Source organism: Clostridium sp. DFI.1.208 (assembly GCF_024463855.1).
In the GTDB taxonomy this organism is placed as follows: domain Bacteria; phylum Bacillota_I; class Bacilli_A; order Erysipelotrichales; family Erysipelotrichaceae; genus Clostridium_AQ.
Map to the genome: position 1 here is coordinate 1 of NZ_JANGCA010000033.1, position 53570 is coordinate 53570.

Annotated in this window: 51 protein-coding genes; 42 read left to right on the top strand and 9 right to left on the bottom strand. The window is 45.7% G+C overall.

What is annotated here, in order from left to right:
* Positions 1-302 precede the first annotated feature (302 nt).
* The 4 genes from NE665_RS15695 to NE665_RS15710 all read left to right on the top strand — a co-directional run bounded on the left by NE665_RS15695 (position 303) and on the right by NE665_RS15710 (position 4337).
* A complete protein-coding gene (locus NE665_RS15695) occupies positions 303-2342 on the top strand; it encodes a DUF1430 domain-containing protein (protein WP_117444244.1) in 2040 nt (679 codons plus the stop codon).
* A complete protein-coding gene (locus NE665_RS15700) occupies positions 2339-2983 on the top strand; it encodes an ATP-binding cassette domain-containing protein (protein WP_117444245.1) in 645 nt (214 codons plus the stop codon). Before NE665_RS15695 ends, NE665_RS15700 begins: the two co-directional genes overlap by 4 nt.
* Positions 2984-3204: 221 nt before the next feature.
* The gene (locus NE665_RS15705) at positions 3205-3459 is read left to right on the top strand and encodes a hypothetical protein (protein ID WP_233104760.1); all 255 of its coding nucleotides are present in this window, start codon (positions 3205-3207) and stop codon (positions 3457-3459) included.
* Positions 3459-4337, top strand: a complete 879-nt coding sequence (locus tag NE665_RS15710) for a DUF4261 domain-containing protein (protein WP_117444246.1) — start codon at positions 3459-3461, stop codon at positions 4335-4337. Before NE665_RS15705 ends, NE665_RS15710 begins: the two co-directional genes overlap by 1 nt.
* A gap of 449 nt (positions 4338-4786) precedes the next feature.
* Here NE665_RS15710 and NE665_RS15715 read toward each other — a convergent pair whose 3' ends face one another.
* Genes NE665_RS15715 through NE665_RS15730 form a run of 4 tightly spaced genes read right to left on the bottom strand, consistent with a single transcriptional unit; the run spans position 4787 to position 7809 of the window.
* Entirely contained in the window at positions 4787-5542 is a 756-nt protein-coding gene (locus NE665_RS15715) for an ABC transporter permease (protein WP_118654772.1), read from the bottom strand.
* The gene (locus NE665_RS15720; protein ID WP_117444248.1) at positions 5533-6486 is read right to left on the bottom strand and encodes an ABC transporter ATP-binding protein; all 954 of its coding nucleotides are present in this window, start codon (positions 6484-6486) and stop codon (positions 5533-5535) included. The genes NE665_RS15715 and NE665_RS15720 overlap by 10 nt, the downstream gene beginning before the upstream one ends.
* Positions 6483-6941, bottom strand: a complete 459-nt coding sequence (locus NE665_RS15725) for a GyrI-like domain-containing protein (protein WP_117444249.1) — start codon at positions 6939-6941, stop codon at positions 6483-6485. The genes NE665_RS15720 and NE665_RS15725 overlap by 4 nt, the downstream gene beginning before the upstream one ends.
* Positions 6931-7809: an AraC family transcriptional regulator gene (locus NE665_RS15730; RefSeq protein WP_117444250.1), complete on the bottom strand. Its 879-nt coding sequence runs from the start codon at positions 7807-7809 to the stop codon at positions 6931-6933. Before NE665_RS15730 ends, NE665_RS15725 begins: the two co-directional genes overlap by 11 nt.
* Before the next feature lie 224 nt (positions 7810-8033).
* Between NE665_RS15730 and NE665_RS15735 the strand changes: the two genes are divergently transcribed.
* From NE665_RS15735 to NE665_RS15780, 10 genes are all read left to right on the top strand, one after another.
* The gene (locus NE665_RS15735; protein ID WP_117444251.1) at positions 8034-9431 is read left to right on the top strand and encodes a TldD/PmbA family protein; all 1398 of its coding nucleotides are present in this window, start codon (positions 8034-8036) and stop codon (positions 9429-9431) included.
* Complete coding sequence (locus NE665_RS15740) at positions 9424-10755, top strand: TldD/PmbA family protein (protein WP_117444252.1); 1332 nt, start codon at positions 9424-9426, stop codon at positions 10753-10755. Before NE665_RS15735 ends, NE665_RS15740 begins: the two co-directional genes overlap by 8 nt.
* Positions 10756-11549: 794 nt before the next feature.
* On the top strand, positions 11550-12605 hold the full coding sequence (rlmN, locus tag NE665_RS15745) for a 23S rRNA (adenine(2503)-C(2))-methyltransferase RlmN (RefSeq protein WP_117444253.1): 1056 nt from the start codon (positions 11550-11552) through the stop codon (positions 12603-12605).
* On the top strand, positions 12602-13351 hold the full coding sequence (locus NE665_RS15750) for a Stp1/IreP family PP2C-type Ser/Thr phosphatase (protein ID WP_117444254.1): 750 nt from the start codon (positions 12602-12604) through the stop codon (positions 13349-13351). Before rlmN ends, NE665_RS15750 begins: the two co-directional genes overlap by 4 nt.
* Positions 13344-15077 carry a Stk1 family PASTA domain-containing Ser/Thr kinase gene (pknB, locus tag NE665_RS15755; RefSeq protein WP_117444255.1) on the top strand — a complete coding sequence of 578 codons (1734 nt, stop codon included), beginning with the start codon at positions 13344-13346 and terminating at the stop codon, positions 15075-15077. The genes NE665_RS15750 and pknB overlap by 8 nt, the downstream gene beginning before the upstream one ends.
* Positions 15074-15943, top strand: a complete 870-nt coding sequence (rsgA, locus tag NE665_RS15760) for a ribosome small subunit-dependent GTPase A (RefSeq protein ID WP_117444256.1) — start codon at positions 15074-15076, stop codon at positions 15941-15943. Before pknB ends, rsgA begins: the two co-directional genes overlap by 4 nt.
* Positions 15944-15989: 46 nt before the next feature.
* Positions 15990-16655 (top strand): ribulose-phosphate 3-epimerase, encoded by a 666-nt coding sequence (gene rpe, locus NE665_RS15765; protein WP_117444257.1) that lies wholly within the window; start codon positions 15990-15992, stop codon positions 16653-16655.
* Positions 16643-17251, top strand: coding sequence for a thiamine diphosphokinase (locus NE665_RS15770; protein WP_117444258.1), 609 nt, complete (start codon positions 16643-16645; stop codon positions 17249-17251). Before rpe ends, NE665_RS15770 begins: the two co-directional genes overlap by 13 nt.
* Before the next feature lie 722 nt (positions 17252-17973).
* Complete coding sequence (gene ltrA / locus NE665_RS15775) at positions 17974-19161, top strand: group II intron reverse transcriptase/maturase (protein ID WP_117444259.1); 1188 nt, start codon at positions 17974-17976, stop codon at positions 19159-19161.
* Positions 19162-19378: 217 nt separating this feature from the next.
* Positions 19379-21001: a nucleoside kinase gene (locus tag NE665_RS15780; RefSeq protein ID WP_117444271.1), complete on the top strand. Its 1623-nt coding sequence runs from the start codon at positions 19379-19381 to the stop codon at positions 20999-21001.
* 288 nt (positions 21002-21289) lie between these two features.
* Here NE665_RS15780 and rpmB read toward each other — a convergent pair whose 3' ends face one another.
* Positions 21290-21481: a 50S ribosomal protein L28 gene (gene rpmB / locus NE665_RS15785; RefSeq protein ID WP_002608456.1), complete on the bottom strand. Its 192-nt coding sequence runs from the start codon at positions 21479-21481 to the stop codon at positions 21290-21292.
* 400 nt (positions 21482-21881) lie between these two features.
* Between rpmB and NE665_RS15790 the strand changes: the two genes are divergently transcribed.
* The 18 genes from NE665_RS15790 to NE665_RS15875 all read left to right on the top strand — a co-directional run bounded on the left by NE665_RS15790 (position 21882) and on the right by NE665_RS15875 (position 41328).
* On the top strand, positions 21882-23660 hold the full coding sequence (locus NE665_RS15790; protein WP_117444272.1) for a dockerin type I domain-containing protein: 1779 nt from the start codon (positions 21882-21884) through the stop codon (positions 23658-23660).
* Positions 23661-23671: 11 nt separating this feature from the next.
* Entirely contained in the window at positions 23672-25096 is a 1425-nt protein-coding gene (locus tag NE665_RS15795; RefSeq protein WP_117444260.1) for a cadherin-like beta sandwich domain-containing protein, read from the top strand.
* 173 nt (positions 25097-25269) lie between these two features.
* Positions 25270-26526 carry a cell division protein FtsA gene (locus NE665_RS15800; RefSeq protein WP_117444261.1) on the top strand — a complete coding sequence of 419 codons (1257 nt, stop codon included), beginning with the start codon at positions 25270-25272 and terminating at the stop codon, positions 26524-26526.
* Positions 26527-26548: 22 nt separating this feature from the next.
* Positions 26549-27646, top strand: coding sequence for a cell division protein FtsZ (gene ftsZ, locus NE665_RS15805; RefSeq protein ID WP_117444262.1), 1098 nt, complete (start codon positions 26549-26551; stop codon positions 27644-27646).
* 5 nt (positions 27647-27651) lie between these two features.
* Positions 27652-28098, top strand: coding sequence for a hypothetical protein (locus NE665_RS15810; RefSeq protein WP_117444263.1), 447 nt, complete (start codon positions 27652-27654; stop codon positions 28096-28098).
* Positions 28099-28416: 318 nt separating this feature from the next.
* A complete protein-coding gene (locus tag NE665_RS15815; RefSeq protein ID WP_117444264.1) occupies positions 28417-30990 on the top strand; it encodes a cation-translocating P-type ATPase in 2574 nt (857 codons plus the stop codon).
* A gap of 112 nt (positions 30991-31102) precedes the next feature.
* On the top strand, positions 31103-32437 hold the full coding sequence (locus NE665_RS15820; RefSeq protein WP_117444265.1) for a solute carrier family 23 protein: 1335 nt from the start codon (positions 31103-31105) through the stop codon (positions 32435-32437).
* Between the two features lie 143 nt (positions 32438-32580).
* Positions 32581-33000 (top strand): hypothetical protein, encoded by a 420-nt coding sequence (locus NE665_RS15825; RefSeq protein WP_117444266.1) that lies wholly within the window; start codon positions 32581-32583, stop codon positions 32998-33000.
* An 11-nt stretch (positions 33001-33011) separates the two neighbouring features.
* Positions 33012-33875, top strand: coding sequence for a radical SAM/SPASM domain-containing protein (locus NE665_RS15830; protein WP_117444267.1), 864 nt, complete (start codon positions 33012-33014; stop codon positions 33873-33875).
* Positions 33872-34012 carry a hypothetical protein gene (locus NE665_RS15835; protein WP_227163944.1) on the top strand — a complete coding sequence of 47 codons (141 nt, stop codon included), beginning with the start codon at positions 33872-33874 and terminating at the stop codon, positions 34010-34012. The genes NE665_RS15830 and NE665_RS15835 overlap by 4 nt, the downstream gene beginning before the upstream one ends.
* 96 nt (positions 34013-34108) lie before the next feature.
* Positions 34109-34411, top strand: coding sequence for a hypothetical protein (locus NE665_RS15840; protein ID WP_233104761.1), 303 nt, complete (start codon positions 34109-34111; stop codon positions 34409-34411).
* A gap of 3 nt (positions 34412-34414) precedes the next feature.
* Positions 34415-34843 carry an SEC-C metal-binding domain-containing protein gene (locus NE665_RS15845; RefSeq protein WP_233104762.1) on the top strand — a complete coding sequence of 143 codons (429 nt, stop codon included), beginning with the start codon at positions 34415-34417 and terminating at the stop codon, positions 34841-34843.
* A 5-nt stretch (positions 34844-34848) separates the two neighbouring features.
* On the top strand, positions 34849-35499 hold the full coding sequence (locus NE665_RS15850; protein ID WP_117444268.1) for a non-canonical purine NTP pyrophosphatase: 651 nt from the start codon (positions 34849-34851) through the stop codon (positions 35497-35499).
* A gap of 127 nt (positions 35500-35626) precedes the next feature.
* The gene (gene recG / locus NE665_RS15855) at positions 35627-37636 is read left to right on the top strand and encodes an ATP-dependent DNA helicase RecG (RefSeq protein ID WP_117444269.1); all 2010 of its coding nucleotides are present in this window, start codon (positions 35627-35629) and stop codon (positions 37634-37636) included.
* 39 nt (positions 37637-37675) lie between these two features.
* Positions 37676-38359: a ribonuclease III gene (gene rnc, locus NE665_RS15860; protein WP_117444270.1), complete on the top strand. Its 684-nt coding sequence runs from the start codon at positions 37676-37678 to the stop codon at positions 38357-38359.
* A gap of 186 nt (positions 38360-38545) precedes the next feature.
* Positions 38546-39415 (top strand): Rpn family recombination-promoting nuclease/putative transposase, encoded by an 870-nt coding sequence (locus NE665_RS15865; RefSeq protein ID WP_256302570.1) that lies wholly within the window; start codon positions 38546-38548, stop codon positions 39413-39415.
* A 249-nt stretch (positions 39416-39664) separates the two neighbouring features.
* Positions 39665-40993: a 6-phospho-beta-glucosidase gene (locus tag NE665_RS15870; protein WP_117444915.1), complete on the top strand. Its 1329-nt coding sequence runs from the start codon at positions 39665-39667 to the stop codon at positions 40991-40993.
* A gap of 2 nt (positions 40994-40995) precedes the next feature.
* Positions 40996-41328, top strand: a complete 333-nt coding sequence (locus NE665_RS15875; RefSeq protein WP_117444914.1) for a hypothetical protein — start codon at positions 40996-40998, stop codon at positions 41326-41328.
* Positions 41329-41710: 382 nt separating this feature from the next.
* On the opposite strand, the gene NE665_RS15880 is transcribed toward NE665_RS15875, so the two are convergent.
* Complete coding sequence (locus tag NE665_RS15880; RefSeq protein ID WP_117444913.1) at positions 41711-42274, bottom strand: hypothetical protein; 564 nt, start codon at positions 42272-42274, stop codon at positions 41711-41713.
* Positions 42275-42406: 132 nt separating this feature from the next.
* On the opposite strand from NE665_RS15880, the gene NE665_RS15885 reads away from it, so the two are divergent.
* The 9 genes from NE665_RS15885 (at position 42407) to NE665_RS15925 (ending at position 50518) form a co-directional block, all read left to right on the top strand.
* On the top strand, positions 42407-43405 hold the full coding sequence (locus NE665_RS15885) for an FHA domain-containing protein (RefSeq protein WP_117444912.1): 999 nt from the start codon (positions 42407-42409) through the stop codon (positions 43403-43405).
* On the top strand, positions 43402-43926 hold the full coding sequence (locus NE665_RS15890) for a protein kinase (protein WP_117444911.1): 525 nt from the start codon (positions 43402-43404) through the stop codon (positions 43924-43926). Before NE665_RS15885 ends, NE665_RS15890 begins: the two co-directional genes overlap by 4 nt.
* Before the next feature lie 177 nt (positions 43927-44103).
* Positions 44104-48219 (top strand): FtsK/SpoIIIE domain-containing protein, encoded by a 4116-nt coding sequence (locus tag NE665_RS15895; RefSeq protein ID WP_117444909.1) that lies wholly within the window; start codon positions 44104-44106, stop codon positions 48217-48219.
* On the top strand, positions 48212-48466 hold the full coding sequence (locus NE665_RS15900) for a hypothetical protein (protein ID WP_117444908.1): 255 nt from the start codon (positions 48212-48214) through the stop codon (positions 48464-48466). The genes NE665_RS15895 and NE665_RS15900 overlap by 8 nt, the downstream gene beginning before the upstream one ends.
* A 10-nt stretch (positions 48467-48476) precedes the next feature.
* Positions 48477-48779, top strand: coding sequence for a WXG100 family type VII secretion target (locus NE665_RS15905; protein ID WP_117444907.1), 303 nt, complete (start codon positions 48477-48479; stop codon positions 48777-48779).
* A gap of 10 nt (positions 48780-48789) precedes the next feature.
* Positions 48790-49083, top strand: coding sequence for a pore-forming ESAT-6 family protein (locus NE665_RS15910; protein WP_117444906.1), 294 nt, complete (start codon positions 48790-48792; stop codon positions 49081-49083).
* Positions 49061-49279 (top strand): hypothetical protein, encoded by a 219-nt coding sequence (locus tag NE665_RS15915; RefSeq protein ID WP_117444905.1) that lies wholly within the window; start codon positions 49061-49063, stop codon positions 49277-49279. The genes NE665_RS15910 and NE665_RS15915 overlap by 23 nt, the downstream gene beginning before the upstream one ends.
* An 11-nt stretch (positions 49280-49290) precedes the next feature.
* The gene (locus NE665_RS15920; RefSeq protein WP_117444904.1) at positions 49291-50208 is read left to right on the top strand and encodes an amino acid transporter; all 918 of its coding nucleotides are present in this window, start codon (positions 49291-49293) and stop codon (positions 50206-50208) included.
* A 16-nt stretch (positions 50209-50224) separates the two neighbouring features.
* The gene (locus NE665_RS15925; RefSeq protein WP_117444903.1) at positions 50225-50518 is read left to right on the top strand and encodes a DUF4176 domain-containing protein; all 294 of its coding nucleotides are present in this window, start codon (positions 50225-50227) and stop codon (positions 50516-50518) included.
* A gap of 177 nt (positions 50519-50695) precedes the next feature.
* Here the strand turns inward: NE665_RS15925 and NE665_RS15930 are convergent, their stop codons facing one another.
* Positions 50696-51256: an HD domain-containing protein gene (locus NE665_RS15930; RefSeq protein WP_117444902.1), complete on the bottom strand. Its 561-nt coding sequence runs from the start codon at positions 51254-51256 to the stop codon at positions 50696-50698.
* A gap of 181 nt (positions 51257-51437) precedes the next feature.
* On the opposite strand from NE665_RS15930, the gene NE665_RS15935 reads away from it, so the two are divergent.
* A complete protein-coding gene (locus NE665_RS15935) occupies positions 51438-52439 on the top strand; it encodes a nucleoid-associated protein (protein ID WP_117444901.1) in 1002 nt (333 codons plus the stop codon).
* An 80-nt stretch (positions 52440-52519) separates the two neighbouring features.
* Here NE665_RS15935 and NE665_RS15940 read toward each other — a convergent pair whose 3' ends face one another.
* Both NE665_RS15940 and NE665_RS15945 read right to left on the bottom strand, forming a co-directional pair.
* Complete coding sequence (locus NE665_RS15940; RefSeq protein ID WP_117444900.1) at positions 52520-52750, bottom strand: NifU family protein; 231 nt, start codon at positions 52748-52750, stop codon at positions 52520-52522.
* Between the two features lie 16 nt (positions 52751-52766).
* Positions 52767-53222, bottom strand: a complete 456-nt coding sequence (locus NE665_RS15945) for a divergent PAP2 family protein (protein WP_002608489.1) — start codon at positions 53220-53222, stop codon at positions 52767-52769.
* Positions 53223-53570: the final 348 nt, after the last annotated feature.

Below are 53570 nucleotides of genomic sequence, written 5' to 3' on the forward strand. Positions count from 1 at the left end.
TCATCAAAAAATTCAATATATCCTTCAAAATATACAAAAAAAGACAATTTCATTTCGAAAATTGCCTATATACAATAAAAAGCCTATGTCCTTACGAAAAGGTATAGGCTTTTGTCAACAATCTGAAGACAGAGATTCTCTGTCTTTTCTTTCTCTTTGTTGTATGTTATATTTAGTTTATAGATGAAGGTAGGAAGAAAGCTGTATGGAAGCTTGCTGTTGGAACGTATATAAGGGATAATGGATCAGCTGATAATCATATACGAAGGCAAGAATCCTGTGCATTGAAATGAGGACAGGTTATGAAAAAAATAATATGCATATTGGTCTGTATTTCTCAAATTCTTGTTGTTTATTGTGTGAAGTTTGCATTTTATGAACGTGATATTTCCGATATCCAGGGCTTCTTTGGATTGGAAAAAGAAAAGGAAGCGACTTTTTTTGAAATAACCCCGCAAAGCAATGCATTTGATAAGAAACAAATGATAAATACCATGGAAGCCATATCTGAAAAATATAATTGTGTAGTCATAAGAACGGAACAGCATGATTCTGATTATGTCTGGTATCTCTATAGTCCCTATGATATTTTTCAATACATGGATATTTCCAAGATGAGTGAGCATGATCTTGTATATGACAATCAGTTGCACTATGATACAAAACAAAACAGCCTGCGCTTATTCAATCAGGACATTCGTCTGGTTATTCAGCCATTGAAAGATTTGAATCAGAGATTTCAAAATCTCGCAGGAGATTATATCCTGTATTTTGATCAGGATACAGATAAAGATGCCTTTCTTGCCGATATCTCGCAGCAGTATCCGGGTGCAATACAGGATATGGGAGCTTTTGAACGAGATGCATTTACGCTTTCATCCTATCTGAAAGAGAACATAATCCCGATGGGAATCATCACATTTCTATTGCTGGGGCTGCTTCTCATCATGCTGGTGAATCAGAAATTAAAAACCATCGGCATACTGAAAAGTATGGGAATGTCAGGGCTGCGCATTGGCAGATTACTGTATCAGAAGCTGTTTTTTCAAATTCTGACTGTATCGTTGATCAGTATGGTGCTTGCTTATATCTGGATGATAGGCTTTGTCGCCAGACAGACCTATGAGGCAAACCTTTTGCTTTCTTTCTTCTGGATTGGGTTTTCAATTGGTATGCTTCTTGTATTCGCAGGTACGGTTTTATTGATTCTGCGTTGTCCTGTCTATGCGTTTATAAAAAATAAAAGCTTTACCAGACGGTTTATGAATCTGAATTATCTATACGGCATTCTTGCCCTTCTTATTCTGATGCCGCTTTGCTCGACCGCATGGATGCAGATGCGATTGCATCTGCCCACCTTTCAAGCACTATTGCGCCAGCAGGATATGCTGGATTCGTATGTGTATGCGTTTGATTATCAGGACGGATATCGCTTTGACGGCTATGATGAGGAGTCCATAGAAGAGGATTACAGAAATAAAAAGCCAATTCAGAATAAAATGTATCGGGTACACCGTAAGGAATACGAAAAGATAAACAAGGCGGGAGGTATCTATTATCGAAAGGATGTTATCCCAAAAGGAGAGGAGCTGCAGCCGTATGCGGAAGTGAATCTGAATTATACAAAGCGCTTTCCTCTAAGAAAACAGGATGGCAGCCCTGTTGAATTAACGAACACAAAGGATACGGTGTATATTCTGCTTCCTGAATCCTTAAAGCATGTGGATGTCAGCTATCTCGAAACCTATGGCAATCGGGTGGAGAAGCTGTATATTCAGGAAGAGCAAACGGACGCTGTGGATTTTTCTTTGCTGGACAGTATGCTGGATACAGCTTCCCCTATGTTTTATGTTGTATATAGCGATGATGCCTTTCGTCTTGGGAAGAAGGTGACAAATTTTGTATATCTGGATGCTGATAAGCTGAGCACTTTGACCTCTGTTCATAATGGAGAGCATCTGGAGCTTGTCAACAGTCGCGAGCGTTTGCAGCAGCGCATGCAGACACTGGCACGGGAGCTGCTTCTTCAGGGAATGGTATTTGTTCCCTCCGCATTGCTGATCCTGCTGGTTATGGCAGAGTATACATATTTATATCTGCTTTCCTTTCGACAGCGCATTTTTGTCAGACGGGTACAGGGAGCCTCCTTTTTCAGGGTATATCTGCGTTTGTTTACGGAGCTGTCAGCACCCTTTGTATTTGCGATTGCATTGTTTCATCAACAGGAGGAATGGAAAATCACCGGAGTGTTTCTGGTCATCAGCTTAATTGCGTCGATGCTGTTTGTCTATGGAAAAGATAAGGGTGTACGAAATCAAAGCAGGGAGGTGCATATCGGATGAAGTCGATTACGTTAAAGAATATTACACACACATACGGAAAACATACGGTTCTACATAATGTCACCCTATCATTGCCCATAGGAAACATGATTGCGATATGCGGTCCCAGCGGCTGTGGAAAGACAACGCTTCTCAATATCATCGGCTTGCTGGAGCGTCCGAGCAGGGGAAGTGTGCAGTATGATGAAATGGAGGTACGCGCAAACAGCAGCAGATCGGTGAAAAAGCTCCGCTACACGATCGGCTTTCTGTTTCAAAATTATGGGTTGTCGGATAATGATACGGTGCTGTGGAATATGCTGAGTGCCATGGAATACGTGAAGGATGGTAAGGAAGAAAAGAAGAAACGCATTGCACAGGCGTTGGAAGAAGTGGGCTTGTATGGGGTCGAGCAACAGAAAATCTGTCAGTTATCCGGTGGAGAACAGCAGCGTGTAGCACTGGCAAAGCTGATGGTAAAGCCCTGTGAATTGATTCTAGCGGATGAGCCGACAGGAAATCTGGATGAGGAAAATCGTGATATGGTGTTTTCGATCCTGCGGGATTTGAATCGGAAAGGAAAGACGGTGGTTATGGTTACGCATGATCCTGTGCTTGCGAAGCGCTGTGATGCGGTCATTTTATTGGAGAAATACACATAAAAAGCTGGAGGCATTGATTTTGAAAATCGGAATATGCCTCAAGTTTTTGTATGTTCTATCGTAATGGTAAAAGGAGAATGATTTATTGTGTGAGAACAGCTTTTATTTTCTGAAACGCAGCTAGGAAGGATTGATAACGTAAAAAACATCAAGTTTATTGAAAAGGTATATATGTGGCGATAAAAATACGATATACTGTACATAACAAATAGAGGGATTTTATGGTAAAGGAAGAGGTAAGAAATCTGGCATTTCTGTTTACGGAAACAGGATTTGTATTGGATATCATTGATAGAGAACAGCAAGATTCTGCATGGATTCAACGATTTCAGGAGGATACATACAGTGCCCTGTATGATTTCGGCTTCCAGGAACGCATTCATCAACTGCATGCTTCCACTGGTTTTCTGCATCGTACAGCAGAACTGTATATCCATACTTTAACATCCCTAAGCGAGCTGGAAAAGGAGACGTAATGGAAAAAAGAAAAAGTGTATCCATGGATGCGTTCATGGGGAAGTATGCAGGTGTATATTACATAAAGCTGCTGTTGAAGGAACCGGTTGAAAGCCGTGCACTTGCAATTAGGGAGCGACTGCTGGAGAGGTTTAACGAGGTTGATGATGTTATAGAGCAGGAGGGTATGTATTCCTATGCACTCTGTAATCATAAAGTAACCTATAAGGATGATGTGCAGGTACCATCGCAGCTGTTTATAACGCAGATGATTGCATTCGATCAAACGACGATACCGGAACTGGTTTTGCAACAATGCTGGAGCTGTCAAAATGTGGAGGAGCTACTTGAAGACTGCCAATATGAAATCATGTTTTCCGATTTTATGGCAAGTGGGCTTCCTGTGCGAGAACGTTGTGAAATACTTGCAGCATTTGCGGATATCATGATGGAGGTTTATCCGGAGGCAGTGGCGATGTATTGGCCGCATGCAGGAAAGCTTGTGCCAAGAGCTGACTGGTTAAACAGCAGCTGGAGCGATCCTGCTCTGCATTTTCTTGATGGAGGTGTCAATGTGCGATTGTTCAATGTTGCGGAAAGCTCTGAAAAGATAGTGGATACGACCGGTTTGACAGCGATAGGATTGTGTGATTTGCAGTGTCACTTCCATGATTTGGATATAGATTTTATCATTCGCTATATGTTTAATTTTACATCTTATCTCTATACACAGGGAGAAGATATTATCAAAGACGGAGATACGATGGATGGTAGAACTGCACAGGAGCGATGGCGTTGTCAGCACGAGGATGCATTGATTTCTCCAAGTCGGGTGGTTATTGATGTGAATCCCGGCGAATTTGGAGCAGGAAAGCGTGTTGAGCAAATGGAAGCATAAACGAGGCAGCAAAAGTTTAAAAGGTGAGCGTCAGCTGCTATGGTGATTGTTCGTAAGTCAAGTGCTATTCTAATCCTATGGTTCTAAATTTATTATGAATGAATGCTGGTTTTGGCCTTCGGTCTAGTCTCTCCTGAGACTAGTGGATCTAAATTTGAGAATGAAAACGGTGATACTGCAATCTATGGTCTAGTCTCTCCTGAGACTAGTGGATCTAAATACCTATATAAAATGATAAAAGACCACCCGTAGGGTCTAGCCTCTCTTGAGGCTATCAGACAAAATCGCCTATAAATAAGAAAAGACGAGTACATACCGCTCGTCTTTTTACAATTTTAAAGATTATTCTCGGTTTGAAAAAATAACACCACTTTGCTTCCAGCATGAAATCATTCCTGAATACATAGAAATACGGAACCTGCATATAGCAGTAATCATACACTCCTCAGCTACAGATTTGTCTTCCTTTTCAGCTGCCGGCATGCCCATAAAAAGCTGAGGCCTCCCATAAGGATAAACAGCAGCAAAACAGCTGTCAGATTTCCCGTATCGATTCTGCCATATAGCATCAGAGAACGTAACGCATCGATCATATGGGTAAGCGGATTGAGATTGATTGCAGCACGGAAGAAGCCTGTACATCCGGTTGTCGGAAACAATGCATTGCTTAGAAAAAATAACGGAAGTACGATAGCATTCATAACAGTTTCGTATATCACCTCATTTGGCAGAAGCATGCTGATTCCATAGGATAGCCCTGCCATAAAAAAGGCTGTCAGAAATATCAGTAAAACAAAGATTAGAAATTCAAAGGGCGACAGAGAAAAGCTGACAGAGAACAGCATGCTGAGGACTATCAGGATACTCACCTCCAGAAAGGTGCATAATACAGCTTCAAGAAGCTGTGCAAGAACGATGGAGCTGCGTGTGAGCGGAGCAATCAGTATGCGATAGAAGCTGCCATCTGATTTCATCAGATAATTCATAATCCCACTGCTACTGCAGGTCGAGAAGCTGATTAGGACAATCAGCCCCGGAAGCATGAATGCGGTATAGTTTTCAATACCGGTATGCTGCATCGTCGAAGAAGCGATTGCACTATAGAGCACCAGCCACAGAATCGGCTGCAAAGCCGTCATAACAATGGTTAATTTATTGTGGAATCTCCATTTTACATTCCTGTATAAAAGGGTAACTATACGCATTTGTTTTCCCTCCTCTCATTCTGTGTCAATCTTAGATAGACATCCTCCAGTGTCGGCTGCACGATTTCTATTCCCTGAAATGCCGCAGGCCTTTTCCATAATCTTGTCGCTGCTGCTTCTAAATCGCTTTGTGGAGCCTGTGTATAAATTAGAAGCTTATCAGCACGTAGAAGGATTTCCTTTGACATCTGCTCCTGTAGGATTTCGCGGCCTTTTCTTGCCTCGGTTTCAGAAGCAAAGGTGATTTCTATCGAATTCTGCCGCAGTAAAGAGCGCAGCTGTGTGGGGGAGCCCTGCGTTACTTCCTTTCCGTCCTTCATGATGCAGATGGTATTGCTGAGCTGATCAGCTTCCTCCAGATAATGCGTTGTAAGAAAAATCGTGACACCAAAATCATCTCTGATTTTTCTCATCATCCCCCACATCGCAATACGAGACTGTACATCCATTCCTACCGTAGGCTCATCCAGAAACAGAATCTTCGGATTCGTCATCATATTCAGGGCGATATCCAGACGCCGTTTCACACCACCGGAATAGGAGGAAACCGGATAGCGGCGATACGGCGTTAACCCAAAATCAGCGATGAGCTTTTCCATCCGCTTTTCGGCGTCCGCCTTGGGAATTTTATACAAACGGCTTTGAAACATCATATTTTCCTCCAGTGATAAATACGTGTCAATGGAGGTCTGCTGGGCAACGCTGGCAATTTGCGAGCGAAGAGAGGCTGCATCCTTGCACAAATCCTTCTCCAGCATCGTTATTCTACCGGATGTCGGCTGCAAATAGCTTGTCAGTATTTTGAGCAGAGTAGATTTTCCGGCACCGTTTTGTCCCAGCAAAGAGAAAATTTCTCCCTGTTCAACGCAAAGGGATAAACCATGCAGTGCCTGTACGCCGTTTTTATACTGCTTGACTACCTGCTCAACCTGTATGGCGTTCATGCTTCCTCCAGTATCGGGAATTGTATTTCCGTGATATAGGTTTCCGGATTTCCCTTGAACAGCATTCCCGGTCCTTTGATGAAAACCTCCCGAAAGGGTGCAGTGATCTTCAGGCTGTGTCTGGCTGCATACTGATCAATCGCGGCATAGGCAAGCGACAGCGTTGCATAGGAGCCGATGTGGGTAACACATACCGCTTTGAAACGGGGCATCACTTGTATCTCGATGCCCGGATTGCATGGCAGCTCCTCTGTAGGAACACAAAGCTCCAGCACCCCCTGCTTTGTATCCGGCTGCATAGACAGATAGCTGAAAAAAGGTGCTCCGTTTGTTTTCCCGCGAATCGCTTGAAACACCTTGGGAATAACCCGGTTTGCTTTTGTGACATCTCCTTCATATCTCATGTAGGCCACACGAAGCGGCTCCAGCTCTCGTATTTCAATTTTATATTCCATGTTCCTTCTCCTCTTCTTTCTGAATGGCAATCCATACATCACATTGGCTGTCGTATGGTGCCTGCGTCTGCACAGGATATGCTTCAATATCGGGAAGCCGTGCATACTCATAACCGGAAAACAGCAGCCATTCGGTATAAAACCGGCGGAAAATACCCTGTACATTTTCCTTGAAGTTTCCCTTGCTTTCAAACACCACCCAGGTCGCAGCGGGAATGCGCAGCTCATGAAGCCCGTAAGGAATCTTTTTGCTTGTGGCAGCTGCTATATAGTAGAAAATGTGATTGGGATCCTCATACACGCTAATGCCGAAGATTGCATTCGTACCGGCATCGGCTAGCTGACAGAGCTCTGCGTATTGCGGACTTTGCATTGTTTCCTTCCAAAAATGGGGGACTATTTTATGATTCTCCTCCATATCCTCACATAGACGAATCCGGATACCGGCAAAGCGCAGCTCCTTTTTTTCTGCTATATGATAGGCCATGGCGCTTCCTCCTGTAATATTGACAGAAAACTGTATTGGCGGATATGCATGCAGGGTCATGCCAATGCTTTTTGCGGCTGTCGGGGGTATGCCGTGAACCTTTTGAAATGCTCTGTTAAATGCGGTTGGTGAGGTATAGCCATACTTGAGAGCGACATCCAGCACTTTGGCATCACAGCGCTGCAAATCAAAGGCAGCCTGCGACATTCTTCGTCTTCGGATATAATCCGACAGCGATATTCCGGTGACATAGGAAAACATCCTTTGAAAATAATAGGGGGAGCAGCAAGCAATACGGGCTGCCTCCTCATAGGATATCTCTGCATCCAGATGCTTCTCGATGTATGCAATCGCATCGCTTAGTTTTTTTAACCATTCCATTTCTTTTCCTCCCTTGCGTATATGATATTCCTATACGTTTTTTTAATCCTCGCTTTTCCTGCGCTCTTTTGTAAACTGTACGCTATATAAAAATTATGTGCAAGTATTCTTTATTTTCATCCTAGGAGGACCGTAAATGTAGGGAAAGGTATATACGTAAGCTCTTTTGATTGCAATCTCTCTTTCAGATGGCGTATAATGGTGAACAGATGAGAGGTGACGTTATGTTAGAGAAAAACATATTGGAAGACGTACTGGAAATCGCCTGTAGTACCACAGGGGATTTTGCGGAGATTTTTGAAGAGATCAATTACAGTACCAGAATATCCATGCTGAATGATGAGGTGGAAAGCACCAACAGCGGTATTCGCTGCGGGCTGGGACTGCGGATTTATCATGGCTTGGAATCCGTATACGGCTATACCAATGATACCGAGGAGAAAAACCTGAAGGAATTTGCAAAAAAGCTGGCAGACAGTCTGGGAGAACAGACGAAGCACATCAGCGTCCAGCTTCAGGAGACAACGTATGAAAATGCACATATCATACGACGCATACCGCGTGATACTGCCCTGAAGGACAAAGTGACGCTGATGAAGCGTGCAAGTGATGCTGCACGGGACTATGATGCACATATCACGAAGGCGATTGTGAATTATCAGGATGATGAGCAGCATGTCGCAATATCCAATTCGGAAGGAAAATATATTCAGGATGTCCGTATTCGTACAAGGATGGCAGTATCTGCAGTTGCACAGGATGGCGCATTGCGAGAAACCGGAAGCTGTTCCCCCGGCGGCAGCGAGGGTATGGAATTTTATGATAGCCACAAGCCGGAGGATATCGGAAAAGAGGCGGCGCGTATTGCGATGACGATGCTGTATGCACAGCCATGTCCAAGCGGTGTTATGCCGGTTATTATCGACAACGGCTTTGGCGGCGTCATCTTCCATGAGGCCTGCGGACACTCTCTGGAGGCACGCGGGGTGGCAAAAAATCAATCCAATTTTGCAGGAAAGCTGGGACAGAGAATTGCAAGTGAGTGTGTAACGGCGGTAGATGACGGTACGATTCCCAATGCCTGGGGAAGTGCGAATATCGATGATGAGGGAAACTTCACCCGCCGCACGGTACTGATTGAAAAGGGAATACTGAAGAGCTATCTGGTGGATACGCTGAACGGGCGTCGGTTGCATATGCCCTCTACTGCATCCAGCAGACGGCAGTCTTATAAATTTGAAACAACATCCCGTATGACCAACACCTTCCTGTTGAACGGTACGGATCAGCTGGAGGACATGATCAAGGAAACCTCTTATGGATTGTATGCGAAAACGATGGCAGGAGGAAGTGTGCAGGCAACCGGAGATTTTAATTTTGCTGTCAGAGAAGCATATTTGATCGAGGATGGAAAAATAACAACACCTGTCAAGGGCGCAACACTGATTGGAAACGGATCGGATACGCTGCTGAAAATTGATCGTGTCGCAGGAAATCTGGCACGTGCACAGGGAATGTGCGGGTCTAGCAGCGGCAGTATACCTACCGATGTCGGACAGCCGGCAATACGGGTCAGCGAAATGACGGTCGGCGGCAGTAAGGGAGGCAAGGAGCATGCATAAGCAGCAATGGCTTGACGCGGCGAAGGCTGCGGGTATTGAACAGCTGGAAATTTACGAACAGAAAAGCAGATCCACATCCATACGGTTATATGAAGGAAGTGTGGATGGCTACACCATCAGTGAGTGTAATGGCTTTGCCATACGCGGTATTTATAAAGGAAGTATGGGCATCTGCTTTCTGGAACAGGATGATGACGCTTTGCTGGAGGATACACTTCGCCAGATAAAGGAAAATGCTGCGGCAATCACATCTCGGGATGAGGTCGAAATTTATGCGGGTGATACAGCATATCCTCAGCTGCAGCTGCGCAGCTGTACATGGAATGCACATCCGGATGCCGAAAAGATCGAGCTGCTGAAGACGGTAGAGCAATATATCAAGGAATCGGATTCCAGAATTGCACAGGTCATGAATACCAGCTATGGGGAAGTCGATGTGGAAATCGCCATCGACAATACAATGGGCGTTCATCTGCATGATGAACAGCATGCGGCATATATCAGTACAGCGGCTATGGCAAAGGATCAAGAGGATACAAAGATTGCAGGGGACTGGCAGTATCTGTACGACGATGCGCATTTTGATGCAAAGAAGTTTGCGGAGGGAGTGAGCCGTAAGGTACTGGATAAGCTGTATGCCGAAAGTGTGCAGAGTGCTCCGTATCCGGTTCTGATTGAAGCCGAGGCTATGGCAGATTTACTGGCGGCATTTAGCGGGATGTTTGATGGAGAAAATGCATACAAAGGTATTTCTCTATTAAACGACAGTATGGACAAACAAATTTTCAGTGAGAAAATCACGATCGTTGATGACCCCTTGCGCAAGGACGGCTATAATTCAAGAAGCTTTGATGATGAGGGCGTAGCCTGCAAGAAAAAGACACTGGTTGAACAAGGGGTTTTAAAGACCTATCTGCATAACCTGAAATCCGCAAAGCTTATGAAATGTGAGACAACCGGTAACGGATTTAAAGCGGGGTACGCATCCAATGTCGGTATAGCACCGAGCAATTTATTCATTGAAAACGGAAGTGAATCGATTGATGAAATGATTTCGTCGATGAAGGAAGGCATCATTGTCACGGAAATCACAGGACTGCATGCCGGCTTGAACGCCATGACAGGTGAATTTTCACTACAGTCTCAGGGCTGGTATGTGAAGGAAGGAAAAAAAATCAAGCCAGTCAATCTGATTACCATCGCAGGTAATTTTCTGGATGCTATGAAGCAGGTGAAAATGCTGGGGAATGATGGTAAGCTGAACGCAGGCTCTATTGGTTCACCGAGTATTCTGTTTACATCACTCTCTATCAGCGGTTTATAATATAATCCAGGCAGTGTATGATTGGTGTAACAGTTGTGTGAAAGCATGAATTTTACATTGAATTTGACATAAAATATTCTATAATATAAATGCCAAATCCAAAGACCGAAAGGTCAAAAGAAAGGGACAGAGTTACGTGGTGGTTACTCTGTCCCTTTTGACGCAGTAAGAGGCACCAAATTCAGAAGTAATGAAAACGGCAAGTTCACCTCCTTTCCGAAAGCAGACACATCCCAATTAATCCAACACTGAGATTATTCGCTTACCAATGCCGCCGTTTGTATTTCAGGACGATGTACAGGATGATTCCAAGCTCCCGCAGCACTTTTGGTGTAATACCAATCAGTGCAATGAGAATCCAGAATATGGTATGCATCCTTCCTCCCTTCACCTGGCGCATTCCTAAGGTATTGTATATGCATACGATGAACCTCCTACATATATACATACGGATGGCATATGTAAAATTCCTAAAAGAAATAAAAATATTTTTTATAAAATCGATAAATTATAATTCATGGAAAGTAAGAAGTGTCTTCTATATGATCCTTTCTTGTTTTGCGTGTATGCGAAAAGGCTGATTCAAATGCTATTGATAAATACAATCATGTTGATTTCTTCAGATTTTGAATTTAACTACAATTGAGTACCCCCTATACATGCTATCTCTTTTTCTGTTTTTCTTGTGAATTTCATTTTCGGAGCATAGCACAAGATTCTGAAAACTTTATTAAGAAATGGAAACTCCTTGGTCCCTGCGTGGAATCTATGGTAAAATAGGATACGGTGATAAAATGAAAAGTTTATATGATTTTACATACGATCAGATGGGCGATATGGCTCTGGAGCAGGGCTGGAAAAAATTCCGTGCACATCAGATCTTTCAATGGCTGTATCGCAAACGTGCAGTCAGCATAGATGACATGAGTGATCTCTCCAAGGATACCAGAGAAACACTGAAGCAGCAGTTTTCTCTCACACCGCTAAAGCTGCGTGATAAGCAGGTGGCGAGTGATGGGACGACGAAATATCTGTTTGCTTTGGAGGACGGCTCTTTGATTGAGAGTGTGCTGATGCAGTTTGATTATGGGAAGAGTATCTGTGTTACCTCACAGGTAGGCTGTAATATGGCCTGTGCCTTTTGTGCCAGTGGTCTGACAAAAAAGAAACGCAACCTGACAAGTGGAGAAATGGTGGCTCAGGTGCTGTATGTGCAGCGTGATCTGGATAAGCAGGAGGATCGGCTGAGTCATATCGTGGTAATGGGAACGGGAGAGCCGTTTGACAATTATGAACATGTGATGAATTTCCTTTCTACCGTCAATCATGACCGCGGACTGGGAATCGGTGCCCGCCATATCACAATATCCACCTGTGGTGTTGTACCGAAAATCTATGAGTTTGCCAAGGAGCATACCCAATACAATCTGGCAATCTCCCTGCATGCGCCAAACAATGAGCTGCGCGATCGTCTGATGCCCATTAACCGTGCCTATCCGCTGGAGGAGCTGATGGAGGCAATCCAGTATTATGCACGGGAGAATAACCGTCGTCTGACGTTTGAATACATCCTGCTGCGTGGGGTCAATGACCAGAAGGAGCATGTGGCTCAGCTGGCAAAGCTGTTAAAGGGGCTGAATGCCTATGTGAATCTGATTCCCTACAACGCTGTGGATGAAAATGGCTTTCAGGGTGTGGATCATGCCCATGCCATGGTATTTTATGATGCCCTCATGAAGCAGGGGGTTCGCTGTACGATTCGTAAGGAGCATGGTGCGGATATTGACGCAGCATGCGGACAGCTGCGTGTGAAGCATCTGAAAAAGGAACAGGAAGGGAGTCAGTCATGAGTATTCGATATTATGGAGCGAGTCATGTCGGACTTCGGAGAAGGGATAATCAGGACAGCATCTGTTTTCTGGAAAACGGAGAGCATGCCCTGTTAGCTGTAGTCTGTGACGGCATCGGCGGCGGTCTGGCAGGAGATGTTGCGAGCCGCATGGCCATCGAGCATATGAAGGAAAGCTTTTTGAAAATGGAAAAATGCAGCTCGGATGTTCAGGTGAAGCACTGGCTGCAGGATACCATACAGGAAGCAAATGATTTGATTTTTACACAATCCACCCGCAATACAGAACAAAAGGGGATGGGCACCACACTGGTCGGCATTTTGAAATGTGAAACGACAACCTATATTTTCAATGTGGGAGATTCCCGTACCTATGGGTTATATGCGGATGATTTTCTGGCACTGACAGAGGATCATTCCTATATTGCGGATATGCTGAAGCGCGGAGAATTAAGCGAAGAGGAGGCAGCGGTGCATCCAAATCGCAATATGCTGACCAATGCACTCGGCATATGGGATTCCGTTCGCATCGATATCAATAAAATCAAAAATGATTACAGGGCACTGCTGATTTGCAGTGATGGATTACACGGCTATGTCAGTGAAGCAATCATTCGTGAGATACTGGAGAGTGCACGCAGTGTGGAGGATAAGGTCCGCCTGCTGATTGACAAGGCTCTTCTTGCGGGCGGCTATGATAATGTGAGCGTCATCATCGTGGAACAGGCAGGTGATCTCCATGAATAACAACAACAAAATGATTGCCGAGCGCTATATGATCGTTTCCTCCTTGGGGGAAGGCGGTATGGCGGATGTTTATCTGGCAATCGATACCATATTAAACCGTGAGGTGGCAATCAAGGTTCTGCGCGGGGAGCTCAGTAAGGATCCGGTAACACTGCTGCGCTTTCAGCGGGAGGCCAACGCGGTCAGTAAGCTGAACCATCCCAATGTTGTGGATGTATACGATGTCGGAGAGTTTGAAGGACGTCACTATATCGTCATGGAATATGTACGCGGGCGTACCCTGAAGCAGCTGATTTCCCAGCGTGGAGCACTGCATCAGGAAGAGGCTGTAAACATCATGCTTCAGCTGACAAGCGCGGTACAGCATGCACATGAAAATGATATTATTCACCGGGATATCAAGCCGCAGAATGTTCTGGTTAAGGATGATGGAACGGTAAAGATTACCGATTTTGGCATTGCGCTGGCGCACGACACGGTACAGCTGACGCAAAGCGATGCCGTACTGGGCAGTGCGCATTATCTGGCACCGGAAACAACACGCGGGGAAACACCGAGCAATCAGGTGGATATCTATGCGCTTGGTATCGTGTTTTATGAGCTTTTGACCGGGAATGTTCCCTTCCATGGAGACAATCCCGTACAGATAGCAATGAAGCATCTGCGTGAGGAAATTCCCAGTGTCCGTGATTTCAATCCGACGCTGCCGCAGTCTGTGGAGAATATCATTATCAAGGCAACCGTGAAAAACCGCAAGCTGCGCTATCAGAGTGCAAAGGATATGCTGTATGATCTGCACCGCTGCCTGCTTCCGGAATATGCCCATGTTGAAAAGCTGGTGTTTGAGGAAGAGCATCCGCAGCCGACGATGGTCATGGAGCAGCGCAAGCAGAAGCAGACCAAGAAAACTGAGGTGCGCAAAAAGCATGTGGAGCCGATTGAAGAGGATGAAGAAGATGATTCCGGTAATCGGAAAATCACAAAAATCATCATTGCTATGATTGTTGGGCTGTGTGTGATCGGTGTTGCGGCCTTCGTACTGATGAGCGGCGTGTTTGATAAAGAAAAAATAATCAAGGTTCCGGAGCTGTCCACATCACAGACACAGCAGGAGGCAATGCAGACGCTGACCTCCAGCGGATTTAAAAAAGATAACATCACCATCAAGCAGGAGCTGAGTGACGATGTGGAAAAAGGTCATGTCATCCGTGTGTCACCGGATACCGGAGAGGAAATCGGTGAAAATTCCAAGCTGACGCTAACTGTTTCCAGGGGAACCTGGTTTGTGGTAAAGGATTACCGCCATCGATTACCGGAGGAAGTGGAAAAGGAACTGAATGAACAGAATCCAAATATCAAGGTGGAAATCAGCTATGAGCAAAGGGCAAATACATGGCCCGGATATATAGCGGAACAAAGCGGTCCGGAAATCGGAGAAAAGCTGGATCCGGATAAAGAATATACATTAAAATTAACCGTCAGCCAGCTGATGAGCTGGAAAATAGAGGGTGTTGTAGGAAAAACGGCAGAAGAGGCGATTGCTTTAATTAAGGAAAAGACGGGAATACTTCCGGTATCGGATGAGCGTTCCTATGATGACCTGAGTGAAGAGGAACAAAAGACCATTAAAAAAGGAGTCGTTACAGATGTGGATCCCGCAGAAGGAACGGAATATGTCCAGCAGATGGAGAATCCGAATGTTATAACGATAAGGTTTTACAAATGACAGAAACAGGAAGAATTATAAAAATTGTATCCAGCCGCTATGAGGTGCTGACTGCTGATCAGGAGCGGGTGTTGTGTGTAGCCATGGGAAAGCTGCGTAAGGCGCACTCTCCGGTTGTCGGTGATTTGGTGGAATTTGAACGCTTTGCAGATCAAAACGGTATTCAGAAAATTCTGCCTCGTAAAAACGCCCTTGTACGCCCATCCATCGCCAACGTGGATCAGGCGATCATCGTCATGTCCTGCAAGGACCCGGATTTTTCAACAACCCTGATCGACCGCTTGATTTTCAGTGTATGCTATGCGGGAATACGGCCAGTTTTATGCATTACCAAGCTGGATCTCATTGCTGAAGATGATGTTATTCATGAAGAGATTCAGCATTATATCGACAGCGGCTATGAGGTGTACCAGAGTGGAAAAGGCTATGCCAGTGAGGATCTGATACAGGCCTTGAAGGGAAATATCAGTGTGCTGACAGGACAGAGCGGTGCGGGGAAAAGCTCTCTGTTAAATCGCATAGATCCCACCTTTCATCTGCAGACACAGGAAATCAGTAAGGCTTTGGGGAGAGGAAAGCATACAACACGGCATTGTGAGCTGCATGAGATTGCCGGCGGCTGGGTGGCGGATACACCCGGATTTTCCTCGATGGATTTCACGGCGATGAATATCACACGGCTGGCGGAATGTATACCGGATTTTCAAAATGTACAGCAGGCCTGCAGATTCCGTGACTGTATCCATGTCAATGAGCCCGATTGTGCCATACGTGCTGCCGTAGAGGATGGAACGATACGGAAGGAGCGCTATGCGCATTATCTGGAAATTGTGGATATGATACAAAAAGCAAAGCCGCGATATTGAAACGGCATAAGAAAATACAATACAATTATGAAGGAGGACACACGTTATGAAAGAATTAGTAATCGCTCCGTCCATTCTGTCACTGGACTATTCCAGAACGAGTGAACAGCTGAAGGAGCTGGATGAAAGCAATGCGAAATGGATGCATTTTGATGTTATGGATGGCCATTTTGTACCGAATCTGACCTTTGGACCCGACCTTCTCAAGGGCTTCAAAAAAGCAGTGGATATGGTAATGGATGTTCATATCATGGTAGATAATCCGGATATGGTTGCGGAAATCTTTGCCAAGGCAGGTGCGGATGTCATCACCTTCCATCTGGAAGCTGTAAAGGATATGGATGCCTGCATTCAGCTGTGCAAAAAAATTCGTGAAATGGGGGTACAGGCAGGCGTGTCTGTGAAGCCGAAAACCGGTGTGGAGGCACTGCTTGCGCATCTGAAGGAAATGGATCTGGTTTTGATCATGTCGGTAGAGCCGGGCTTTGGCGGACAGTCCTTTATGGAGGATACGCTGGAAAAGGTGCGCGTCCTGCGTGAGCGAATTGAAAAGGAAGGTCTGGATACACGGATTGAAATTGATGGCGGTATCAATGGGGAAACGGCAAAGCTGGCAGTTGCTGCCGGAGTGGATACGCTGGTAGCCGGAAGCTATGTGTTCAAAAACGGTATTGCAGAATCTGTGGATAAGCTGCTGGCATGTCAAAGGTAGTTCTTGTCGCCGGCATGTGTGAGACTGCGCCTTTCATTGCACATGCCGATTATATCGGTGTGGACCATGGAGCGGTGTGCTGTATGCGACAGGGCATCGCCATGCGTAAGGCCGTAGGAGACTTTGACAGCATAACAAAGGAGGAGCTTGCACAGCTCAAGCAGTATTGTGAGGTGGAAAAGCTTCCCTCCCATAAAAATGAAACCGATACAGAGGTTGCAATCGAAGCAGCACTGCGTATGGGATATGACGATATTATCCTATATGGCGGACTGGGCGGCCGTCTGGATCATGAAATGGCTAATCTGCATTTGATGATCTATCGCGAGCTACCGCTGACTCTGATGAATGATACCAATATCATCAGGGTGCTGCATCCGGGAACCTATGAGGTGGAAAAACAGCATACCTACTTGTCCTTTCTGCCGCTGGAGGATTCCTGCATCAGTGAGGAGGGTGTTGCCTATCCCTTAACCAAACGTGTCCTAAGGGTCACGGATATCTATCCGCTTTCCAATGAAATCAATGGAACTATCGCGAGGATCACTATACATTATGGGCGTGTCCTGATGATGCAGTGCAGTGATGCACAATAATCCGGATGTATTATGATGTACAGGGATATGAAGAATACAGTTGTCTGGGAGCATGTCATTGCGGCGTGCTCCTTTTGTGCGACAGGCAGTCGCTTAAGATGTCATGTGAACAGGCACATGACATTTTCCTTTTATAAACGAGAGCCCATGATAGTTCGCTATGAACATGGAGGATGTTCGTGGAAGAGGGAAATCCTGTAGGTGAAAGTCCTACTCCGTGCGCACTGGTGCAAATCGGAAAGTCTAGTCTAGGGCAACATCGTGAGGTGTTGTCTGAAGGAGACGCAGAAATCGAGAGAACTGTAGATGAACCAGCAGACCGAAATGAAAAGTGAAACACAAGATGCGGCAGTGGAAATGTGATGACGTTGCGAAAGGTGCGGAAATCTATTAACTAAATATTCAAAGAACCAGTCGGATATATAGGCACTCCATTGTGAAGGTGTTTGGTATGTTGGTAAGGATAAAGCGTATGACCCTGTGAGACCTCTTTATTAACCGAAAGGGTAATCAGTTATAAGAGTAAATCGAAGTATTGACTACATAAAGAGGAGTCAGACAATCTCGTAGTAGCGAAGTAGTCTTATGACCAAACGTAAGATGAAGCAAAGGGGATTGACCTTTTACAATTCTTACTTGATGACATCGTAATGGTAAGAAAGACGGTACTTAGGTACAAACGAATTCAAGGAACGATGAAAGAGAGGAGGGGTTTGAAATTTATGAATGAAGCATTGAAACTTAAGTGGCATAGTTTGTATGGACAAATACTACAAGATAGGAAAATAGCAGAAGCATGGAAACAAGTGAAAGCAAATCATGGAAGTGGAGGAATAGATGGGGTAAGTATCGAAGAATTCACGAAACATGAGGAAGAAAATCTTGAAGAATTACTGAATGAACTTAAGAGAAAGGAGTATAAACCAACACCTGTAAGAAGAGTTTATATACCAAAGAAGAATGGAAAGAAAAGACCACTAGGAATACCAATCATAAAGGATAGGATAGTACAACAAGTGCTGTATAACATACTTAGTCCTAAATATGAAAATGGAATATTTCACAATTGGTCAGTAGGCTATCGACCTCGAAGAGGAGCGGATAGTGCAATGCAAGTTATCATCAAGAATATAGAGGAAGGAAGAAACTGGATATATGATTGTGATATAAAAGGATTCTTTGACAACATTCCACATAAGAAATTGATGAAAGTGTTGAACAAGTGTATAGCAGATGGAACAGTATTAGATTTGATATGGTCATGGTTAAAAGCAGGATATATGGAAGAGGGAAAACATTTACCAACAATAAGTGGAACACCACAAGGTGGAGTCATATCGCCACTATTGGCAAACATCTATCTAAATGAACTTGATTGGAAACTGCATGAAGCGAAGATACACTTTGTGAGGTATGCGGATGACTTTCTGTTATTCGCAGAGAGTGAACAAGAGATAGAAAGAGCAGGGACAGTCGCAAGAGAAGTCATAAGTAGTTTGGGATTAGAAATCTATTATTTAAATGTCTACAAAGCAATAGAAGTATTAAAAAGACATGACATAGAAATACACTGTTTATTACAACCAATGGGAACCAGACTGCATGCGATAGACCAATACACAAGGCAAAGATTAAGGATGTGTATGATACATAAACATCCAACCATAAGAAAAGCATTTGGAATGACACATAAGTGGAATATTGAATGGTTTTCCAAGGTAGGGTTGAAACCAGCAAATTGGTATTACTACCATATCATGAATGGATATACACTTGAACAATACGTAGAAAAGCAACAAGGCAGAAATAAGTTAAGAGGTAAGAACAACATTGAAAAACAACGACAAAAAGGAATAGAAATATTCTCGAAAGAAAGACAAAAGAAAATGGCTTACGCAATGAGCAAATAAGCCATAAACATTCATAAATAGAAAATTTAGTAAATTGGTAAGCCGTATGCGTTAATAGCGCACGTGCGGTTTGATAAGGGGCTAGCCTAGAAATAGGTTAGCCTACTTTATTCTTTTGTTTTCTACCGGAAGCGGGTATAATGAAGGGGAATACTTACAGACTGCTGTATGCGGGATGTCACTTTGACATATACTGAGGGAAAAGGAGGATGTGATGATGCTGAAATTAAAATTGAAAAGCGGTGAGGTGAAGCATTGTGAAGCGGGTACCTATGTTCATGAGCTGCTGGAGGCATGGAAGGTAAAGGAGCCGGTTTATGCAATAACACTGGACGGAAAGCTGCATGATCTGAATTATCGTATCAAGAAAAATGGTACGCTGGATTATATTTATGCGGATAGTGAAACCGGAAAGCTAATCTATGAGCGCAGCTTGAACTTTCTGTTCATTGTAGCGGTGCGCAGTCTGTTTCCGGATGCCCGTGTCCGTATGGAGCATGCCCTCAGCGGCGGTCAGTATTGTGAAATCGATAAAGCAGGCTATTGCAAGCCGCAGGATGTACGAAAAATTGAAAGGCGGATGAAGGAGCTTATTGCCGCAAACGAGGTGATTCACCGACGTGTTGTGCCCACTGCTGAGGCACAGGCGTATTTTGACCGTCTGGGAATGAAAAACAAGGCGAATCTTTTGGCATGCAGGAAAAGTGCGACCAGCAGTATTTATACACTGTGCGGATACGATGATTATTTTTATGGCATCATGCTGCCGGATACCTCCTATCTCACGCATTTTTCCATCCGTTTTTATGCACCCGGTATCTGGCTGTCTGCGGGAAACGGATTTCAGAACCAGGCAAAGCTGTTTCATGTGTTTCAGGAGTTTGAAACATGGGGCAGGCTGATCGGTGTATCCAATATCGCAGAGCTGAATGCACAAATTCAGCAGGGCTATATGGACGATCTGGTGCTGATGAGTGAAACGATGGTTGAAAAGAAGCTGGCAGAGCTTGCGGCATCCATTGTACAGGGGCATCCGCATACGAAATTCATTCTGATTGCAGGACCGAGCTCTGCAGGGAAGACAACCTTTTCCAGACGTCTGGCAATTCACCTGAAGATTCTTGGGAAAAAACCGCTGCCGATCTCGATGGATGATTTCTATAAAAACCGTGAGGACTGCCCAAGGCTGCCGGATGGAAGCTATGATTTTGAAGGGCTGGAGGCACTGGATTTGGAGCTGTTCAATGACACCATGCTGAAGCTGCTGCATAAGGAAGCCGTGCATATGCCGCTGTTCAATTTTAAAACCGGACTGCGCGAGTGGAAGGAAAGGGAGACGGTGCTGGACGATGATCATATTCTGATTATAGAAGGTATCCATGGATTGAATCCTAAGACCTCTGCTGATTTGCCGGAAGAGGCGAAGTTTCGCATTTATATCAATGCATTGACGCATTTGAATCTGGATGAGCATAACCGTATACCGACAAGTGATTACCGCCTGATTCGCCGTATTGCCAGAGACTATCAGTTTCGTAGCTGGAGTGCACAAAATACCATTCACTTCTGGAAGAATGTAAAGCAGGGAGAGGATCAAAACATCTATCCATATCAGGAGGAGGCCGATGCTATTTTCAATTCCTCCATGGTATATGAAATGTCTATCCTTAAGAAAATCGTGATTCCATTGCTGGAACAGGTGCATCCTCATGAAGCACAGTATCTGGAAGCCAATCGCCTGAAAAAACTTCTTGCGTATTTTGTGGACGGCAGTGAGGAGGCAGTGCCAAGAAGCAGCATTCTTGCGGAGTTTATCGGAAACAGTGTATTTGATGTCTGAATTCCTATCTCCCTTCACGAAGTGTGTTTCATAAGCTGTATATGAAAACGCACTGTAAACGGTCATCGATATCCCAAGGTATTTGGGAACGATATTGATCCATTCAAATACATCATTATGTCTGGTATAAACAGGATATCGACAGTATTTCTATATAGCAAGCAATCATTGAGGATATTGTAAAAAAGCAGATCATCTGTATAGGTAAGGATGATCTGCTATCTCTATGGGTTACTCCAAGATTTCCGGAGAAAGAAAAAAACAGGTTGCCCTGTTTCATATCCACTCTTAGATAGCTTTTTTGTTTTTCAGCGTTTTTAATGCACGAGCACTAATACGGATCGTTTGAGGTTTTCCATCAACAACGACTTTAACTTTCTGTAAGTTTACATTCCAGTTACGACGACTAGCACGCATAGAGTGAGAGCGTTTATTACCTGATAAAGGTCCTTTACCTGTAATTGCACAAACTTTTGACATACCGTTTACCTCCTTCCGTACAATACTTTAAAACACAATTTGCTTAGATATCATACCATCTTATAATGTAAAATGCAACAATAATTTTCAAAATTTGTACAGGGAATGCGCTGTACATAGAAATCGCATTCTGCTGTTACAAAAGGATATTTGATAGATGAATGGAATTTTCACATAACGAAGCGGTTTCAGGAAAGATAAGGGCTTATACAGGTGGATCGGGAATACTGTGACGATGATGTGATATAAGCACACCGGAGGTAATTCCTTCCAAATTAACAGCTCTTTTTTTATCTCCCACAAAAACTTAAGAATTTCATGCGGAAATAAAATTGCATGTTCTCTTACTTTCTTATATAATTAAGCTGATAAACTTTGTATGAAAAGGGAATGTGATGATATGAAGAGAAAAATGATTGCGGGTATTGCACTTCTTCTCTGCGGCAGTGTTCTGCTGCAGCAGGGCTTTGTCGGTGCACAGAATACGACAGAAAAAGAACCAGAAGCTGTTTCCTCCAGACTTCCGGAGAATCATGTGTTTAAGAGAATCGATGAAAACGGTAAAATCATCATTGAGGATACTGCCAAGCTGGAGGCTGAAACCAAAAAGGAGCAGGCGGCTCGTGAAAATATGGCAAAGGTAAAAGGGATTGGTAGCGCCAGAGATATCAAATATGGGGTTGTTAACTTCAAAACGAAGTCAGATTCCGGGAAAAACACCAGCTATACAGAGGTGGGCACTGGCTATACCGGCTATACCAATGGATATTATGCTGCAGATGGGGCGTTTCTTGGCTATGCAAACAATGGTACCAAGGTGAAGTTTATGCTGGCCGGTGTTGTCGGTCTGGTGGACGCCGATGAGGTAGAAATTCTGGACTATGAGGATGAGGACAAGGTACAATCTGTAAACTACTACATATGCAAGAATGGAAATATCTATCATTCCATTACGCTGAATATCCGTCAGCCTTACTATACGAGTACAGCAATGGTCGGCAAGCAGCAGAGCTATATGAAGAGCAATACGGTATACTACAGCTATGACGGGCATTATTTCTATACGACCTATCAGAAGATGATTGATGATTATAAGGCGAACACAAGGAAAAATTCCATCAATGCGTCACAGCCGTATTATAATTATTATCAATATGTATCATCACGTACAAAAACGAGCTTTACTGCCAGTGATATAAACGGCTATGTAAAAGACTATCTGGGAGCAAATTATACATCAAGCAACACCAAAATGTATGGAATGGGTAAATTTTTTATACAATATCAAAATACATACGGCGCCTACGCACTGGCATCCTTTGGCGTTGCCGTCAATGAGAGTGCATTCGGTACCAGCTCCATCGCGTTAAGCAAGAACAATCTGTTCGGGCACAATGCGGTGGACTCCGATCCCGGATTGGCGAACGGCTATTCATCGCCGCAAAACAGTATTCTGGATCATGATAAATACTATGTGAATCTGTGGTACTCCACGCCGAAATATTCAACCTATCACGGGGCATTCCTTGGAGACAAGGCAAGTGGTATGAATGTATCCTATGCTTCGGATCCATACTGGGGTGAAAGTGCAGCACACTGGATGTGGCAGCTGGATGAATATGTCAGTGGAAAAAGTGATGCGGGCTCCAAAAAGCTGGTCTTCAAGGATCAGGGGGCAATCAATATCCGCAAGGAAGCGACAACCTCCTCAGCAAACCTGTATACCACACCGAAAAATGGAAATATGTCCTTTAACATTCTCGGAAAGGTAAAGGGAGAAGCCGTAAGCGGAAGTACAGACTGGTATAAAATACAGCTGGATGTACCGATGAACAATGCGAGAACGGCGATTGATTACTCCGGGAACAGCTATAATTTCGGGAATAGCTACGGCTATGTACACAGCTCTCTACTGTCTGAAAACGGCTATACAAGCGATTCCTCCGGTGGAAGTGACTCCGGCAACAGCAACACTGCCTATAAGCTGGGGGATGTCAATAACGATGGGAAAATTAGCTCGATGGACTATGTTTTGGTCAAAAATCATATTTTGAATATCAAAAAGCTGAATGGAAAGGCTGCAATCGCCGCAGATGTTAATAAAGATGGTAAAATTAGTTCTATGGATTATGTTTTAATTAAAAATCACATTCTGGGCATAAAGAAAATTACAGAGTAAGGAGTGTTTGCATGGATATAAAAAAGTTATGTATAGGAGGAGTAGCTACATTTCTGATATTGGAATTGATTCCAATCAAGGCGAGCAGTGTCGCTCCTGGAGAAGGATTTAGCGTTTCAGTATCTTGTGGGAATGTAGAAGGTACTGTAAATGCTTCTGCTAATAATGCGACAATCACAAGCGCAGGAAATTGGTGTGAACGGGGAGGTGTGATTGAGGTCAGTGCGGTTGCAGGCGGTGCTGGGACAGCAACTATAACCATTACTGGTATAGATGCAACAGGAAATGCAAATACAGCTAATCCAGTTGATTATAGTGGAGTGGCGATTGGCAGCACGAGTGTTAATGTTGTAGCACCTAGTAATAATATACCTTCGCAAAACCAGCAATCGAATAATAATGAACAGCAAACAGAGGAAAAAAAGCCTGAGGAAAAGAAACCGGAAGAAAAGAAGCTGTCAAGCAATGCCAATCTGGCAAGCCTGAGTATCTCTCAGGGAACACTGAGTCCGAAATTCTCAGCATCCAAGACAGAGTACACGGTAAATCTGAACGGGGATGTTTCCAGTATCAAGGTAAATGCGACTGCGGCAGACAGCAAGGCTATCGTATATGGAACGGGAACCAAAACCTTAAAGCCCGGAAAAAACACAATATCCATCAGTGTAGCGGCAGAGGATGGAAGCACCAAGGAGTATACGATCACAGTTAATGTCGATGAAACACCGCTTGTATACGTAACCTACAATGGAACAAAGCTTGGCTTTGTCCGCAGTCTGGATGGCGTTAATAAGCCTGCAAAATCCTTTGAAGCTGTGAAAATCAAGGTGGATGGCAAGGAAGTCAAGGCATGGAAGAGCAACCTGTTAAAGAAAACGGTCGTCTATCTGCAGGATGATAAAACAAAGGAAAAGAATTATTATATATACAATACAGATACAAATACAGTAGAGACTATGCTGCGCCCGATGGCTCTATTGGGAAACAATGTATTTATCGTAGATGTACCAAAGAATCTCCAGACGCGCGAAGGGATGACTTTCACAACGGTGAAAATCGATAAATATGAGCTGAACGGCTGGACCTTCAAGGATGCAGCCTTTGAAAATTACGCATTGCTTTATGTCATGGATGAAAAAGGCAACATGGTATATTACCAGTATGAAGCTACGGAAAAAACACTGCAGCTGTATTCCGGTGCCGCGACGATACCACAGACTGCCTATGATCAGTATCGCAAGGATGTTGATGCGTCACTGAAAAAGCATAAGCTCGTTATTTATGGGTTGGCCGGCGGCTGTGTGGTGCTTGCAGGATTGAGTGCATTTTTCTTCTTTCGTAAGAAAAAAACGGTGAAATATCAGAAACGAGCAATCTCCGGATCAAGAAGAGATGCGGAGGCAGACGCTTTGAGAAACATATCTGACGACAATTAAGAGAGGGAAAACCTCTCTTTATTTTAACCTTTGTGCACCTCTTTGAAAAAAAAGAAAAAATTTATGAGAAATCCTTGGAAATGGTTTTTAAACCGCTTAAATTATGATATCATATATGAGTATAAATGTACGCCGAAGGCTGGCTTAGCCAGTGTGGGTAAGGAGGTAACCTTATGAACAAAAAGGAAATATATGCCTCGATAGAAGTAGCGGATCATGAAGTACGCCTGGTTGTCGGTGAATTTTATGAAACGCGGTTTAATATTCTAAGAGTGGAAAAAGCTCCCATACAGGGAATTGAAAAACAGAAAATCATGGATGAACAGAATGTTGTAAACGGCATTATCAAGGCCAAGAAGCAGGCTGAGGATGCACTCGGATATCACATCGAGCGGGTTCTTGCGGCAATCCCTTCTGTCAACGTACAGCGTCATAACAAAAAGGTAAGCGTTGTGCCGGAGGCCAGCAGCAAACGCATTCGTCTGAGTGACATTCAAAAGGGGTTGAATGAAGCAGTCAGCTTTAAACCGGATCCACAGCTGGAGCTGGTCAATATCGGCTGCGTCAAATACATAACAAACGGTATCACTTCCAGAAAAATGCCGATCGATGAAACAGCAGAGGTTCTGATCATGAATGTCGATCTGCTGTATGCGGATAAAGAGGTTGTATATGCCTATGCGCGCTGCATTGAAAAAGCAGGACTGGAAATTCTGGATGTATGTCTGGATTCCTATGCCATGGCCAATGAAGCAGCGGTATTTGAACAGACGGTTGATAAATATGTCATACAGATTGACCTTGCAAGAGATCATACGACGCTTTCCCTGTTTACACATGGTAAGCTGGTGAATTGTGAGGTATTAGAGGATGGATACGGTGTATGGCTGCGCGATCTTATCGAACAGTATCACCTGAGCAGCAATGTAAGCTATCGACTGGCTCAGAATACCTGTACCTTTGATGCGGAAAATGCAAAGGATCAGATCATCTATATTTGGTCACAATCCGGTGAACAGAAGCAGATCAGCGAAAAGCAGGCGTGTGAAGCCATTGTTCCCTATGTAAAGGACTGGTTGAATATGATAAACGAAACCTGTGCTCCGATCATAGAGAGCGGCGATGTGCGCTATCTGCTAAGCGGTGAGGGCTGTGAAATTCCTTCCCTTCAGCAGCTGCTGCGCTATCTGAATGCACCTGCACAGATTTATGTTCCACAGACCATCGGTGTCCGTGAATGTTCCTATGTAACCTGTCTGGGCTTGTTTTACAGCTGGAGGGAACAGATGGCAATCCGCAGAGATGAGCGTGTCTGCTGCAATCCGCAGGAAGTGGAAGAAACCATGGATACGGTTACGAAGAAAAGCTCCGTCGATGAAGAGGGCGGATTTACAAGAAAACTGAAAAGCATTCTGTTAAGCGATAAATAAAAAGAGAGAGCGAGGAATAACGATGAGCGATTTACAGTTTGAACAGGTAGCAAATATTAAAGTATTTGGAATTGGCGGTGGCGGCTGCAATGCCGTGAACCGCATGGTTTCCGAAGGTGTCAAGGGTGTGGAATTTTATGTGGCAAACACAGATCTTCAGGCACTGAATATTTCTCCTGTTGAAAATAAAATTGTCCTTGGACGGGAAGTGACCAAGGGGCTGGGTGCCGGTGCGAATCCGGAAATGGGAAGACGTGCTGCCCAGGAAAATGAAAATGAAATTCGTGAAGCCATCAAGGGAAGCGATATGGTGTTTATCACCACAGGGCTTGGAGGAGGAACCGGGACCGGTGCTGCTCCGATGTTTGCGAAAATTGCAAAGGAAGAAGGGGCATTGACGGTAGGTATCGTTACAAAGCCGTTCACCTTTGAAGGAAAGAAGAGAATGAATTCTGCTGAGGATGGCCTTGCTGAGCTGAAGCAGTATGTCGATTCGTTGATTATCGTATCCAACAACAATCTGATTGAAGTCATTGGACGTCGTCCGCTGACCGAGGCTTTCCAGGCGGCAGATAATGTGCTGCGGCAGGGTGTGCAGACGATTACCGATTTGATTGCTGTTCCTGCACTGATCAACCTGGACTTTGCAGATGTGCGCACCATTATGGAAAATCAGGGCTCTGCACTGATTGGAATCGGTATGGCAGAGGGGGAAGACAAAGCCCGTGCTGCAGCTGAAAAAGCAATTCAGTCTCCCTTACTGGAGGCACAGATTACCGGAGCGAGCAATGCCATCGTCAATATCACCGGTGGGGAATCCATTACACTGTTTGACGCAGAGGATGCCATGGCGCTTGTACGGGAAGCTGCAGGCAATGACATCGATGCGATTTTCGGTGTTGCGATCAACGAAAAGCTTGGTGATTCCATCATCGTAACCGTTATTGCGACCGGATTCGATAAGGAAGAGGAAGAAGAGGAAGAAATTCCAGCAGCATCTGCATTTACACAGCCGGTTTCCCGGCCAAGTGCAAGAGTGCAGACTGAGGAAAAGCCACGGTATCAGGAATTGGAAGAAGATGACCGTGAAGGCATCCCATCCTTTTTCTCCCGTCGCTAGCGATCATGATATTTTATTATATTGATGACAGCATGCTGGCAAGAAATGAATTTGCCACAGCTGTTCTGCATCGTTTTGAATGCTGGATGGAGCATCATCCGGCAGACCTTGTGCTGGTAAGCACAGCACAAAAGGATAATCCGCAGCTGGAGCATTTTATTGATGCCATGAAGCACACGACCGTACTTGCCAGTCCTGCACAATTTGAATTTCAGGGAATTCGCGGAGATCTTCGCAATGGTTTTCTCTGTGTTGAGGGCTTTTCCGAGATGCAGAGCTTCAGTGGCTCCTTTGTAGCCTATGACACGAAGCGTGCTGTTTGCGAACGTATCTATCTGGAGCTGTTTATGGAGCATGATACATCCGATATGGACAGCTTTGTGGAGGAACTAGAAGAAATGCTGAGTGAAAAGCTGCAGATGCTCCAGAAAAAGAAATCTATCCTGAGCTGAATACGAGGACATGTTATTGTGACTGTCCTTTTTTTATGCGGAAGCTTTCAGGAAATAGCGATAGCTAAGGGATGAGTGCCGGACAGTTGAAGGCTGACAAGCCCACATGGCCTTTCCTCTTTCAGAACAAAGGATAAAGGCAGGTGGTTTAAGCATTGCTCGTAACCTTTTTTCCTCTTATGGGTTTCCATCCGCTTCATGTACAGGAGGGGCTGCCCCCATGAGCTTCCTTATTCCTGTCTGTTTCACAGAGGTTTTGTCGAAGCACACATATATCCTGTCTGCGCACATACATTGTGGTAGTGAAGGAGGGTGTATATGCCTTATCGAATGAACATACAGGAGGTAGTTCAGGAAACCTACAGTGACCTGGATAAGGGGCTGAGTGAACAGGAAGCTGCCGCCAGACTCCGGGACCAGGGGAAAAATGAGCTGCTGAAGAAGAAAAAGGAAACTGTCTTCCAGATGTTTCTGGAACAGTTTCAGGATCCGATGGTAATTATATTGATTATCGGAGCAATCGTATCGGTATTTTTAAAGGAGTACATTGACGCATCCATCATTCTGACCGTAATTATTCTGAATGCCATCATCGGCGTTGTACAGGAATTCAAGGCAGAAAAAGCAATCGATGCACTGGAAAAGCTGTCCACACCAAAGGCCTTTGTTGTCAGAGAGGGCTTTCTCAAGGAAATTGATTCCAAGGAGCTGGTCGTTGGCGATCTGGTGGAGCTGGAAGTGGGAGGATACATACCGGCCGATATGCGTCTGGTGTCATCCGTTAATCTGAAGGTGGAGGAAAGTACACTGACAGGAGAAAGTGAAGCGGTGGAAAAGGATGCGGCCCTGGTATATGATGAGGAAATCAATATCTCCGATCAGAGAAACATGGTCTTTATGTCCACCTATGTTACATATGGAAAGGCCAGAGGCATTGTCGTACGCACCGGTATGAGCAGTGAGGTTGGAAAGATTGCACGGATGCTGGATGAAACCAAAGAGGATATGACACCGCTGCAGGTGCGTCTTGCCCATTTGTCTAAAATATTGGGAATCGGCTCTGTAGGCATCTGTATTGCCATGTTTGTGGTTGCTGTATTGCAAGGAAGAGACCTCTTTGATATGCTGCTGCTTTCGATTTCACTTGCTGTCGCTGCCATACCGGAGGGACTTCCTGCTGTCGTTACCATCGTACTTGCACTTGGTGTTCAGGTGATGAGCCGCAACAATGCCATTATCCGAAAGCTGCATGCAGTGGAAACACTGGGCTCTGTCAGTGTCATCTGTTCGGATAAGACAGGAACGCTGACACAGAATAAAATGCATGTGGTATCCTCTTATGCAAATGGTGCCCTGCAAACCCGCAGTGAGGAGCTGCTGCGCGGCTTCTGTTTATGCAACAATGCAACCGTGCAGAAGGAGGAAATTCTTGGAGAGCCTACCGAAGCTGCTTTGCTGGCGTTTTGCGAAGATAACGGTATGCATAAGGATGCAGAGGACCTATCCTATGTGAGAGTGAATGAAATCAGCTTTGATTCCACGCGTAAGCTCATGACAACGATTCATCAGCACGGCAAAGAGTACGTGGCATTCACCAAGGGTGCCTTGGAAAAGGTGCTGGACCTATGTACACAGGTGCGCATGGATGGCACAACCGTGCGTATGAGCAGCTATGAGAAAAACCGCATACTGGAAGCAAGCAAAAAGGTCAGCAGCGATGCACAGCGTGTTCTTGCTCTGGCTGTTCGTACGCTGAAAAGTCCGCATGAAAGTGCTGTGGAAAGCAAAATGACCTTCATCGGCTTTGCCGGCTTAATCGATCCACCTCGCGAGGAGGTGCGGGATTCCATCAGGCTGTGCCACAAGGCAGGTATTCAGGTTGTTATGATTACGGGTGATCATCCGCTCACTGCCTTTGCCATTGCCCGCAATCTGGGAATCGCCAAACATGAACAGCAGGTGATTACCGGAAAAGAGCTGGATGAAATGAATGAGGAAGCATTGGCACAGCATGTACAGAGCTATTGCGTATATGCCCGGGTAACACCGGAGCATAAGGTTCGTATCGTCAATGCATTTAAAAAGCATCAGCTTGTCGTTGCCATGTCAGGAGACGGCGTGAATGATGCACCGAGTTTGAAAAATGCAGATATCGGTATCGCTATGGGAAAAACAGGAACCGATGTATGCAAGCAGGCCTCTGATATGATTCTTGCGGATGATAACTTCGCAACGATTGTCGAGGCAGTGGAGCAGGGAAGAAATATTTATCTGAATATTCAGAAGGCAGTGCTTTATCTTCTAAGCTGCAATCTTGGTGAAATCATGTCGCTGTTTCTTGCTATTGTCTTTATGCCGCATGTGGTCTCCACCTTATCTGCCATACAGATTCTATGGGTCAATCTGGTGACGGATGCCTTTCCGGCTCTGGCACTAGGCGTGGATCCGATGGATAAATTCATCATGGAAGAAAAACCGCGGGATCGCCAAGAGAGTCTGTTTGCGCACGGCGGTATGATATTCACGATTATGAACGGTATGTTCATCGGTACGATTACCCTGGTTGCGTTCCGTAACGGTCTGGATGTCAGTCCTGCCAAGGCACAGACCATGGCCTTCATGGTATTATCGATTTCTCAGCTGTTTCATGCATTGAATCTGCGTTCCCGTACGCATTCCATACGGGAGGTTGGAATCATGCAGAACAAATGGCTGATTCTGACGATGGTGTTTGGTATCACATTGCAGATTGCGGTATGCCAGCTGCCAATCTTCAATATGCTGCTGAAAACTGTTCCACTGGATTTGACCTCCTGGACAATGGTTCTCGGCATGTCCTTCAGTATTATCCTTATCAATGAAATCAGCAAGTGGATAGCCAAAGAGAGGTAGCATGTTTGCCCCGAAATATGGTATACTACTCCTGTTGACCATTGGCAGGTACATATGACTCTGGTCCTGTGTGCCTGCTTTTTCTATGGTCTTTTTGAAAAGGAGTAGATGTATGAAGCATTTTGAAGAACATGTCGAGGACATTTCTCTCATTCTGGACGAAGAGGAATGCTCGGATACAAAGCAAACAGATATGATTCTGGATGTCGGGGATCGTCCACCGCTGCTGCAATGGCTGTTTCTGAGCTTTCAGCACGTATTTGCAATGTTTGGGGCAACAATCCTGGTACCGACGCTGACAGGCTTGCCTGTTTCGGTAGCACTTTTTGCAAGCGGTGTGGGAACGCTGATTTATACGTTTGTGACTAAGCGCAAGGTTCCGGTATATCTGGGAAGCTCCTTCGCCTATATCAGCGCAGTGGTAATCGCAATCAAGGCGATGGGTGGCAGCGTGGATGCTGCACAGACCGGGCTGATGCTGGTTGGTGTGATCTATGTAGTCGTTGCATTGATCGTACGCGTTATCGGAAAGGAATGGATCGATAAGCTGCTGCCGCCAATCGTTATCGGCCCAATGATCGCGGTAATCGGATTGGGGCTTGCGGCGAATGCTGTCGGTAATGCCCAATTCATAAAGGATGGGGATCCCCGTGCCATGATCGTCGCAATCGTCACCTTTTTGATTGCGGCCTTGATTTCCACAAAGGCGAAGGGGTTTTTCAAAATAATCCCGTTTCTGATTGCCATTCTCGGTGGCTACGTGTTATCCCTATGTCTGGGACTGGTTGATTTTCAGGCGGTCGTGGATGCCAAATGGCTGTCCTTTCCTGATTTTATCCTGCCCTTTAAAGTTGGAAATTTCCGCACCTATAACTTGTATTTTGGTCCGGAAACGCTTGCGATTCTGCCGGTTGCACTGGTTACGATTTCTGAGCATATCGGAGATCATACGGTACTTGGGAAAATCTGTGGACGCAATTTCCTAAAGGACCCGGGCTTGGAGCGTACACTGATGGGGGATGGAATCGCAACCGCGGTTTCTGCCTTCCTTGGAGGTCCGGCGAATACGACCTACGGAGAGAATACCGGTGTGATCGGTATGACAAAAATAAGCAGTGTTTATGTGACAGGCGGGGCTGCCTGTATCGCGATTCTGCTGTCCTGCGTTGGTAAGATTTCCGCCTTTATCTCAACGATCCCTGCCTGCGTATTGGGTGGTATGAGTATTCTTTTATACGGGGTCATTGCCAGCAACGGCCTGCGTGTCCTTGTCGATAATAAAATTGATTTTGGAAAGCAGCGCAATCTGGTTATCGCCTCTGCCATGCTCGTCATCGGTCTTGGCGGTGCCATACTTCCTGTGGGAAGCTTCATGACCCTTTCGGGAACCGCATTATCTGCGCTTGTCGGTATCATCTTGAATCTGATTCTGCCAAAAGCGTCTTAATTCTTGAGAACAACCAAGCAGTATATGAAAGAAGATGAATTCCTGAACATACGGGATTTATCTTTTTTTCATACAATGCATAAACCTAATAAAAATTCTTATTTAGGATACAGATATAACATGAATTACGCTATAATTATGCTATGGACGAGGAAATAAAAAAGGCTTTGACACCAAAGGAAGCAAAAAAAGAGAAGATGAGAAGAAAACGGCAGTTGCGAAAGGAACGGGAAATACGAAAATTTTGCAAAGACACGGCAAACGAGGAGCTGCTGTTTCGCTTCATGAAAGCATATTCCATGAATGAAAGCATGGCGCTGAAGACACTGAATGAGTACCATATTGAAATAACCCGGCAACAGATTGCGTACGCAAGGAAAAAGAAGAAGGAAATTCAGGCAAGCAACAAAAGGAAGAGAATGCTAAAGAAAGAGCGAAAGCAACGGTTATTGCAGGAGAGGGAATACCAGGCATATAAAGCGGATGTCTGTTTGCGTTTCATAGAGACGGGGCAGATCGATACACTGGAGGAATCTGAGATTATCAGGGAAGAATTTTTTTAAAGGAGAAGAGAATGCAGTTTAAACGAATTTATGTGGAAATAACGAATACATGCAATCTGTCCTGCAGCTTCTGCATACAAAATCAAAGAAAGCCCCGCAGGATGTCAGTTGCGGAATTTTCACATGTCATCAGAGAAATCAAGCCATATACCAAGCACGTGTATCTTCATGTGCTGGGAGAACCACTTTCCCATCCGGATCTGGGGGCGTTTTTACAGATTTGTGATGAGCAGGGAATGCAGGTAAATCTGACAACGAACGGCACCCTGCTGAAAACATGCCGGGATGTTCTCATGAACAGCAGACTGCGGCAGGTCAATGTATCTTTGCATAGCTTTCCCGAGCATGAACAGCCGCAATATCTGAAGCATGTCTTCTCTGTGTGTGAGGAGCTTGCCCAGCGTGGTGTACATATCAGCTATCGCTTGTGGAGTGTACAAAATGGCAGGCTGTCCGATGAAAGCACAAGGCTTCTTCAGCAGCTGGCACAGCATTATCACATACCGCATCCGCAGGAATTTGAAAAGCGTATGCGTCTGGATGTGGGAGACCATCTGCATCTAAATATGGAATCGGTGTTTCAATGGCCGTCCTTGCAGCATCCGTATGTATCCGATTACGGGCGATGTCTTGGGATGATGCAGATGTGTGCGATTCTGAGTGATGGAACTGTTGTACCCTGCTGTCTGGATTCCAAAGGAGATACAGCACTGGGAAATATATTTACACAGTCGTTTTCCTCTATACTTTGCAGTGAGCGCGTTATACAGATGAAAGCGGGCTTTGCACAGCATAAAGTCGTGGAGGAGCTGTGTAAGCATTGCAGCTACCGGCTGCGCTTCACAGAAAAAAAGAGAGTAGAAAAAAGTGTATGAAAGAAGAAAGTATTAGAGAATTCTCATTTTTTCAACAGTATGTCACGGAATTGAGCGAGTCGGGTATTGCGATGAAGGCTGCAGAAGCTTGCATAATGAAGGAGCTGCTGGAAGCGGATAAACAGCTTCCGGAATGAGAGCTTTTGACCAATTCTTCGTTTGTGGAATTCATTATGATGAACATTGTTAAAGATGTAGCACATGAGGAAAAGGACATCCCCCTTTCCTGAGTAATGGAAACCATAGAGGAGCTGGCGTCTACAAACACCGAAGAAGAAGCGCTTCCGTTGATTACAGAATTTGTTATGAATCTTAGAAGGCTTGTAAAGAAAAAGAGAACACGGAATATCCGCAAGCTTACAACTACAGATAGAAACTATCATGAGATTGAAAATCTGCTGAGTGAATTGGATCTGCATTTGATGAATGCAAGTTCCTATCCATGGTCACAGGCCCTGCTTGTGGATATTTTGAGAAATGTGGATCTGGATTCAATAACGAAAGGAAATTATGAACGCGCCTATGCGGATATTTAGGAAATGCGTGAGGAACAGGAAGCCTGTGATGCCTGTTATAATCGTTTAATAAAACACTATTCTGAAGATGCCAACATCTTATATGGATGGCTTTCTCAAACGTGGATGCGCAAGGACTATGATGCCTGCTATGATATGATCAAACGTGGGCTACAGCTGCTGGATAGCTTTTTTCAGGAGATGTTTTTGGATATTGCACGGGATATCGCAGAACAAACCGGTGATGACAGTGCCTATGTGCAATGGAAAAAGCAATATGGGAAGAAGAATATATATAAACAAAATTTGACGGGTACCCAGGGAAATAAAATACAGCTGCCACTGGATATCCGCGCCTATACGGACGCAAAGCCCAATCAACCGTGTCCCTGCGGTAGCGGGAAGAAATTCAAGGCGTGCTGTAAAAAAATACCGGATAAAACAGAGGCATAGGGTGTATGAATATACTTGTAGGAACAACCAACAGAAACAAGGTACAATCTGTACAGCGTTATCTGCAGGCATATGACGTGCATCTTGTGACACCACAGGATTTACAGCTTCATGTAAGGATTGAAGAGGATGGTGCGACACCGATTGAAAATGCAAAGATCAAGGCACTTGCCTATTATCGCTCTGCCCGTATACCGACCGTTGCTTTCGACAGTGGTCTGTATTTCCTCGATTTGAAAGAGGATGACCCGCTGCAGCCGAAAACATACGTTCGTCGTGTACAGGGGAGAGAATTAAACGATGAGGAAATGATCAGCTATTATTGCGGAATAGCCGCAGACTTCGGGGGACGCCTGCTTTCCGCCTACCGTAACGGGGTTTGCGTTGTGTACGATGAACAGCACATTTATACGTATATGGAGGATATGGAAACGGCAAGAGACTTCGCCTTTTATCTCTGCGACACGCCGCATGAACAGCGTACACCGGGATGGCCGCTTGATTCTATTTCTATCGATGCAAAAACGATGAAGTATTTTCATGATATGGCGGATGCAGAGTATGCAACTGCAGGGGAGGATGAAAAACGACTTTCCTCGTATAGAAATATGCTGGTATTTTATCGTAGGGCATTCCATCTGGAAGAGACATCCTAACACCTGTTTTCCCAAGGGAAGGCTGTTTATCACATCAGAAAAAGGAAATTGTTCATCCTTTTTGCTTTCCGGTTATAAAGAATACCAGATTCATGATATAATAACACTCGAAAAAGGATGCGTGGACATGGAATTAAAAGCATTGCGTATATCAGAAAAAAAGGCAGAGGTTCTTCATAGTATGCAGATTATGCAGGCAGAGGATCTTTTAACCTGTTATCCGTTTCGGTATGAAAATCTGGAGGCAAAGCCCCGGGATACATGGGAAAAGGAAGACAGGATTATCCTTGAAGCTGTTATTGTAAACCGGGCAAGGGTGATCCGCTTCAAGGGAAAACAGAGTGTTACCCGCTTTAAGGTAATGCTGGAGGATGAGGAATTTGATGTTTCTCTGTTTAACCGTCCCTGGGTATCGGCCTTTACCATAGGGAAAATGATTACCATTATCGGAAAATATGATGGCGGTAGCCGGATCACTGCGCTGCAGTATAATTTTAAGCCGATGCGGGCACAGCTGGGGATTCATCCGGTATATAATGTTCGCGAGGGCATTACCCAGAAGGAGCTTGTTCGCTATATCGATAAGGCATGGCAGGCTTTGCAGGATCAGATTCCAGATGTGATTCCAAAGCCGTATCTGGAGAAGTATCGTCTGATCCCCAGAAGGCAGGCTTTGTATTTCATTCATCACCCAGCCAGTATGGAGGCGGTGAAGCAGAGTTTACGTCATTTGAAATATGAGGAATTTCTGAAATTCCAGCTAAGTATGCAGGCATTAAAGGCAAGGGATACAGAAATGGTCCAAGGGAGTGCCAAACAGTTTTCGATGGAGGACGTCATGGATTTAAAGCATGCCCTGAGCTTTAACCTGACCGATGACCAGAACAAGGTCATTGAGGAGATCTTACAGGATCTATCCAGTGACAAGGTGATGTATCGCATGGTACAGGGGGATGTCGGCTGTGGAAAGACGATGGTGGCGGCCTTTGGATTATATGCCTGTGTTTTAGCACATAAGCAGGCGGTCTTCATGGCACCCACGGAAATTCTTGCCAAGCAGCATCTCGCAAATCTGCAGCGATTGTTTGCGGACTTTGATATCACCGTTGACGTACTGTATTCCAGTCTGAAGCCGGTACAGAAGCGGGCGGTGCTGGAGCGATTGAAGCATAATGAAATCGATATTCTCGTTGGTACGCACGCACTGTTTCAGGATGATGTGGAATACTACGATTTGGGCATGGTGGTAGCGGATGAGCAGCACCGTTTCGGTGTTGCCCAGCGAAAGAGAATGCTGGAAAAGGGAGAGAAGGTTGATTTTCTGTTGATGAGTGCGACGCCGATTCCCCGTACACTGGCGATTTCTCTATATGGCGATATGGATGTGTCTACGATTCAGGAGCTGCCCAAGGGACGCTCTGCGGTAACGACAAAGCTGATTTCCAGCCGCTCGATGAGCCCAATTCTGGAAACCGTGCTGGAAAAAATAGACGAGGGAGATCAGTGCTATGTGGTCTGCCCAGCGATTGAGAAAAATGAGGATATGGATATGCGCAATGTGACGGATATCTATGAGGGGATGTGCGCATCTTTGGGACGGCGGTATCGCATTGCCCTGCTGCATGGAAAAATGAATACACAGGAGAAGGATGATGTCATGGAGCGCTTCCTGCGCAAGGAAGTCGATATTCTGGTTTCCACAACGGTGATTGAGGTTGGTGTGGATGTAAAGGATGCCAATATCATGGTGATTTACGATGCACACCGCTTCGGACTCTCACAGATACATCAGCTGCGCGGCAGAGTCGGAAGAGGAACGCGTCCCGGGTATTGTTATTTGTTAAGCAGTACAAAGGATCCGGATTCCCTGCAGCGCTTAAAAATCTGTGAACAGACAAGAGACGGCTTTGCGATAGCCCGTGCGGACCTGCAGCTCAGAGGCCCCGGCGATATTCTGGGAACCAGACAAAGTGGTGTTCCGGGCTTTATTCTGGGCGATGTGATTCAGGATGCCAATATTCTGGAGGTTGCGCGTGCAGATGCTGCGGAAATTCTTGCTCATCTGGATACAATCGGCTATGAAGAGATAAAAATGTATGTCGAGCATACAGTTGGGAGTGCGACATACCTCGATTAGTGGTATAATATACAGGAAAATAAGAGGAGATACTACGTAATGGATACAATATTTGAATGGTTAAAGGAGCGCAATATCGCGTATTCCGATAAGAAGCTGATTACACAGGCACTTGTGCATTCTTCCTATGTGAATGAGCATAAGTCCTATGCACATGATAATGAGCGTCTGGAGTTTATGGGGGATGCTGTATTGCAGCTGTGGACAACAAAGAAGCTGTTTCTGCTGGAGCCGGAGCTGAGCGAAGGGCAGATGACGACACTTCGTGCACAGCTTGTCTGCGAGGAGGCACTGGCGGAATACAACCGGCAGCTGGGTCTTGGGAAATATCTGATGCTTGGCGTTGGTGAGGAAAAGACAGGCGGAAGACAGCGGGATTCCATTCTGGCGGATATGTTTGAGGCACTGCTTGGTGCAGTGTTCCTGGATCAGGGGATGGAGGCAATCAACATCATTTTATCTGCGGTCGTTACGCCTGCCATCAGTCGCCCGAAGAGTGAAAAGGTGATTGATTATAAGACGAAGCTGCAGGAATACATACAGTCGGATTCCCGCAAGACCGTGCATTATGAAACCGTAAATGTTTCCGGTCCGAGCAACAAGCCGGAATTTGAGGTTATCGTCATGCTGGACGATATCAATCTGGGACGTGGTAAGGGCTTCTCAAAGAAGCGGGCGGAACAGATGGCGGCCAAGGATGCCTTTGAAAAAATGGTGAAATAGCAGGTAAGAGCCTATTTCATCTTGCTATCTGTAAGCGTCATTTTAAACAGGCTCTTTTTCCAGGACTCTATGTCTGCAGTTCAAATAAAATCAGAAACGCAAAGAGACACTTTTCGTCAGTATAAACGAAAGCCATGTGCTGTTATAGATATGGCTTTTTTTACTGTCAGGAGTGCGGACTCTGAAATGCTGAGAAGCAGGATCATTGAAGAAATTTACGGATTGAAGGTTCAAAAGACAAGGGTGTTGAATCCGGAGCTGTTACCGGAAGTCTTTTTTGGAAAACGAGCGGTGCTGGATGTTGTGTTGGAGGATGAGACAGGTCATTTTTATGATTTGGAAATGCAGGTATCCGGATACACGAGGGAGGAACAGCTGCGTTTTCAACAGTATGGCTACCGCCTGGTCGGCAGACAGCTGAAGCAGGGGGATGATTACACAAGGCTGAAGCCGTTTTACCAGATCATTTTTCTGAATTGCAGACCAAACGATACAGGACGTATGATCCGTCATTACACGGTAAAGGATGAGGATAACCGGGAGGAGCAAAACGGTACGCTGCATCGAGCGATTGTATTTTTACCGCTGATCAGACAGCGCATCAGGGAAGTGGGAGGCGTAGAAAACCTGACAGAGTTTGAAACCTTCTGCTATGTACTTGCATATAATCCGGATGATGTTATACTAAACATGAAGAGAAGGATGGTGAAGGTTGCTGTGGAAAAATATAATGAAATGCGAGAGGATGGTCCGTTATTCAGCTGGGCGGAATCGATAGAATTTGCGCAGCGTGCAGTAGACGCCAATCTGAAGGAGCAAACAGCTGAAGCTGAAAGGGGAGGCTTTGAAAAAGGCCAAGAAAAAGGTGAGGAAAAAGGAAAAAAAGCATTCCTGAAATCACAAATAGCATACAAATATGGGATCGAGGATGATTGGGTAGACACACTGTCAAATCATCAGATTGAGGATGCAAGTATTCGGATTCTGGAATGTGATACGTATCGTGATTTAAAAGGCAAGATGGAGAATAAGGAAATAAGGAAGCAAAATAAGTAGACTATATGAAGTCTGCAAGAAGCTGTATGTACATATCCAATGTAGGGAAGCGATTGTTCCTATCCATCGCTTCCTTTTTCATTTCAGGGCGTTCCTGCTGTTTTTACAGCCGTATATATTTCTGTGCAGAAATAGCGCATATGCAAAAAATGCAAGATAGAAATGAAAACGGTATCTTTTTTCATTTACGGATGGGGAAACTCATGTTATAATTCAGTTGCAGTGGTATATACCACTAAGGAGGACGAGATGAAAAAAGATCTTGTGAAAATCGTGACGATAGGAGGCGGCTCCTCTTATACGCCCGAGCTTGTCGAAGGATTTATTCGACGCTACCATGAACTTCCAGTCGGTGAATTATGGCTGGTCGATATCGAAGAAGGACGAGAAAAGCTGGAAATCGTCGGTGCTCTCGCTCAGCGCATGGTGAAAAAGGCAGGTTTGCCGATGAAGGTGATTCTTTCCTATGATCGTAAGGCTGCCTTAAAGGATGCGGATTTTGTAACGACACAGATGCGCATCGGACGTTTGCCGGCACGAGTTCTGGATGAACGGATTCCCCTGTCCCATGGGATGATCGGACAGGAAACCAATGGTGCAGGAGGTATGTTTAAGGCGTTTCGTACCATTCCGGTGATACTGGATATCGTAAAGGATATGCAGACGCTTTGTCCAAACGCATGGATGATCAACTTCACGAATCCGGCAGGTATGGTCACGGAAGCCGTACTACGCTATACGGATTTCAAAAAGGTGATTGGATTGTGTAATGTCCCTGTCAATATGGTCGCAGGTATTGCCAATATTCTAGGTGTAACGGAAAATCGTGTTACTATGCAGCTGCAGGGTGTGAATCACCATATCTTTGCGACAGATGTATTTCTTGACGGTGTGAGTGTTATGGATGAGGTTGTGGAGCGTTATGCGAACGTAAAGCCTGCGGATGTTCTGGCAATGAAGAATTTCATATCCCTGCCGTATTCCCCGGCCTTTATTCGCGGGCTACATGCAATTCCATGCCCGTATCATAATTATTATTTTTTCACAAAGGAACAGCTGGAGGAAGAACAGGAGCAGTTCGCAAAGGGGAATGTGCGTGGTGAGGTCGTTTCCCGTGTGGAAGAGGAGCTCTTTGAATTGTATAAGGATGAGCAGCTGGATGTAAAACCGAAGCAGCTGGAAATGCGCGGGGGTGCCAAATACAGCGACGCGGCATGCAATCTGATTGCATCCATCTATACAGATAAACGAGACATTCAATATGTGGATGTACAGAACAATGGCTGTATCAGTGATCTACCGGATGAAAGCGCTGTTGAGGTTGCCTGCATGATTACGGCAGATGGTCCAAAGCCGCTGGCTACCGGAGAAATGAAGCCGACAATTTCCGGAACGATTCATAATATCAAGGCGTTTGAGCGTATGGTCGTTGAAGCGGCAGTTACAGGAAATCGTGATTTGGCGGTAACGGCATTGAATATGAACCCACTGTGTCCAAGTGATCGTCTTGCCAACATTGTAGTAGATGAGCTGATTGAGGCACATAAGGATTATCTGCCCCAGTTTCGTGGGAAATAGCTATGAGGCTGCAGGGGAAGGACATTTATGTTCGCAATCAGACAGCGAGCAAGGTAACGGATCTATGCTTTTTGTATCCAGGGGGCGCAGCACCGCATACCGTGAAAAAGATACCGCCGCATCAGCATCAGCTGGAGTTCATTTATGATTTCAGCATAGCCGGTGCAAAGGATCTGGCGTTTTATTTTCTTGATGATGAGGATACGAAATTCATTTTTCATAAGGAGCTGGATGCAGAGCATCAGAATCAGCCGCTGTATGTTTACATAACCATACAGGATGGCAGGCGCTGTGTGCGTAAGGATCCTCATGGGAAGGAATTGTATCAGGAATAAGATACCGCATTTGCATAGCGAAACAAAAGAACACGATCTGTTTTAGATTCAGAGCGTGTTCTTTTGTTGTTTGATCAACATAGATGCAGCTGAACGATATGCTGCGTAAGGTGCAGTAGGCACAAAGAAGCATGGTTGTACAGAAGCTGCGTAAGGCAGGGAACACAGCAGGCTGCACAGCTGAAGCTTGAACGACAAAAAAGGGAAGATATCAAACAAAGCGCATTGTACACCGGGCGTAGGATTTTGCTATGTATCACTTCTGTATGCCTGAAGATAGCAGGGAAAGAAACGTGGAATCAAGATTCCGAAGCGAAAAGCCTGCTTATCTCTTTCGTGGCTCTTCTTTGCATCTCAAGTATGGGACATTTGCGTGATGATATTACTGCATCTGTTGGCTTTTGTTCAAAAAGTTGTTGACCCTATACAAATATATTGACATAGCCATCGGAAAGCATATCTCCAGCAGTGTTGATACTCCGCCATTCAACAAATACAGGAGAAGCTCAAATACGACAAGCACGGCATAAGGTCGTGCGGTTCTTTGAAAAGCAGTTAAATCTCTGGCAAGCAGCTCACACAGTATATGACAGATCAAAAGGACGTACAGAACGGTGGCTCCCATCGCAAGGCGTGTATGCCATTTCGACAGTGCAGCATGTACATAGGGGGCATAGGGAAGCAGTACGGAAACGACCATCCCCAGACAGCTGAGCAGTAACGCAAGCCGTCCCAGCCGGTTGCAGTATCCGATTGAAGTCATCCATCTTCTCGTATAGACATAAAAATACAAAGCAGCACTCGCTGCCCATAAAAGCAGATACCAGCGCATATGCAGAGCATTTCCCAGATGGGAAAGATTTTCCGAAAGCGGTCTGACAAACCACAGGGTATTGAGATTGATGATCCAGATACCTGCAATGTATAATTTTTGATGAAAGCGCATGAGCATTCTCCTTTACAGCAATCTATTATACCATTTGAAAAATGTGAAAAAATGTGAAATCATGAAATTTTTAGGAGTTTCATGTTTTTTTTACGTATTTACTAGTGTAAAAAGCAAGATGAGGTGATAAGAATGGATGCTATGTTAAAGCATATGGAAGTTCGTGACGATGGTTTTCTGGAGGTGATATTAAAGCGGGCAAAGGATTTTGATGAGTATATCTTTCAACAGATTCATAAGGATGAGCGCTGTCTGCTTTGTGTGCGTGATCCCCGCAGCAAAACCAGATTGTATTATGATACCAAAGGATATCTTACCTTGAAGGAATATTTACAGGCGCATCTGTTTGCGGAGAACGAGCTGTTGCCGTTTCTGCTGTATGTTCTGGAGGATATGGTACAGGTGAATGCCGGAAAACCGGTGTCCATGCGGCTGGAGCATGTATTTCTCAGCTATGACGGAGGTCTTTTACGCTTTCTTGTAGTTCCTCTGCTTGTGGACAACTGGCTGTTTCAAAAGGAGGAGCTGAAGCAGTTTATCAGGGATTTTCTGGATTGTGTCCGTGTAACACAGGATTTTGCGGCACTGGGATTTCTGGGGTGCTGTCTGCGTAAGGCGGACTTGACGCTCCCTCTTGTATTACAGGGACTGCATGATTTACAAAATGCACAGGCAAAGCCGCCGGGACTTCTGGAAAAGCTGTTTCATATCACAAGGGAGGAGCCGTTTCAGGTACGTGATCTGCCGGCTTTGAAAACGCTGAACGTATCGTCCCTTGCTGTCGCAGAGGAGAGCGGCGGCTATGCGCTACAGAAGGAGCTGGACAGTTCAACGCAGGAACTGCTTGCACCGGATTGCAGCTGTCTGGTGGATTTGAAATCATGGAGCAGCATCCGTGTGGATAAGGCGCAGTTTACAATCGGAAGAGCAAAGGACAATGATCTGGTGCTGCATGGTAAAACCGTATCGCAGCATCACGCCTGTATTGAGCAGGGAGTGCTGAAGGACTGCGGCAGCGCGAATGGTACGTTTGTCAATGGAGAGCGCGTGACATCCTGTGAGCTGAAGGATCAGGATGTCATACGGTTTGCGAATCTGCAGTTTCGCTGGCAGAAGGAGGAAACCGCATGAATCTGCGCTATCAACTCTGTGCCTGTCTGTATCAGGGAAGAGCCAGTGAGGTGTTTCTGGTACAGGATATCATGACATCGCAGCTGTATGCATTAAAGCGTATCGTACGGCATTCTACAGCATTTTCGGATACCTATTTGCGGGCGATCTATCAAAGAGAAGCGTGTATGCTGGGATGGCTGCAGCATGAGCGTATCCCGCATGTAGTATCCGCCTTTGAGGAGGAACAGCATCGCTGTATTCTGATGGAGTATATCCCTGGTGTTTCCCTATCGCATATCCAGGGCTGCAGCAGCGATAAAACGCGTCTGAGCTGGTGCCTGCAGCTGGGAGCGCTTTTGCAGTATCTGCATGAGCAGCAGATTGTGCATCTGGATATCAAGCCGTCCAACTTGCATTACTGGAAGGGAAACGTCTATTTACTGGATTTTGCGACCAGCCGTTTTCTGCAGGAGCAGGATGTCGCAGCCGCGGTGTCTCCCCGGCTATTCTCCTGTGGAGGCAGGCACTATAGGCTGTGATGAGCGAAGTGATATTTATAGCTTTGGAAGAACCTGCTATGTCCTGCGTCATGGCCGCTTTCCTACAGGTGAAAAAAGCGGGGATGCGCTGGATGCTTTGTTTCTGCACTGCTGTCAGGAGGAGAAAGAGCAACGCTTTTGCAGCATGCAAGCTGTCATGAAAGAGCTCGTAAGGCTATGCGAAGAATAAGACTTTGTGTTTTGCAGGAGAAGGGCATACAAACGGTTTTGCTAATAAACCAACGAGAGGCTGTGCGTGTGTATCAGTACCGTGACGTAGAGGTGCTGGCGGTATGGAGCATCCATGGATGGAGCTTTCGTGTTGCACAGCCTGCTTCTCCACTGTATCAGCTACAGGAAAAGGAAATCAAAGCGGGCTTTCATTGTGTCATAGCACTGGAGGAGCAGCGGGTGCGCTTTTACGCCGAAGAGCTGTGTGCCGACGCCCTGCACTTTCATGGCTATGCCCTGACAGGCGCAGTACATATCGGTCGCTCCTGTACACAGGAGCTGTATCTTAACAGCCCCGGTATTTCTCAATGCCATGCTCTTTTGCAGCCACTGGATACCGCATGGGAGCTGGTGGATCAGGGAAGTACGAATGGCTGCTATGTCAACCATGAGCGTATCACAAGGTGCAATGTGAAGCCGGGGGATGTCATCCATCTTGGTAATGTGATGCTGCTGATGGGAAAGGACAGCATCTTTGTTCCAGAGCGACTGGCAAATGCTCACCTGCCTGAAATTTCCTATCTTAATACTGTTATACAAAGGGAGGAAGTATGTACAGGCATCTACCAGACACCAAAGCCTGTGGAGAGCTTAGCGATGGAAATTGAGCTGCCTTTGGCCAAGGCCACACAGGAAAATCTTCCTGCAATATTCGTGCTGGGTCCCTCGATCACCATGGGGCTTTCCTCTACAGCTATGGGAATTTTCTCTTTCTGGCTGGCAGCTGAGCGAAAGCAGGACTTGTTTTCTGTTATACCGACACTGCTCATGTCCCTCAGTATGGCGTTGGGAACAATACTCTGGCCGCTGCTGTCAAAGCGTTATGAGCGAAAGCAGCAGCACAGGAAGGAAGAAAAACGCTGTTATCTGTACTCCTGCTATCTCCTGGAGGTCAGACAGCGCATTCAGCAGGCGATACAGGAGCAGCACGCATATCTGCAGAACTGGTATCCGCCGATTGCCAGTCTCTGTGATGATTTTCTTGCGCAAAAGCCGTATCAGCTTCGCGGTGTGAATCAGGAGGGCTGGCTGCATGTGGTCCTGGGGCAGGGCAGCTGTCCGGCCGGTATTGACCTGCAGATACCTCATGTTTCCTCCATGCTGCAGGATGTGCTATTGGATAAGCTGCAGGCATTGCAGAGTGAGCAATACCGGTTGGAAAACGTCCCCATTGTGGCAGATCTTCGCAACTGCTCATCCTTGTGTCTGCAGGGCGAGCGATCCATATGCATCGACATGCTGCTGAATATCCTGCTGCAACTGGTCATACAGCAGTCGGAAAAAGAGGTCTGTATTTGTATCGCTGCGGATAAAGCGCTGCTGTCAAAGGAAAAGCTGTTCTGTCTGCCGCATCTGTTTGCAAACAGGCAGCGCCTGCTGGTATGGGATGGAGCAAGTGCAGGGCGCTGCAGGCGCCTTTTGGAGGAGGTAGTACAGGATGACCGCATACAGGCTGTCATCGTATGTATCCTGGAGCCAAGGCTTGCGGATGATCTGCAGCTGCCCTCGCATGAAAAGCTGCATCTTTTACGCTGGAGCGACACCCTGCACACGGCTTGCAACCTCCTGCTGCAAATAAACGGAAGCAGCGTACACTGGCCGCAGCGTCATGCGGACTTCACAATCGACCGCTGTGCAGCAAAGCAAAGACGGGCAGCATTTGTTCAACGGGCAGCGTATCCAAAAGAGGCTTCACAGGATAAGAAAATACTCAGCTTTTTAAAGCTTTTCCATTGTCGAAGTGTGGAGGAGCTTCAGATCGCCTCCCGTTATCAAATGAGCGATGCCGCGAACAGTCTGCGTGTGATAATCGGACAAAGCGTGGATGGCGGTGAGCTGTATCTGGATGCCCATGAGCACAGCCATGGACCGCATGGATTGCTTGCGGGCATGACCGGCTCCGGCAAAAGCGAATGCCTTTTGACCTATTTGCTGTCGCTGGCGGTTACATTCTCCTGTCAGGATGTCAGCTTTCTGCTGATTGACTTCAAGGGAGGGACCATGGCCAATGCGCTGGCGAAGCTGCCGCATACTGCCGGTATCATAACGAATCTGGATAAGGGGATTCTCATGCGCTGTCTGTGTGCGATTGAAGGAGAGCTGACCCGCAGACAGCAGCAGCTTGCAGATACAGGGAAGCGATACCAGATCAGCAGTATGGATATCGATAAATACATGCAGCTCAGAAAGCAGCATCCCTCCCTTACAGCAATGCCGCATCTGTTTCTGGTCGCAGATGAATTTGCGGAGCTGAAGCAGCTCTTTCCGGCAGTTCTTGACCATTTGCGTCAGTGTGCCAGAATCGGAAGAAGTCTGGGGATTCATCTGCTGCTGGCAACCCAAAAGCCCTTCGGTGTTGTGGATGAGCAGATCTGGAGCAATGCGCGCTTTCATCTATGCCTGAAGGTTGCCGATCGCAATGACAGTATGGATATGTTAAAAAAGGATTCTGCCGTCCATCTGCAGCATCCCGGTCAGCTTTTTTTACAGGTCGGTCATGATGAGGTCTTTGTGCAGGGGCAAAGCGCCTGGACACAGGCGCCCTATGATCCAAACGGAAGCGAAACAGCTGGTCCGTGTCTTTCCTATTATGACGACGATGGTGCTATCCGGGATATGCCGATGTCGGGCAGCACGGTATCCAAAACCGAGCTGGAGGCGGTTTGTGATGCGTTGTGTGCAATCAGTACAGAGCGTGCCGCTCCATTGTGGCTGCCGCCATTACAGCCGGATTTGCGGCAGGAGGAGATACCTGCAATAGGGAATGCGTGCACCCTTGGATTGCTGGATGACATAGCCCATCAACAGCAGCTTCCCTTTTCCATATCCATATGGGACGGGCGAAACCTTGCAGTATGCGGAATGGTGGGCAGTGGGAAGAGCATGTTTGTGGAAACCCTGATCCAAAGCTGTCTTGTGACAGCAGAAAACATACTCTATCTGTTTGATTTTGATAAGCCGCTATTTAAGAAATATGCACAATATCAACAGGTTGCCGCTGTTTTTCAAAGGGAGGATGCAGAGGAAATTCAAAGCTTTTTCAGGTTTATGAGACGCATGATCCAGCAGCGCAGAGCACAGCGGAGCGAGCAGGGAATCCTTTGTATTCTGCATAATTATGAGGTGTTTCATGAGCTGTATCCGGAGCTGGAGGAGGAGCTGCTTTATCTGCTGCGGGAAGGAAAAAAATATGGCATTGTATGCTGTATTACGACAACGATTCTGCAGCAGCTTCCCATGCGTATACAGGCCAGTGTTGAGGACTGGTATGCATTGCAGTGTGCACAAAATGAGGATTACAGCTATCTCTTCTCCTGTGAACAAACCTGTATTCCACTGACACAGCCAGGCTGTGGCCTTATGAAACAGAACGATACACTCTGTATGTTTCAGATTGCTGTTTATCAAAAGGCGGCATGGACAAAGGCATCCAGAGCACCGACACCAGGGGCATATTGTATTCCACGTATGCCGGCGCATGTCTTTCACCCTCTTGCAATGCAAAGCGACAGAAGCTTTTTGGGCAGGGAAATCAAAACGCAGGAGGAGGTTTATACCACCTATCCTACAGGGCGCTGTCTGTTTCTACTGGCGGCCTATCGCCTGAACGACAGCTTTATTTCCCTTTATCTGAAACAGCTGGAAACAGGAGGCTGTGTTCATGTATACAGTCCGCATCCCCTTGCTCATCGAAAGCCGTCCTTGCTGGATACGGTACATGATCTGTTGAAGCATACGCAAAAGCAATATATTGTATGGCATCAGCTGGATGAGCTGGCTCTGGATACTGCTACGATGAAGGCACTGCTGGAGGCAGAGCATCTGCATCATATCTTTATTGAAACCATGCCGCATGTTAGCGCGTATTCTCTATGGGACTGGTATGCTCCGGTATGGCTTGATGCAGTTGTTCTCTGGATGGGGAAGGGATTTCAGGAGCACTCCTATGCATTGAAAAGGAGTGTGCAGACAGATAGAATGCTGAAAAGCAAGGAAGCGATTTACTGGGAGGAGGATACATGCAGAATACTGCAGCTATGGGAGGTAGAAGAAAATGGATGAAAGAATACTGGTGGAGGTGTATGTACCAGCGGTGCAGAAAGGTATGGAGGTGCTGCTTCCCGCACAGGCAAAGCTGTGTGTAGTGCACAGTCTTGTATCACAAATTTTGGAGACTGCCTGGCATTTGGAAAAGGGCAGTCTTGAAAAAGGCAGCTGGTATCTGGAGCAGCAGGACTGCATGCCGGATTTCGAGCTGTGCGTTAAGGAGGCCGGCATTCATAGCGCAGAACGCATCATCATCTTATAGGAGGAACGAAATGAGTATAAAAATACAGGTGGATCCTGCCAGACTGGACAGTGCGGCAGGACAGATCGAACAGCAGACCCTGTCCTACGAAAAGAATTACCGTCGTTTGTTTCAGGAGGTAGCGGCGATGGGCAGCGGTTGGCAGGGAAAGGATAATCAGGCCTTTGTATCACAAATTCAGGGGTTTGAAAAAGACTTTCAGCAGATGGCAGCACTTATGCGTGAGTATGCATCTTTTCTCAAGCTGAGTGCAAAGACCTATCGTCAGACACAGGATGAGCGAGCACAGATGGCCCGCCGTCTGGTCAATTAGGAGGTATATGATGGATCAGCTACAAGTCACACTGGCGCAGCTAACACAGACCGCTGCCAGTATCCGTTCACAGAATCAACAGCTGAATTCCTGTCTGCAGGAAATCGGCAGTTCAATGAATCAGCTTGCTGCCTATTGGCAGTCTCCGGCTTCAGAAAAGATAAGATCCCGTTTTCATGGAATGGTGCCGGTTTTTGACAATTATCGGTCTATTGTCGAAGCCTATGCAAAATTCCTTGATCAGACGGTATCAACCTATCAAAGCATGGAGGCACAGCTGAATGCCAGTGCCGAAGGCTTCTAGGACGCTTATCCAGACGATGGCTTGCACGTATCTGCAGCAGCTGTATGCACTGCAGCTACAGCTGCGCCAGCAAACAGCCATGCTGCCCAATGCCGCTCAGGGCGCAGAGCTTCCCCTGCTGCAGCGACAGTATCGCAATGTCCTGCAAAATGTACAGGAACAGATTCGGATATGTGAGGGACTGCGTATGCTGTAGGCGATAGCTGAATGATAAAAATACATACCGGAAAGCTGCTGCAGCTTCAGCAAACTACACAGCTCACCTGGAAACAAAGCAGCCGCCTGCGCCCTTCACTTAATCAGCTTCAACATATTCTGGGACAAACATCGCAGCTAAGCCGCCTATCACTGTTGCAGCGACAGCTGGAAGCGCAGCTGTATCAGCTGCAAGGCTATTTCCATGATTCACAAATGCAATATGAATCGATGGAGCAGCGTCTTCTGCATAAGGCTGCTCAGCTGCGCCAGGTCGCAACACCATCCAGTGACAGCGATTGGCAGGATGCCTGGTATACGCGTAAGGACAGCTGGAAAACAACCCATCGTACACACACGACCTTTGGAAGCGGCAGGTCCCTTGTCGATTATGCGAAAAACGGTATCTGTGCCGGAATTTTCGGCGGCTTTGATGCCTTTCGCTATAATCTGGGAAGAGACAGCAAATATACATCGGCAAACGCTCAGTTTGCACTTGGCAGTGCCCGTGTGTCTGCGGATGGAAAGGCGATGCTGTATGAGGAGGGTACCTGGAATCCACAGCTGCAGCTGGAGGCAGAAGCACAAGCTGCGCTTGCTCAGCTGAAAGCAGGATTTGATATCGGCACCTCTTATGTACATGCCGGAATTGAAGCATCTGTAGGGGTTGGTGTTGCCAAGGGCTCTGCCAAGGCGGTGATTAAGAAGGATGAGGTTACGCTGAAGGGAGAAATCGGAGTGGCTGCTGTACAGGGAGAGGTGAAAGGGAAATTTTCTCTGTTTGGCGCAGATATAACGCTGAGCGGTACCGGTGAGCTTGGTGCTGCCGGAGTTGGCGCAGAGTTTTCCAGTAAAAAAGGGGAAGTGGAGTTTGGCGGAAAGGCTTCACTGCTTGCAGGTCTGGGATTTAAGGTTAAAATCAATTACTGATGGGAAGGTATAAGGAATGAAAAAGGAAGCATTAAAAAATATTCTGCCGCTTGGCAGTGTGATCACCCTGAAGAAAGGGCGAAAAAAACTAATGATTATCGGAAGAATCCAGGAGGAACGCGCCAGTGGTATCCTGTATGATTATGCAGCGGTGCTGTATCCGGAGGGTATGCTGGATGCATCGGAGCTGTATATGTTTCAGGGAGAGGATATCGATCGTATCTATCATGTGGGACTGCAGGAGGAAGAGGAGTTCGCCTTTCGCAGCTATATGGAACAAAAGCTGCAGGAATTGAACCTGCTCGAATAAGCAGGCTGCTTTCCTATATCTAAAAACACGTCCAATCTCTCTGAGAATGGACGTGTTTATGATAAAGGGGACATACGAGTCAGCTTGAATAGCCGATCGTCTGATTCCTTTTTGACAAAAGAAAAAGCTGCGCTCCGAACGTCTATCAGGGAGCACAGCATGCTATGGATCAAACCGTTATCGAATGCTGAAGGAAAGCAATGCTGCCAGTGAAATTGCATGTCTGGAATACCGCACCTTTCTTCCACCCTGTAACAGAATTTCGCTCATGGCGCAGTATTTATCAACCGCCTGCAGCACCCAGCCCTCTTTTGTTTTGGGACAATGCAGTGTCATCGGCCACATATGGTGTACGATGGCATCTTCAATGATGGCATTGACTGAGGTTGCCTTGCGTGCATTTTCCAGTGCAATCTGCGGATGCACGGCACAGTGTCGTCCCTCGATGGGACGCTCATCCTTATCCAAATCCCTCCAGTCATAATGATACAGATCGTGAAGCAGACCGGCTCTTGCGGCACTGCAGGAATCCAGATGCAATCTGCGTGCGATTAGAAATGTATAATAAGAGACATTCAGCGAGTGCTGAAATCTTGATGTGTCCATATGCTGTGTAAATGCTTTGAGGTCCTGCACATCATCCAGCGGCAGTAGGTCAAAGATACAGCTCAGATACTCCTGAGCCAGATCATTGTCGGCGTTATTCAAATCTATTCTGGAAAAAATCGCTTTTTGCATTCCATGACCACCTTTTTTTACATCGTCATTACTATAGCACTACTCTGTGAAAAAATCATGTGAACATTTTGTGATTTTTAAATTCAGAGTCAATTCATACTATGCAAAGCCTTCAAAATGGGGTATCATAAACAGGCAAAGACATGGATATGAAAGTCTATTATAAGGAAAGAGGGAACCTATGCCGGAATTTGAAAAGGTGATTGTCCACGTTCTGGACTGTGAACAGAATACATGTATTATGAGTACCAGCTGCATGCAGGAGCTGCAGCCGGAGGTTGAAAAAATGATGCAGACCAAGGCATCCAGGGTTTTTTCCAGCTCCTCTAAAAAGAGTGGAAAATTCAAGGAAAGCTCACAGGTGAAGCAGTGGCTGGACAGCTTTAAGCTGCAGGAGCTCAGCTTTGAACAGCTCAGTGAGAAGCTTGCACGCCACATATTTGATGCAAAGCTTCGATGTGCATTATATTATCCAAGCGATTTGCTGATTGCACAGGTGATGGAAGAGGGAAGGCGCTATCTGCTGGTAATCGATAATGCCTACAGTGAAGGCATTACGCATACACTGGTACAGGAGGAGGCCGGCATGCGGAATGACATCATCCCTTATCGTACACTGCTTTCCTCCTCCTTAGTCAAGGCGGATAAGGCATTTCTGGTGGAGCTGAGCGATTATGCGCTGCACTGTGTGGAAAGCAAGGTGGAAATCGAGGCGGAGAAGGTAAACTTCTTTGCGGATATCATACTGGAAAGCACCACCTCCCCCTCCTACAAGGAAGCCGTGTCCTCCCTGGCGAAAATCACAGAGGAAATCAGTGATAAATACGACCTGGATCAGATGGAGGTCGTTCCGAAAATGAAAAGTATCATAAAAGAGAATATCGAGCAGCAGACACCGATTGAAATTGAAGAGGTCGCAGAGCTATTGTTCGCTGAAAAGCCGCTTGCCCGGGATGATTTTCGTGAGGAGCTGCGCAAACAGGGCGTTGAAAAGCCGATTGAAGTGGAATATGTAAAGCCAGCACGTTCGGATAAGGTACAGAAAATCAAAACGGATAAAGGAATCGAAATCATCATACCGGTGGACTATATGAACTCCCGGGATTTTGTGGAATTTAAAAATCAGCCGGATGGAACGATTTCCATACAGCTGAAAAATATAACTCGGATCACAAGTAAATAGGGATAGCGTTCACCCGTGATGAACAGGAAAAGTAAAAACACATGAAGCAAGTAAGCCGCATGTGTTTTCTTTATAAAGCGTTATTCTACCAGTGTAACACCACTAACGCCTTCGACCTCATCCAGCAGAATTGCCTCAATACCACCCTGAATCGTATCGTCGATGGACATGCAGCCGACACATGCTCCCAGAAGACGTACACCGACAATGCCATCCTCAAAGGATACAAATTCTACATCGCCGCCATCTCTTTGTATGTATGGACGTATTTTCTCAATGGTTTGCTTGATTTCATCTATCTTTGTCTGCATCCTATTCCTTCTTTCTCTAATGGATAAGCTGATACATGGACAGGGATACCAGTATGCCCAGCAGGATACCTCCAAGTATTTCAATGAATTTATGGCCAAGAACGCTTTTGATCTTTTCATGATAGATCGGGTCGTTGAATTTCAGACCCTTCAGTGTCTCCAGATCGCTGATCAGCTGCTTTGTCAGCTGTATATTTCTGCCTGCGTAATAACGTACATTGGCTGCATCGTAAATAACGATGAAGCTGAAAACACAGGTAATTGCGAACAGGGCGGAATCAAAGCCTTCGTTCATGCCGATCGCAATCGTCAGGGCTGTTACCGTAGAGCTGTGGGAGCTTGGAAAGCCTCCGCAGGCGATGCACTGATGCACATCCAGTTCCTTGGTGCGGAAATAAAGCACGATCGGCTTTAAAACCTGGGCGATGACATTTGCCAGAAGGGCAGCCACCAGGGGGTAAATCGAACTCATGTCTGTATCACCTCATATAGTCCAGAGTGCTGTCTGCATAACGATTGGCCGCTATAGATGCAGATATATGAAATAAGGAACACGGCAGAAATCATACCATGGGGACTGTATGAAAAATCTGTGTATTTCACTTCCACTATCAGCTTTTTACGGCGAATCATCAGCCTTTTACGCTCTCTGCCATATTATTATAACACAAAATCAGAAAAGATATGATATAATCCCGTCTTTGACAGTTTAAGAAAAAAATAACTCAAGAAAACCCTTTAGTTAAGGGTTAATCTTGAGTTTTTGGTTTTGCAGGTGAATATAGTAATTGATTTGCAACCTTAGACTGATGAATGATAC

Coding starts and splice junctions, on each gene's coding strand:
- NE665_RS15880 (WP_117444913.1), bottom strand. CDS start 42,274: ATGCGCTTTCATCAAAAATTATACATTGCAGGTATCTGGATCATCAAT.
- NE665_RS15890 (WP_117444911.1), top strand. CDS start 43,402: ATGAATCTGCGCTATCAACTCTGTGCCTGTCTGTATCAGGGAAGAGCC.
- NE665_RS15695 (WP_117444244.1), top strand. CDS start 303: ATGAAAAAAATAATATGCATATTGGTCTGTATTTCTCAAATTCTTGTT.
- pknB (WP_117444255.1), top strand. CDS start 13,344: ATGAATAACAACAACAAAATGATTGCCGAGCGCTATATGATCGTTTCC.
- NE665_RS15700 (WP_117444245.1), top strand. CDS start 2,339: ATGAAGTCGATTACGTTAAAGAATATTACACACACATACGGAAAACAT.
- rnc (WP_117444270.1), top strand. CDS start 37,676: ATGGATACAATATTTGAATGGTTAAAGGAGCGCAATATCGCGTATTCC.
- NE665_RS15865 (WP_256302570.1), top strand. CDS start 38,546: ATGCTGAGAAGCAGGATCATTGAAGAAATTTACGGATTGAAGGTTCAA.
- NE665_RS15895 (WP_117444909.1), top strand. CDS start 44,104: ATGCGAAGAATAAGACTTTGTGTTTTGCAGGAGAAGGGCATACAAACG.
- NE665_RS15840 (WP_233104761.1), top strand. CDS start 34,109: ATGGAAACCATAGAGGAGCTGGCGTCTACAAACACCGAAGAAGAAGCG.
- NE665_RS15870 (WP_117444915.1), top strand. CDS start 39,665: ATGAAAAAAGATCTTGTGAAAATCGTGACGATAGGAGGCGGCTCCTCT.
- rsgA (WP_117444256.1), top strand. CDS start 15,074: ATGACAGAAACAGGAAGAATTATAAAAATTGTATCCAGCCGCTATGAG.
- NE665_RS15900 (WP_117444908.1), top strand. CDS start 48,212: ATGGATGAAAGAATACTGGTGGAGGTGTATGTACCAGCGGTGCAGAAA.
- rpe (WP_117444257.1), top strand. CDS start 15,990: ATGAAAGAATTAGTAATCGCTCCGTCCATTCTGTCACTGGACTATTCC.
- NE665_RS15810 (WP_117444263.1), top strand. CDS start 27,652: ATGATATTTTATTATATTGATGACAGCATGCTGGCAAGAAATGAATTT.
- NE665_RS15885 (WP_117444912.1), top strand. CDS start 42,407: ATGGATGCTATGTTAAAGCATATGGAAGTTCGTGACGATGGTTTTCTG.
- NE665_RS15930 (WP_117444902.1), bottom strand. CDS start 51,256: ATGCAAAAAGCGATTTTTTCCAGAATAGATTTGAATAACGCCGACAAT.
- NE665_RS15850 (WP_117444268.1), top strand. CDS start 34,849: ATGAATATACTTGTAGGAACAACCAACAGAAACAAGGTACAATCTGTA.
- NE665_RS15705 (WP_233104760.1), top strand. CDS start 3,205: ATGGTAAAGGAAGAGGTAAGAAATCTGGCATTTCTGTTTACGGAAACA.
- NE665_RS15940 (WP_117444900.1), bottom strand. CDS start 52,750: ATGCAGACAAAGATAGATGAAATCAAGCAAACCATTGAGAAAATACGT.
- NE665_RS15825 (WP_117444266.1), top strand. CDS start 32,581: ATGGACGAGGAAATAAAAAAGGCTTTGACACCAAAGGAAGCAAAAAAA.
- NE665_RS15770 (WP_117444258.1), top strand. CDS start 16,643: ATGTCAAAGGTAGTTCTTGTCGCCGGCATGTGTGAGACTGCGCCTTTC.
- NE665_RS15830 (WP_117444267.1), top strand. CDS start 33,012: ATGCAGTTTAAACGAATTTATGTGGAAATAACGAATACATGCAATCTG.
- NE665_RS15730 (WP_117444250.1), bottom strand. CDS start 7,809: ATGGAATGGTTAAAAAAACTAAGCGATGCGATTGCATACATCGAGAAG.
- NE665_RS15820 (WP_117444265.1), top strand. CDS start 31,103: ATGAAGCATTTTGAAGAACATGTCGAGGACATTTCTCTCATTCTGGAC.
- NE665_RS15815 (WP_117444264.1), top strand. CDS start 28,417: ATGCCTTATCGAATGAACATACAGGAGGTAGTTCAGGAAACCTACAGT.
- NE665_RS15905 (WP_117444907.1), top strand. CDS start 48,477: ATGAGTATAAAAATACAGGTGGATCCTGCCAGACTGGACAGTGCGGCA.
- NE665_RS15780 (WP_117444271.1), top strand. CDS start 19,379: ATGCTGAAATTAAAATTGAAAAGCGGTGAGGTGAAGCATTGTGAAGCG.
- NE665_RS15735 (WP_117444251.1), top strand. CDS start 8,034: ATGTTAGAGAAAAACATATTGGAAGACGTACTGGAAATCGCCTGTAGT.
- NE665_RS15750 (WP_117444254.1), top strand. CDS start 12,602: ATGAGTATTCGATATTATGGAGCGAGTCATGTCGGACTTCGGAGAAGG.
- NE665_RS15915 (WP_117444905.1), top strand. CDS start 49,061: ATGCCAGTGCCGAAGGCTTCTAGGACGCTTATCCAGACGATGGCTTGC.
- NE665_RS15910 (WP_117444906.1), top strand. CDS start 48,790: ATGGATCAGCTACAAGTCACACTGGCGCAGCTAACACAGACCGCTGCC.
- rlmN (WP_117444253.1), top strand. CDS start 11,550: ATGAAAAGTTTATATGATTTTACATACGATCAGATGGGCGATATGGCT.
- NE665_RS15935 (WP_117444901.1), top strand. CDS start 51,438: ATGCCGGAATTTGAAAAGGTGATTGTCCACGTTCTGGACTGTGAACAG.
- NE665_RS15845 (WP_233104762.1), top strand. CDS start 34,415: ATGCGTGAGGAACAGGAAGCCTGTGATGCCTGTTATAATCGTTTAATA.
- NE665_RS15875 (WP_117444914.1), top strand. CDS start 40,996: ATGAGGCTGCAGGGGAAGGACATTTATGTTCGCAATCAGACAGCGAGC.
- NE665_RS15945 (WP_002608489.1), bottom strand. CDS start 53,222: ATGAGTTCGATTTACCCCCTGGTGGCTGCCCTTCTGGCAAATGTCATC.
- NE665_RS15720 (WP_117444248.1), bottom strand. CDS start 6,486: ATGAACGCCATACAGGTTGAGCAGGTAGTCAAGCAGTATAAAAACGGC.
- NE665_RS15920 (WP_117444904.1), top strand. CDS start 49,291: ATGATAAAAATACATACCGGAAAGCTGCTGCAGCTTCAGCAAACTACA.
- NE665_RS15835 (WP_227163944.1), top strand. CDS start 33,872: ATGAAAGAAGAAAGTATTAGAGAATTCTCATTTTTTCAACAGTATGTC.
- NE665_RS15925 (WP_117444903.1), top strand. CDS start 50,225: ATGAAAAAGGAAGCATTAAAAAATATTCTGCCGCTTGGCAGTGTGATC.
- NE665_RS15800 (WP_117444261.1), top strand. CDS start 25,270: ATGAACAAAAAGGAAATATATGCCTCGATAGAAGTAGCGGATCATGAA.
- ftsZ (WP_117444262.1), top strand. CDS start 26,549: ATGAGCGATTTACAGTTTGAACAGGTAGCAAATATTAAAGTATTTGGA.
- rpmB (WP_002608456.1), bottom strand. CDS start 21,481: ATGTCAAAAGTTTGTGCAATTACAGGTAAAGGACCTTTATCAGGTAAT.
- ltrA (WP_117444259.1), top strand. CDS start 17,974: ATGAATGAAGCATTGAAACTTAAGTGGCATAGTTTGTATGGACAAATA.
- NE665_RS15715 (WP_118654772.1), bottom strand. CDS start 5,542: ATGCGTATAGTTACCCTTTTATACAGGAATGTAAAATGGAGATTCCAC.
- NE665_RS15725 (WP_117444249.1), bottom strand. CDS start 6,941: ATGGAATATAAAATTGAAATACGAGAGCTGGAGCCGCTTCGTGTGGCC.
- NE665_RS15790 (WP_117444272.1), top strand. CDS start 21,882: ATGAAGAGAAAAATGATTGCGGGTATTGCACTTCTTCTCTGCGGCAGT.
- recG (WP_117444269.1), top strand. CDS start 35,627: ATGGAATTAAAAGCATTGCGTATATCAGAAAAAAAGGCAGAGGTTCTT.
- NE665_RS15795 (WP_117444260.1), top strand. CDS start 23,672: ATGGATATAAAAAAGTTATGTATAGGAGGAGTAGCTACATTTCTGATA.
- NE665_RS15740 (WP_117444252.1), top strand. CDS start 9,424: ATGCATAAGCAGCAATGGCTTGACGCGGCGAAGGCTGCGGGTATTGAA.
- NE665_RS15710 (WP_117444246.1), top strand. CDS start 3,459: ATGGAAAAAAGAAAAAGTGTATCCATGGATGCGTTCATGGGGAAGTAT.